Here is a 57,671-nt window from a genome sequence, read left to right as displayed (position 1 = left end):
CAGCGATTCGCCGAAACGCTTCAAAAGATCGTCCTGGCTGAACACCCCCGGCGCAAAGCGCTCCGCCGTACGGGCGACCGCGTCGATCACCGCATCCCGGCTGTCCAGCAGGGTGCCGTCCAGGTCAAACAACAGGCATTGATACATCCGCAAGACTCTCCTTCCATAAAGAATGGCTGCCGACAGAGACGGCGACGGCCCCGTACTGGAGCGCCTGCACCATCTGTTCCCGTTTGCGGATCAGACCGCCGGCAATGATCGGCGTCTCCCCCAGCTCCTGCCGGTATTCGGCGATGACCTCCGGCAGCAGTGCCGGCATCAGCTCAACGGCGTCCGGCTGCGTGTCCTGCACCGACTGCAGCCCCGATCGGAGGGCGTCGCTGTCCACCAGAAACAGCCGCTGGATCGTCAGCAATCCCTGCTTTTTGGCCAGCTTGATCAGCGTGTTGCGGGTGGTGACGATGCCGTCCGGCCTGACGTAGTGGGCGACAAACGCGACGCCTTCCCGGTCGTAGCTGATTCCCCCGATCCGTTCCAGATGCAGGAACACCGGCACGTCGTGCGTTTTGAAAAAGTCGACGTAGCGCTTGATCACCCCGATGTTCCCGATGGACAGCACCACCGCGCTTGCCTGCGCTTCCGCCGCCTTTTCCAGATACTTGGGCTCCTTGACCGAGGCAATCAGCTTCTGCCGGGCCAGCCGCTCGTAAAATTCCGCTTGGTTCATCCAGGCGCGCCTCCTTTCGCCCAAAACAAAACCCCCACGACATGACAATCGCCAAAGACTTCTCGATGAGAGTGCTTGGAAATGATGTCGAGGGGTTTCTCCAGGGCTCCAACCGCGGGAATCGTTCACTTGTCAATTACGATGGTACCGTTGGAAAGTTAAGGGAACGTGAAGCGCGTATTAACGTTGGGCCAGAATTTTGTAAAGGAATGCCCGTTTGAGCGAGAGTCTCGTCCGGCAGCCCGCATGAAAAGGAAAAGCGTCAGACCTGACGACGAGAAAATCGTGGATCTGACGCGCTCTCCATATCCGTGTGCTTTCAACCATTTCCATCCGGACCATGTAAAACCACCTGCCATTTTCCAAAAACCTTTTTCATTGTAAACACTTTTTCTTTGTCGAATCTAGCGAATTGCAACAATACCTTCACCTCCGTGGAAGTATTGTCCGCTTTCGTAACGCCCAACACCTTAAAGTCAAGTAATTTCGTAGTTTTCGCGGAATGTACAAAATCTCCGCGCTTAGGATAGTAACTGCCGCTTTCTTTATAGACATACTCATAGGCTTTTTCACCTTGTTTGCTTACGATCAGCGATAAATATCTTTCAAGAGCTTTTTCGGGGGTGTTGTACCAGAACGTATAGACGGCATATACGATGGCAGCCAATAACACAGCAAATCCGGCGATTGCCTTCTTTCTTTTTCCCATTTGGATAAACGGACTGATTTGCACCAGATCCTCTCCCTCTTTCTACATACTGGATATTTGTGTATAATCTTACACAATCATACTATCATTGTGCTGAGAGGAGAAGAGGGGGATGAAGGGGACGATACCAATCACGGTAGTGTTTCTGCTCTTTCTTGCGTTGGTTGTGAGTTTTGTCAGAATCCCGCCTGCTGACGTAAGCATCGCTGGCCCCAAGGAGGACGTACGCTTTCTTTTCATCGGCAAGGGAGACGGTTTGGAATACAAGATTCTCACCACGGATCAAAGAGATGATTGCCGCTCTGCTACATGATTTGGAACGTACGTGGAGCACGCCGATAAGAACGGTGCCGAATGGTGCAGCTACATACACGATCATCTTCGGAATCCCTTAAAAAAATCGTTCAACAACACGAAACTGGATCGTGAGATAATAAAATCCCTCGTGCCATCACACGAGGGACGTTTTATGGATGGGCCCCCTATTCCACCGCCACGATCGCATCCAGCGCGATGCGCGCCTCCGCCTCAATCGCTTTGGCCGTCGTTTCGGTATGAGGGTTGTACGTTTCCAACAGGTCGGCGTCGGCGTAGCCGTCGATCGCCAGGATAGAGCCGGCGCGCATGCCTCTAAGAGCGGCAATCACGAACAGCGCCGCATTCTCCATCTCCACGGCCAGCACGCCCGCCTGTTGGTACAGCTTGTGGGGAAACTCCACGACGCCGCTGTAAAACATGTCCATCGTCAGTGTCACGCCCTCGGCCACATGGAGTCCCGTGTCGCGCTTCGCGGCGGCGGCGGACAGCGCATCGACGACGCGGCGGTCGGCCACGGCCGGGAAGCCCGGCGGAACCAACTGGCTGGTCAGTCCGTCCCGGCGGACAGCCGCCGTGCTGATCACCAGGCTGCCCGGTTCGATCGCTTTTTGGTAGGAACCGGCCGTTCCGACGCGGATGATCGTTTTCACGCCGCCTTTGGCCAGCTCTTCAAAGCAGACGGCCGCCCCCGGCGAGCCGACACCGTGGCTGACGACGGCCACCTCCGTGCCGTTCCACGTTCCCGCATAGCTGTGGTATTCCCGGTTTTCCCCGATCGGCCTGCTCTCGTCCAGCAGGGCGGCGATGCGGGCCGCCCGCTTCGGATCGCCGCAGACGATCGCGCGCTTCGGCAGGTTTTCCGGGTCAACTTTCAGATTGGGCAGCATCATCAATCAAACTCCTTTTTCTCCCATTCGTCTTCCGGAATCGGCAGGGCTTCGCCGGAGAAACGCTCTTCGCGGAACGGGTCGCCGTTCAGGTGAAAACCGTTTTGCTCCCAGAAGCCGGGGTTATTTTCGTTCATGAATTCGATCCCGCGCAGCCATTTCACGCTCTTCCAGAAATAGAGGTGAGGCACGATCAGCCGCAGCGGCCAGCCGTGCTTGTCCGTCAGCGGCGCTCCGTCAAAGGAGTGGGCCAGCAGCACGTCGTCCCGGTCCAGGTCGGTCAGCGCCACGTTGGCCGTGTAGCCGTAATCGCCGTGCAGCATCACGTACCTGCCCTGCGGCGTGACACCGGCCGCCGCCAGGAAATCGCGGAAACGAACGCCGGTAAACCGGTTGTCAAACCGGGACCAGCGGGTGACGCAGTGGATGTCGCAGGTGATCGTCGTCTGCGGCATCGCCATGATGTCGGCGTAGGAGAGCGTTACGTCCCGGTCGACTTCCCCGAAGACCCGCAGCGTCCACGTCTCCAGGTCGTAGACGGGCACCTCCCCCTCATGCAAGATCGGAAACCGCTCCGTCAGCACCTGTCCCGGCGGCAGCCGCCGCGCCAGGGCCGGATCGACTGTGGGCACCCTCATCCGTTTGATTCGCTCTGCCTTGTTCATCTTCTCGTTCCCTCCCAAGTCAGTCCGTCTCCGTCTAGCGGGCGCTCTGCTGGCTGGCGGTGCTTGCGGCCGCGCCCCTGTCCTTGAGGAAGAACATCGCCGCAATCGTCAGCACGTAGGGCAGCATCGCGGTAAACTGCGTCGGCAGCGAAAAGCCCTGCAGACGGATGCTGAGCGCATCCATCAGCCCGAACAGCAGGCTGGAGGCGAGAATGCCCAACGGGTGAGACTGCCCCAACATCATCGCCACCAGCGCGATAAAGCCGCGCCCCGCCGTCATGCCTTCAGTAAACATGGTCACCTGTCCCAGCGAGAGCTGTGCCCCGGCCATGCCGCAGAGAACGCCGCACAGCGCAATGGCCAGCACCTGCAGCCGCGTCACTTTGAGGCCCAGGCTGCGGGCCGCCACCGGATTCATCCCGGCCGCCAGCACGCGGAAGCCGGTCACGGTGTGGGCAAAGAACAGATGCAGCAGAACCGCCGCCAAAAAGGCCGCGTAGACCAGCGGCGAATGACCCGACAGGATGTCCCCCAGCACGGGGATGTCTGTGACCAGGGGGATCTGCCACTGCGGCAGCCCGGCCATGTCCTTGTCGTAAAACGCCCCTTTCACGCCGAAGACGGCGCGCAGCGCAAACGTGGTGAGCCCCAGCGCGAGGAAATTGATCGCCACGCCGACGATGATTTCGTTCGCCTTCAGTCCGATCGTCATGTAGGCAAACAACAGCGAAAACAGCACGGTGACGGCGGCGGCAAACAGGACGGCCAGCGGCAGGCTGCCGGTAAAGTGGTTGCCGACGATGGCGGAAAACGCTCCGACCAGCACCAGCCCCTCCAGCCCGACGTTGAAGATGCCCACCCGGGCGCACAGTGCTCCGCCCAGTGCCGCCAGGAGGATCGGAGTCACCATCCGGATGGTGGAACTGACGAGGGCTCCATCAAACAACTCCATGCGACTCCCTCCTCTTGCTCTTGCGATTTTTCCACCAGTCATGGCTGAATTTGGCGGAGATAAACAGAATCAGCACGGCCTGTATGACGCTGGCCAGCTCCAGCGGCACCTCGGTGTTGCGCTCCACGCCCATCGCGCCCGTCTGCAGGGCGGCCAGCAGAATCGAGGTAAACACGACGCCGATCGGGTGGGAATTGGCCAGCAGCGTGGCCATCAAGCCCGTCCAGGCATACCCGGGGACGGTCAGCGCGCCGTCGACGAACCGGTAATGCGCCCCCAGCACTTCCACGGTGCCGGCCAGCCCGGCCAATCCCCCGCTGGCAAACATCGCCACAAGCATCACCCGGTCCTTGTCGATCCCGCCGTACCGGGCAAAAAACGGATTGTGTCCGAGCATCTTCACCTCGTAGCCGAACGGCGTGAACCGGACGACCCAGAACAATGCCAGAGCAGCGGCCAACGCCAACAGGAAGCCGGTGTGCACGCTCATGCCGGCGAACAGCTTGGGCAGCCAGACGCTCTTCTCCAGCATGGCCGTCTGGGCCAGCGCCGCCGAGCCTGACTTGTCCTGAAACGGTTCACTGACCAGATACCCGGCAAACAGGACGGCAATGTAGTTGAGCAGCAGGGTGGTGATGAGCAGTTGGACGCGAAACTTCGCCTCCATGTACCCGGCCAAAAGCGACCAGAGACCGCCCACGGCCACCCCGGTCGCCAGCGCGGCCAGCATTTTCACCAGTCCGGGACCGGGCAGGTACAGCCCGACCAGCGTCGCGCCGATTGCTCCCAGCACCATCTGCCCCTCGGCGCCCAGATTGAACACCCCGGCGCGAAACGCCAGCGACAGCCCCAGCCCGATCAGCATGATCGGCGTGGACCGGGCCAGCGTGGAGGCGAAAAAGTAAAAGCTGCCGAACGCCCCTTTCCACATCTGCTGGTAGGTGTCCAGGATCGATTCGCCTACCGCGCTGATGACAACCGCTCCCGTCAACAAGCCGATCACCACCGCCAACAGCGGCTGGACCAGCGATTTACACAGCTTTTTGACCGCTTCCATGGATGCTTCCTCCTGCCATCAACACGCTGATTTTCTCTTCCGTCGCCTCCGACCGCTTCAGCTCGCCGACGATCCGTCCCTTGTACATGACCAGAATTCTGTCAGACAGCGCCAAAATTTCCGACAGCTCCGACGAGACGAGCAGAATCCCGTCGCCGCTGTTTCGCTTTTCGATCAGCGCCTGGTGGATGTGTTCCATCGCCCCGATGTCCACGCCGCGCGTCGGTTCGGCGGCGATCAACAGCGGCGTCTTTTGCCCCAGCTCGCGGGCGACAATCAGTTTTTGCAGATTGCCGCCGGACAGGTTGCTCGCCTGCTCCTGCAGGTGCCGGGAACCGGTCTTGATGGCAAACCGCTCCACCCACTGCTCCACCACACGGCGGAACGCGTCCCGCAGAATGACGCCGCGACGGCTGAACGCCCTTTTGCGCTGGTAGCCCATCAAGGCGTTTTCCTCCACGCTCTCCTGCTTGGCCGTTCCCCACAGGTAGCGGTCTTCCGGGATATGGGCCACTCCCGCTTCACGAATGGCTGCCACCGGACGGTTGGTGACGTCTTTTCCGCCCAGCAGCACCCTGCCCGCCGTGATCGGCCGCAGCCCGGTGATGGCCTGCAGCAGCTCCGACTGGCCGTTGCCCGAGACCCCGGCGATTCCGACGATTTCCCCGTGGTGCACGGTAAAAGCAACGCCGTCCACGATCGTCTGCCTGTCGCGAACGGTCAGGTTTTCCACCTGCAGGAGCGGCCCGCCGGCCAGGCTCACCCGCTCGCTCAATGGCTGCAGCTCGCGGCCCACCATCAGCCGGGCCAGTTCGTCCACGCTGGTCTCCTGCCGGGAAACGGTCCCGGTCACCCGGCCGCCGCGCAGCACCGTGATCCGGTCGGCCACCTCCATCACTTCCTTGAGCTTGTGCGTGATCAGGATGACGCTCTTGCCGCTCTCCGCCAGGTGGCGTATCGTCTGCAGCAGTTCCTTTACCTCCAGCGGCGTCAGGACGGCGGTCGGCTCGTCCAGTACGATGATGTCCGCTCCCTGGTACAGCACCTTGAGAATCTCCACGCGCTGCTGTTCCCCGACCGAGCATTGGGATACCCGGGCGGTCACGTCGATCGGGATGCGGTAGCGCTCGCTGAGGGCCCGCACCGCCTCCACCGCTTCCTTGCGCCGGAACAGGCCGGCGCGCTGCGGTTCATAGCCGATGACGATGTTCTCCGCCACGCTGAAATCGGCAAACAGCATGAAGTGCTGGTGCACCATCCCGATGCCGTGTTTGATCGCGTCGTCGGGGCCGCGAAAGACCACCGGCCGGCCGTTCAGCACGATCTCCCCGGACGTGGGCTGTTCCATGCCGTACAGCATCCGCATCAGGGTGGTTTTGCCGGCGCCGTTCTCCCCGACGATGGCGTGGACTTCGCCGGCCCGCAGGGTGAACGACACATTGTCGTTGGCCGTAAAATCGCCGTACCTTTTCGTCATGTTACGCATTTCCAGACGGTACGCCATCCCGTTCTTCCCTCCTTTTTCCTGTTGGCCCGTTGCAACAGGAAACCGACTACCACAGTAGTCGGTCGCCGTCTCGTTTACTGCTGCAGCGGATCGGGCACCTTGCGCGTACCCGCCACGATCTCGTCCTTGATCGCTTTCACCTTGTTGACGATCTCTTCGCCGATGAACTGATGGAGCGGCGTCTTGCTCTCGCGCGTGACGTAGGTGACGCCGACGCCGTCTTCCTTCAGGCCGTACGTTTGCACGCCTGGTTTCAGGCTGCCGTTTACAAACGCCTTTACCGTTTCGTAAGCGGCCGTGTCGGTTCCTTTCAACTGGGACAGGACGATGTGTTCCGGATCGATGCCGGTGCGGTCGACGTCCTGGCCGGAGGTGTAGAAGCCTTTTTCCTTGGCCGCTTCAAACACGCCCAGGTCGCCTACGGCAGCGGCCCCGTAGATGAAGTCGGCTCCCTTGTTTGCCTGCAGCAGGGCCAGCTCCTTGGCTTTCGCCGGGTCGTTGAAGCTGCCGACGTAGTTGACGAAGACCTCTGCCTTCGGATTGGTCGCTTTCAGTCCTTCCTGGAAGCCGACCGTCCACTTTTTCAGAAGCGGAATGTCCATCGCCGCGACGATGCCCACCTTGTTGGTCTTGGTCGCCAGGCCGGCCGCCGCTCCCATCAGGTAGGCGGCTTCATGCTCGCGAAAGACCACGCTGCGGACGTTCGGCAGGTCCACGACGGTATCGATGATTGCAAACATGCGGTCCGGGTTTTCCGCCGCCACTTTTTTCAGCGCGTCCTCCGATTCAAACGACGACGTAATGATCAAATCGTAATTCTCCGCCACGGCCGCGCGGATGTTCTCCTCGATGGCGGCGTGGTCGGTCGACTCGATGGTTTTCACATCGACGCCAAATTCCTGCGCTGCTTTCTTGGCTCCCTCGTCCATCTGCTGGAAGAACGGGTTGACTCCGATCTTCTCCGGAAGAACCAGCGCAACCCGCTTCTTCGCGCCGCCATCCTGGCCCCCGGCTTGTCCCTTGTCCTCCGGTGCGCCGCCACCCGCCGCACATCCGGCGGCCAGTACGGCAAACGTCATCAATGCCAACAGGTACTTTTTCATGCTGCTCTCTCCTATCCAGTGACAAAAGTTTCGATTTTGCGATTCTCATACCGGTAATTTACAGGTTTTTATCAAAAATATCAAGAAAAAACACGAATATTTTGCTATAGAAACACAAGAACGTTCGACTTATTCCCCCTTTTTTTCCACAAGAGGCACTTCCATGGAAACCCTGCTGACGGTATGAAAAAAACTCTTCCCGGAGGAAGAGTTTGCCAATTATCGCCAACCTCTTCCTCATCTGTCAAAACCCACGGGTTTTGCAGGAATTGGCACCTTTCTGTACCGGGGTACAGTGGTTGCCGGGCTTCATCGGGCCAGTCCCTCCGCCTCTCTTGATAAGGTAAGGTGAATCCGCTATCCAGTTGTAATGTCTCTTATTCTAGCAAAAGGAAAGCAAAATGCAAATGATTTTTTTGTCATTTCGAAACATTACGTTTGTTGGTCCCGAAACGACTGCTGCAGTTTGCGCGACAGCGCGTTCAGCTCGCCCAGCTCCTCCGTGATTTCCCGCACCTTCTGATGCTGGTTTTCCGCCGTGGCGAACAGCTCTTCCAGATTGGCCACCGATTGTTCCGTCACGGCCGTAATCGTCGACATCTCGGCGGCCACCTCTCCGGAGCGCAGCTTCACCCTGTCCATGCTGGAGCGCACGTGCTCGACGGCCTGCAAAAACGATTCCATCCCGGCCCGAACCGCCTCGATGGAGGTGACGGTCTGAACGGCCAGCTCCTGTCCCTTGGCCACCGACGTTTCCCCGTTGCTCATGTGGCGCACGGCGTTTTCGCTCTCCTGGTGCAGCGACTGCAGGATTTCGGCAATCTCCTGGGTGGCTGTGGCGCTTTGCTCGGCCAGCTTTCGCACCTCGTCGGCCACCACGGCGAAGCCGCGTCCGTGTTCCCCGGCCCGGGCCGATTCGATCGCCGCGTTGAGCGCCAGCAGGTTGGTCTGGGTCGCGATCTGGTTGATCGTCTGCACGATCTCCTCCACCCGGTTGGCCTGCCGGTTCAGCTCGCGGATGGTGGACGAGGCCACGTTGACCGCCTGCACGATCTGCTCCATCTGCCGCGACAGCTCGTTCATCATGCCGATGCTGTCGGTGAGGCGGCGGTTGTTCTGATCGGCCTCCGCCTTCATCGCGTTGGCCTGCTCGTTGACCGCCACGATCTCGTGGTCGATCGACTGGACTTCCTCCTCGATCTTCACCGTGGAGTTGGCCTGTGCCTCCATCCCCGTCGCCACTTCGCGGAACGCGATCATCATCTCGTCCGTGTTCCGTTTGGTCGTCTCCGCGTGCTCATGCACGTGCTCCGACGTGCGGTCGAGCTGTTCCGTCACCAGTCGGATGTGGCCCAACAGCTCCGCCAGCCGCTGTTCCTTTTCCTCCGCTTCCCGCCGCGCCGCCTCCGCTTTGCTCAGCGAGGCTTGTCCGGCCAGACACAGGTAGGTCAAGCCGGCGATCATCAGCACAACGGACACGAGGTGCAGGATCAGGTTGACCTCCGTCCGGCCTTCGTCGAACATGTCGTAGAAACCGGTGTAAAACCCGACAAACGTCGCCGCGATCTGGACAATCCCGGCGGAGACGACCAGCTTCCAGTCCAGATAGGCCGCGAGGAAGCCGAGCACGATGAAGGAAAGGAACGCCGTCTCCGGGTAAGACGTAAAGTGGTCGAACGCGATGGAGTAATACATAAAGCCGATCGCCACCAGGTAGCGAATCACGTAACTGCCTTTGCGGATGAAGTAGTACGGCGAAACGATCAGCGTCACCAGCAGGCCCAGCGATGTCAGCTTCCAGAAGTTCACGCCCTCCTGATACGCGATCCATCCGGCCAGCCACAGATGATTCCAGAGAATAAAGATCATGAAGCCTTCTTTGTTGGTCAAGGTGTTGCGGACCAATTGAAACATGGTCTGAAGCATAAGTTCCTCCTTTACCTCCCGTGTGTCTGGATACAGCTCTCTTTTGTCATTATATCCTGAAAAATCTTCCAAATACTATCGGGTACATGGAAAACATGTGAAAAAAGTTCTAACGCGCCCGTAGTGCTGCCGGACCAGAAGGGGTTCCGCAATGACCGTTTGGCCCCCTTGCGAATAGGCTGATGCAGGGAACGCATTTTTCAGGAAGGGAGCGGGAACGCCGTGGAACTGAATCAACTGCCGGCAGCCGTGCTGACCCGCACGATCAGCCGTCCGAACGTGACCATTTATTACCCGCAGTTGGCCGGCCTGGCCAATCCGCAGGCCGAACAGGAGATCAACCAAACCCTGTCGCGGTACGTGCAGGATTTGATCAACCGGCAGCATGACATCCAGGTGCCGGGAACGACGGACATGCAGGGGAGCTACGAGATCAAAAACAATCAGCGGGGCATCATCAGCGTCACCCTGAACAACTACGCCTACACCTATCCGATGGCTCACGGCATGACCTATCTGAAGTCGCTCACCGCGGATGTGCAGACCGGGAAAATCTTCTCCCTGCGGGACCTGTTCAAACCGGGCAGCGACTATGTCAAGGTGCTGTCGGACAACATCAGGAGACAGATCGCGGAACGGCGTATTCCCACCCTGGAGCCGTTCAAGGCGATCCGCCCCGACCAGGATTTCTACGTGGCCGACAAAGCGCTCGTCATCTATTTTCAACTCTACGAGATCACGCCGTACTACGTGGGCTTCCCCATGTTTCCCATCTCGGTGTTCGAGCTGGAGCCGATCATCAGCGAAAAGGGGCCGCTCAGCGTCATGGCCACCAACTCGTAGCGTGCGTGGCGGGATTCGGCCATTTGTGGGATCGGCCTCATAAAAACATCCAGGCTGCCGACGATGTCGACAGCCTGGTTGATTGCCGGGCGCCCGGGTGTGGAGACGGCGGCAGCAGACGGGAACACGTACAGCGTTACTGTGCCGTATACCCGCCGTCAATCACGACCGCTTGCCCCGTCACTCCCCCGGCCTTGTCACTTGCCAGAAAGACGGCGTAGTCCGCAATTTCCTGCACGGACAGCAGCCGCCGCTGCGGAACGAGCGGGTAAATGACTTCTTCCATTACGCGTTCCAGCGGGACGTTTCGGGTCTTGGCCAGATCGGCCAATTGATTCCGCACGAGCGGCGTGTCCACGTACCCCGGACACAGCGCGTTCACGGTGATGCCGTGTGCGGCTCCCTCGAGGGCGGCCACTTTGGTCAGGCCGATCACCCCGTGCTTGGCACTGTTGTAGGCCGCTTTTCCGGCAAACCCGATCAGGCCGTTGATCGAGGCCATGTTGATGATCCGCCCCTGCCCCTGACGCTTCATGACGGGAAAGGCGTGCTTGATGGCGACAAACGGCGCCGTGAGCATGATGGTGAGCAGCCGCTCAAATGTCTCGGTCGGGAAATCCTCGATCGGCGACACAAACTGCAGCCCCGCATTGTTGACCAGGATGTCCAGCCGGCCAAACGTCTCCACGCTCTTCTCAATACTCGCCTTGAGCTGGCCTTCATCCGTCACGTCGCAGCCTGCCCCCAGGGCTTCCCTCCCCTCGCTCTGCAGCTGCTCGGCCGCCTTTTCCACGGCCTCCCGGTTGAGGTCCAGCAGCAGCACCTTGGCTCCTTCCCGGGCAAACGTCCGGGCGATTTCATACCCGATTCCGCTTGCTGCACCGGTGACCAGTGCGACTTTTCCTTCCAGCAGCTTGTTCATGATGACACAACTCCTTTTTCCGATTGGTACCTCCGCCGCTTCGTCCCGGATGCGTTCTTGACCTAGACGAAGAGCGAAGCGGCGATTGCCAGAATAAAGACGGTCAGCGTTTTCAACACGGTGATCGCGAAAATGTCCTTGTAGGACTGGCGGTGCGTCAATCCCGTAATCGCCAGCAGGGTGATGACGGCTCCGTTATGCGGCAAGGTATCCATCCCGCCGGAAGCCATCGAGGCAATGCGGTGCAAGAGCTCCGGACTGATGCCGGCCGCCTGCGCCAGTTCCAGATACTGTTTCCCCATCACTTCCAGCGCAATGGACATGCCGCCGGAGGCCGATCCCGTAATCCCCGCGAGCACGTTGACGGCCACGGCTTCGGAGACCAGCGGATGGCTGCTTGCCCCGAGAATCCAGTCTTGAATCAGCTTGAAACCGGGCAGCGTTTTGACCACGTTGCCGAATCCCACCTCGGACGCCGTGTTGAAGATGGCCAGCAGGGCCCCCATCGCGGCGGCGGTCAAACCGGAGGCGAGCTTTGTTTTCACCTGGTTCAGATTGATCAGCACCGCGGCCAGGATGCCGATGCTCAACGCGATGATCAGCGCCCAGGAGGAGGCGACGTTCTTCACCTTGTCGATTTTGAAGCTGTCCTTCAGAAGCTGCGGGTCGTACCAGGTTTCCACGGTCAGAAACCCTCTGCTGAACAGGTAGTTCGACACCAGGACCAGCGCCAACGGGAGCACGGCCAGCCAGATGTTCATGTAGGTTTGATCCCGGTTGAGCTCCGGTTCGTTGATGTGGCCTTCCCCGTACCCTTCGCCGGCCGCGGCTGCCTGTTTGCGCCTGCGCTCCAGCCAGAAGATGCCGCCGCAAAAGACCATGATGGCGCCGATAATCCCCACCAGCGGAGCGGCGTACGCATCTGTCCCAAAATAATTGGTGGGGATAATATTCTGAATCTGCGGCGAACCGGGAAGCGCATCCATCGTGTAGGTAAACGCGCCGAGGGCGATCGCGCCCGGAATCAGCCGTTTGGGAATGTTGGCCTCGCGAAAGATGGCGGCGGCAAACGGGTACACCGCAAACGCCACGACAAAGAGCGACACGCCGCCGTAGGTCAAAATGCTGCAGGCCAGCACGACGGCCAGGATCGCCCGGTTGGAGCCGAGCGCCTTTACGATCGACTGGGCGATGGAGGCGGCTGCTCCGTTCATTTCCATCACCTTGCCAAAGATTGCGCCCAACAGGAAGACGGGAAAGAACGATTTCACATAGTTGGCCGCGTTCGTCATGAACGTTTCAGTGTAGCTGGGCAGCAGCGCAAGTCCCGACAGAACGGCGGCCAACAGGGTAAAAATCGGCGCAAACACGATGACAGGGTAGCCGCGGTACGCAAAAAACATCAAGAGTCCCAACGAGACGAGAATCGCCAACACTTCGATTACCATAGAATTCTCCTTTCCTGCCCCTCGCCAAAAAGCTGAGCCCCGGCCGCCACGTTACAGCGCGGCGGACGACAGGACGCGCAGATTGGGGGAGATGATCAGCTCAGGCTCGGTACACGCTTGGATATCGGCCGGGGAATAGCCGTCCACGACTTCCACCAGTTCCAACCCCTGCGGCGTGACGTCAAGGACGGCGCGATCCGTAATGATGCGGTGAACCACCCCTTTGCCGGTCAGGGGGAGCCGGCAGGTTTTCAGGATTTTCGGCTCGCCGTACTTGTTTACATGCTCCATGATCACGACGATCTTCTTGGCCCCGTGCACCAGGTCCATGGCGCCGCCCATTCCCTTGACCATCTTTCCCGGAATCATCCAGTTCGCCAGGTCCCCCCGCTCGGAGACTTCCATCGCGCCCAGTATGGCGACGTCGATGTGGCCGCCGCGAATCATCGCGAACGATTCCGCGCTGTCGAACAGACAGGCGCCGGGAATCATCGTGATCGTCTCCTTGCCGGCGTTGATGCAGTCCGGGTCCACCTCGTCTTCCGTCGGGTACGGTCCGATCCCGAGCAGCCCGTTTTCCGACTGCAGCACGACCTGTTTGTCCGCCGGAATGTAGTTGGCGACCAGCGTGGGAATCCCGATTCCCAGGTTCACGTAGAAACCGTTTTCAATTTCCTGCGCGGCCCTTTTGGCAATCTGTTCTCTCGTTAACATCAGGACAGCTCCCTCCTAGCTTCTCACCGTACGTTTTTCGATGCGTTTCTGATAGTTCTCACAGCGGATGATCCGCTGCACGTAGATGCTGGGGGTATGAACCGCGTCCGGGTCCAGTTGGCCCACGTCCACCAGCTCTTCCACTTCGGCGATGGTGATCGCCCCGGCTGCGGCCATGATCGGATTGAAGTTTCGGGCCGTCTTGTTGTAGATGAGGTTGCCCAGCCGGTCTCCCTTCCAGGCTTTCACCAGGGCAAAATCGGCCCGCAACCCCGTTTCCAGCACGTATTCCTTGCCGTTGAACGTGCGGACTTCCTTGCCCTCCTGGATGGGGGTGCCGACGCCTGCCGGGGTGTAAAAGGCCGGAATGCCGGCTCCGCCCGCCCGGATTCGCTCCGCCAGCGTCCCTTGGGGAACCAGCTCCACTTCCAGCTCTCCGGACAGGAACTGCCGCTCAAACTCCTTGTTTTCTCCCACGTAGGACGCAATCATCTTCCTGATCTGCCTGTTTCGCAGGAGAATCCCCAGTCCCCAGTCATCCACGCCGCAGTTGTTCGAGATGACGGTGAGATTCTTTACCCCTTTTTCGTACAGGCCCATGATCAAATGTTCCGGGATGCCAACGAGGCCAAAGCCGCCCACCATGATGGTCGCCCCGTCCGTGATGCCGGCCAGGGCCTGTTCAATCGATTCGCACACGCTCACGTTTCGCACTCCTCCCAAGACGAGTATATGAAATCGCTTTCAACTTTATTGCAGGGATTGTGCCAAACTGTCGCACTTTTTGCAAAAACCTGTCGAGAGCAGGGTTTCTGCGCTCCACGGCCGTGACCGGCGCCTCCCATATTGACGGAATCATTCCACAATTGTGGAAAGTGACGTCCATGTTTTCGGAAACGCCCCCCGGAAAACGACGGGTTCCCGGCAGATGCCGTGATGGCGGCAGAATCTGCGTTTTCCACCACGACAAAACAAAATGGCTCCTGCTGGACACAGAAGCCATTTCGCACAAGCTGTTCGGTTTTTTGGGGGGGCCGTTACCTCGTCATGGCATCCAACGCAGCGACGTCTTCGGGGAGCAGCTTCCATTCTGCCGCCGCCACATTCTGAATCACCTGCTCCTTGTTTTTGGCGCCGGTAATGACTGTGGCTACAGCCGGCTTTGCCAGAAGCCAGTTCACCGCGACTTGCGCCATCGGCTTGCCATAACGATCTGCGATGGTGCGGATTTTCTCTGCTTTCTCCACGTTTGCTTCGAATTCCCCGTCTTTGAAAAGCGGATTGAACTGGCGCCGAACGTCATCTTCGGGAATCTTCGTCTCTTTGGTGAACTTCCCTGTCAGCAGTCCCTGAGCCAGAGGGCTGTACGGAATGAATCCCATGCCGACACGCTCCACGTACGGATACTCGGCTTGCTCCACGCCGCGCTGGAGCAGGTTGTATTGGGATTGAAGCGAAACGACATGGGCGTATTTGCGCGCTTCTTCCATTTGTTCCACGGAGAAGTTGGATACGCCGATATAACGGATTTTTCCGCTTTGGACAAGTTCGTTTAGGGTTTCCATGGTTTCCTGGATCGGTGTCTTGTGATCCGGCCAGTGCACCTGATACAGATCAATGTAGTCGGTGCCCAGGTTTTTCAGGCTTTCATCAATTTCGCGCAGGATGTTTTTTCGGCTGACATCCATCACAAAGCCGCCCTTGTCATCCCAGACGATGCCAAACTTCGTGGCGATGATGACCTTGTCGCGCACCGGTTTGAGCGTTTTTCCCAGGATGCGTTCCGATTCCCCGTATCCGTAGAAAGGTGCCGTGTCAAAGAAGTTCACCCCCAGATCATACGCGGTCTGGATCGCTTCCACGATCGCCCGTTCGTCAACATCGCCCCACCCCGTTTTTCCAGCGGCCCAGGCCCCAAATCCAATCACAGACGGAAACAGTTCGCTGTCTCCCAACCGTCTGTTTTCCATGATGATTCCTCCTCATTTTTCTTACTCGTGTTCAAACGCTGGCAGTACATATTCGGCCAACTCGTGCAGGACTTCCGGAATCGGACGCTGCGAGTGGCGGAAATGAAACGCGATATGCGCAACCCCAATCTCCTCAAGCCGTTTCAAGTGTCGAATGAGTTCGTTTCTTCCAATCGTGGCCCCGAACTTAAACGGCTCTGCCGGGTGATCCGGATCCTCGTGGAGATCCAGATGATACGCGGAAATATACGGTTTCCTCTCTGTGATGCCAAGATCGTCATGCGCTTTTATCCACTCGGCCATCTGCTGTTCGGTAGCCGCGATTCCTCGGGGATAGTTGAACCAGGCGTCCAGATGCTGAACAATCCAGTCCAGTGTTTGCGTGCCCCGGCCCGCCATGACGAGTGGAATCGTTTCTTGAACCGGCTTGGGGAGCAGATCGAGCTGGTTGTCAACCAACATCTGTTCTTTGTTCCACGCGTCCCTGATCAGGCGGACGCTTTGGCGGAAGATTTCCCCTTTCCGTTCTGCTTCCACTCCGAACAGCGGAAACTCCACCGGGCGATCTCCGGTTGCAATCCCCATCACGAAACGCCCGCCGGACAGTTGATCAATGGTGGCGGCGGCTTTGGCGACATGATACGGATGGCGCAGCGGGAGGACAATGGCTCCCGTGGCCAGGATGACCTCATGCGTGATGGCAGCCAGATATCCCAAATACGCAAAGGGGTCAAACAGTTGAGCGGCATCGCCGAAACGATATGGATCAAAAATGGGCACATCCCGCAGCCACATGGATGTGAAGCCAAGCCGATCCACCAATCGGGCATACTCCGCATGGCGCTCCATGTTCGGGACACCGAAGGGACGTCCCTCTTGTTCCGCTTGTTTGAGTCCTGCCGGTGACCAGTCGGTATCCAGGGGAAGCTCGACGCCAAACGTCATGCGACGGGACGGAATCATTTTCTTCAATGCCGAGATACCCAGGCGAACCACCTCCTTTCTCATGCGATGGAATCAACGCGGCCGCTCCGCTCCAGAACCATGCTCCACCGGGATAGAATCACGGCCCCCGCCACCATCAAGGCGCCTACCCATGAAGTATGGAGAAGCCCCAGGGAATCCGTGACCATTCCACCCAGGTAGGACCCGATCGCAATGCCGGCATTGAACGCGGCAATATTGATGGCAGAAGCTACATCCACTGCAGACGGAACGTACTTCTCAGCCAACTGGACCACGTATAGCTGAAGTCCCGGAACGTTCATGAAGGCGAACAGTCCCATGAAAATGATCGTGACAAGCCCCATTACCTTAAAAGGCGCGGTAAACAGCAGGAGAAGCAGCACGATCGCCTGGACGATAAACATGTAGAACAGCGCCTGGATGGGATTGCGATTGGATGCTTTGCCTCCGATGATGTTTCCAATCGCGATCGCGACCCCGTAGACAAGCAGGATGATGCTTACCGTGCCGGCTTGAAATCCCGTAATTTCCTGCAGAATGGGAGAGAGATACGTAAAGACGACGAACGTCCCGCCATACCCCAACGCCGTGATGATGAAGACAAGAAGCAAGCGGCCGTTTGTGACCAGTTTCAGTTGATCCGCAAATGTGGTGGGCGTTCCCTGACGGAGACGAGCGGGAACCAGAATGGCGTTGGCCAGCAGCGAAATCAGGCCAATCCCGGCAATGCCTGCAAAGGAATACCGCCAGCCGAACGTTTGCCCGATAAACGTTCCAAACGGCACACCTGTCACCGTGGCCACCGTCAGACCGGTGAACATGAAGGCGATGGCGCTCGCTCGACGGTCCTCCGGAACCAGATCCGCGGCAATCGTCGACCCGATGGACATAAAGACACCGTGGGAAAAGGCCGAAATGACACGAGCGACGAGCAGGATCTCAAAGCCCGTGGCAGTAGCGGCGATACTGTTCCCGATCACAAAGACAATCATGATCCACATCAGCAGCGTCTTTTTGGACATCGATGACGTCAGGGACGTTAAAATCGGCGCTCCGAACGCCACTCCCAGGGCATAGAGGGACACCGTGAGTCCAGCGGTGGTGACGGGAACGTGCAAATCCTGCGAAATGGATGGCAGCAAGCCCACACTGATAAATTCCGTCGTCCCAATGGCAAAAGCGCTGATGGCCAACGCGAGCAGGGCAAAGAAGCTGTGGCGCTGCGTCCCGCTGCCTATTGCGCGATGGTCATTGTGTACGGCCATAAGGCAACCTCCTCGAACAGAAAATGTTGTATGTCGATAGGATAAATAGGAATTAATGAAAAGTCGTATAATGTAACCGGAGTCCCCCCTCCAATCTTTTGGCAGAATTTCTTATCGACAACGACAAAACGTATTATGTAACATATACGATTGAATAGAAAGTACGTACTTTTTTGTGCTATTGTTACTATTCAGTGCTATAGGAACCAAACAGTAATATAAACAACAAACAGAAACTGCGATGATGCAAGGAGAGGTGGAACGGCATGAAAAAAGCGGAAAAAACGTACAACATTCCGGTGGAAGCGACATTGGAAGTCATCGGGGGAAAGTGGAAAACGGTAATTCTTTGCCATTTGACCCGTGGGCCGATGCGAACAAGCGAACTGAAAAAAGCCATGCCCGCCATCACGCAAAAAATGCTGACGCAGCAGCTTCGCGAACTGGAGGAAGATGGCGTCATCAACCGCATTGTGTACCATCAGGTCCCGCCGAAAGTGGTCTATGAACTGAATGAGTTCGGGTGGTCGCTGAAGCCTGTCCTGGATCAGTTGTGCGCATGGGGAGAGGAGTACATCAAAAAGGAGCGAGCCAACAAGAAATAAGCAAAAAAAGCAGAGCGTCTGGGCAACGTCGTTTCCCGACAACTCTGCTTTCTTTTTTCTTTTGTTTTGCTTCCAGCCCGTTCGGAAATCGGGCGTGCCTTTCCGATTTCCGGACCGCTTACACCGGTTTGTCCCGGCTGTATTTCTCCCATTTCTGATAGAAGCTGGACTTGCTGATCCCGAGAAGCTTCGCCGCTTCCAGCTTGTTTCCGGCAGCCGCCTCCATCGCCCGCATGATCGCCTCGCGTTCCGCCGCTTCCAGCGTCTCCTTCAAGGGGCGAACCGGTGAAACGGGGAGAGCCTTTCCCGATCCGGGCAGCCAGATGTGCTCCTTTTTCAGCACGTCCCCATCCATCAGATGTACCGCCCGCTCCAGGACATTGCGCAGTTCCCGCACGTTCCCCGGCCAGGAGTGGCTGCGCAGCACGTCCCACACCTCCTCGTCGATCTCCCGCACTTGAACGCCGGTTGTCTCGACGATCTGCTTGAGCAGAGTGGCAACGAGCTCCGGCAGATCCTCCAGCCGTTCCCGCAGCGGCGGAATGTTCAGGGACACCACGTTCAGCCGGTAGTACAGGTCCACCCGGAACGCCCCCTCGCGAATGCGGCTGGGCAGGTCCTGATTCGTGCAGGCGATCACCCGCACATCGATGGGAATCGGCCGGACCCCTCCTACCCGCTCCACTTCTTTTTCCTGAAGCACGCGCAGCAATTTTGCCTGCAGCGGCAATGGCATGTCCCCAATCTCGTCCAGCAGAATCGTGCCGTGGTTGGCCAATTCAAACTTTCCTTTTTTCCCTTTGCGCGCCGCCCCGGTGAACGCTCCCTCTTCGTATCCAAACAGTTCGGACTCCAGCAAGGCATCCGGAATCGCGGCGCAGTTGACCCGGATAAACGGGCCCATTTTCCGCCGGCTCCCCGCGTGAATGGCGTGGGCAAACAGCTCTTTTCCCGTCCCGCTCTCCCCGGTGATCAACACGGTGGAATCGCTCTTCGCCACCTTTTGGCAAAAGGCTTTCAGCTCTTTCATCCTGGGGCTGCGCTCCACGATCTCGTCAAAGTGGTAAATCGCCCCCAGCCGCCGCTGCAGCTCCCGTTTGTAGTAGGTCAGCTCGTCCCGAAGCTGATCCACCACCGCGGCCAATCCCGACAATTCCTGCACGTCCTGAAACAGCACGGTGCCCAGCACGGCGATGACCTTCCCGCCGTCCATGATCGGAATGCGGTTGGCGATCATGTTTTGTCCCTTTATTCGCTGAATTTGCGCAATTTCAGGCCTGCCCTGCTGCGCCACGATGTGCATCCGCGTGTTCTCGATCACTTCGGTGACGTGGCGGCCGACCACGTTGCCCACGCCCAAAAACTCGCGGTAGCTTCGGTTCATGAGAAGGATCTTCCCGTCTCGATCCGTCACGACAATGGCTTCATGAGCATTCTCGAAGACGGCTTCCAGCAGCTTGCCCATGGTTGGGGGATTCTGTTCCGTAAAAGAGCCCTCCCTTCTCCCGATACGTGTCCACTACCAGCCATTATAGAGCAGGTGGCGGCACGGAAGATACTCCTTTTTCTGAGAACCGTTCGCCCCCTCTTGAACGAGGGACCCCCATGGCACGCCGTTCGTGATCAACAGCAGACGCCCTGTCATGTCGACCGGAACCCCAAACGAAAAGAGCCTGCCCCGTTTTCGACGAGGAAGGCTCAACGCGCTGCGGTGCTCCGACAGCGGACGGCTTACGACAGCCGCTTGATGATGTTGCGGGCCATCCACACGCCGGCCGCACCGGCCTGGGCCAATCCGCGGGTGATGCCCGCGCCGTCGCCGCCGCAGAACAGCCCTTTGATTTCCGTCTCAAATTCGTCCGTCAGCTTGGGACGGGCCGAGTAAAACTTCGCCTCGACCCCGTAGAACAGCGTGTGTTCCGACGCGATCCCCGGCGTTACCTTGTCCAGCGCTTCCACCATTTCGATCAGGCTTTTCATCGTGTTGTACGGCAGGACCAGACCGAGGTCGCCCGGCACCGCCTCTTTCAAGGTCGGCTCCAGGAAGCCTTCCTTGATCCGTGCTTCGGTGGAGCGGCGGCCGCGCAGGATGTCCCCGTACTTTTGCACGATGACGCCGCCGTTGGAGAGGTCGTTGGCCCGTTTGCAGATTTCGCGGGCGTACTCGTTCGGCTTGTCAAACGGCTCGGTAAACTTGTGGGACACCAGCAGCGCAAAGTTGGTGTTGTTGGAGCCGAGCGCCGGATCTTTGTAGGAGTGGCCGTTGGCCGCCATCACCCCGCTGTGGTTTTCCACCACCACGTGGCCGGACGGGTTGCTGCAGAACGTGCGGACCCGCGTCCCCACCGACGTGTTGAAAATGAATTTACCCTCGTACAGATGCTCGTTGATCTCCCGCATCACCACATCGGACGTCTCCACGCGCACTCCGACGTCCACCTGGTTGTTGTACATTTTCAGGCGGCGTTTTTTCAGGATGCTGGTCAGCCAGGCGGAACCGTCCCGCCCCGGTCCGATCACCACGTAGTCGCTGTGGTACTCGTCCCCGTTTTTCAGCACCACGCCGGTGACGCGGTACCCGTCCTCTTCCTTCACCGTCAGGATGTCCTCCACTTCCGTCTTGAACATCATGTCGATCCGCTCGTTCAGGTACTCGTAGATGGACTGCAGAATCTGCAGGTTTTGCTCCGTGCCCAGGTGGCGCACCCGCGCCCGCAGCAGCTTCAGCCCGGCGGCGTACGCGCGCTGCTCGATGCTCTTGATCGTCTCCGTGGTCGGGTCGGTGATCGTCGTCGTCGCGCCGTGCTTCAGGTTGATCTGGTCGACGTACGTGATCAGTTCCAGCACCTGGGACGGACTGAGGTAATCGGTCATCCAGCCGCCAAACTCGGTGGTAATGTTGAACTTCCCGTCGCTGTATGCGCCCGCTCCGCCAAACCCGCTGGTGATGGAGCAGGCGGGCAGACAGCCGGCGTACTCCTTTTTGCCGGCCGGCGGCGGACACAGCTTGATCTTCTCCTCCAGGATCGGGCATCGCCTGGAGTAGATGTCGTGCCCTTTATCAATCAACAGAACTTTGGCACCCGGCGCCTTCAGCGTGAGCTCATAGCTGGCGAAAATTCCCGCAGGGCCTGCCCCTACGACAATGACATCGTACTTGTTCATGATCGCAACCTCCTCCGTATCGGACAATCCCTTGAAGAATCCCGTTCGCAGAACCGCTGCACAAAAAAATCCTGACCGACGAACGGGTATGTCAATGACACCCATTCGTAGCCAGGAATTTACGGTTCCTTGTAGAGACCCCCAAACCCTATTATTGAGGATATACGAATCGTGCGAAATGTATGCGTATGCGGTTTGACAACACTTTGCATAATAACGCACGATGTTAATTATGTCAACCACTTTGGTTAATTTTATTCGTGTTTCACCAAAAACAGGCGAATAACATTGGGGAGATCAGTCGTCTGACGACTAAAATCCGAATATTAAAATCGGCACACTTGCCTCTGCCGAATAAAAAAAGCGGGATTGCTCCCGCTTTTTCCACCCGGCTATCCAGCTGTTACGACGCCATCGTGTTCTTCGTCTTCTCTTCCGGCCAGCACTCCACATCAGACAGCCCAGGAATGTTGCTGGCACGGAAAACCGGATTTTGACCGGACTTCAATTGTTTCGTATAATCGTTCAATGCGGCGAACGCGACTTTACCCAACAGCGCGATCGCAGCGAGATTCAACAGCGCCATCAACGCCATAAACAGGTCGGCCAGATCCCAGACGATGCTGATTTTCGCCACGGACCCGAACATCACCATGCCGACCACGGCCAGGCGGTAGAGTGTCAACCAGGTGTTGTCGGTCTTGATGAACTCGATGTTGGTCTCCCCGTAATAGTAGTTGCCGATGACCGAACTGAAGGCAAACAGGAATACGATGACAGCGACAAACATACCCGCCCATGCGCCCACATGCGTACTGAGCGCCGCTTGCGTCAGAGCGATGCCGTCCAGCCCCTCTGTCGTGTATACGCCGGACAGAAGCACGATAAACGCCGTCGCGCTGCAAACCACCAGCGTGTCGACAAACACGCCCAGTGCTTGAATCAGCCCTTGTTTGGCCGGATGGGTCACATCAGCGGTGGCCGCAGCATTGGCCGCGCTCCCCATCCCCGCCTCATTGGAGAAGAGACCGCGCTTGATTCCCTGCATCACCGCAGCACCCATCCCGCCGCCAGCAACCTGTTCCAGGCCGAACGCGGATTTGACGATCAAGAGCAGAACGCCCGGCAGTTGGGTGATGTTGGTCACGACCACGTACAGCGCCACCAAGACGTACGCGCCCGCCATGACCGGCACGAGGTATTCAGCGACCTTTGCCACACGCTTGACGCCGCCGAAGACGATGATGCCCGTAATGGCCGCCAGAATCAGCCCCATCACGACAGGAGGAACGCCATACGCCGTCTGAAACGCCTGCGAAATCGTGTTGGCCTGCACGGCATTGAAGACGAGACCAAAACTGAACGTGATCAGTATGGCGAACAGGATGCCCATCCAGCGCTTTTTCAGCCCTTTTTCCATGTAGTAGGCAGGGCCGCCGCGGAAGCCGTCTTTATCTTTCACTTTAAAAATTTGCGCCAGCGTGCTTTCCACAAATGCGGACGCCGACCCGATCAGGGCGATCAGCCACATCCAGAACACCGCACCGGGGCCGCCGACGGAAATCGCCATGGCCACACCAGCGAGATTCCCGGTCCCGACCCGGGATGCGGTGCTGATACAGAATGCCTGAAAGGACGAGATGCTCCCCTTTTTCTTGTCCGCTGTGCCTTCTCCGAGGAGACGGAACATTTCGCCCGCCAATCGGAACTGAACAAACTTTGTCCGCAACGTAAAATAGACGCCCAACACAATCAACAGGGCGATCAGAATCTTGGACCAGAGCAAATCGTTTGCCGCCGCCACAGCTTTCTCCAATAATCCCAAAAGGATCGACACTTGCCCACACTCCCCCACAGCCTGAATATATCAAAAGGCAATACGCAAGATAGTTTATCACAAAACTTTCAAAAAGAAACCCTGCCAACATGAATGTTCGCTGGAAGGAAAAAACCCCCAAGCAGGAACAGCCAATCGAGGATGGCATAACAAAACCCGGTCCCCATCCGGAACCGGGCAGCGCCGTCCGCCTAGGACAGCAGCTTTCCTCTTTTCATGATCAACTTGTCGTCCAGGTACACGTCCGGCTCTTTCACGACCAGATCGATGTGCACGCCTGCGGCAATCGTTCCGCCAAAGGTGTTGTTGCTGCCAAACGCCACGTGTATCGTGCCGTACACCTTTTCGTCTTCCAGGACCACACCGGTGATGCGGGCCTTGTCGTTGGTGCCAATGCCAAACTCGCCAAGCAGGCGGCCGTCTCCATCGCCGAGGGTTTGCAGCAGCCGTTCCGCTTCCGCTCCTGCCGCGTCCACGATGCGTCCCTGGCGAACGGTCAGCACGAGCGGACTGTCGATTTACCCGATGCCGGAAATCGAGCCGTCCACCACGATCTGCCCCTCGGCCGTTCCCTCCACCGGAGCCACATACGCTTCTCCGGACGGCAGGTTGCCCGACTCGCCGGGATTGACGTAGACGCCGGTGCTGGCGATTCCACTCCGCCCGGCGATGGAAAACGCGAGCGTCTTCCCTTCCTTTTCAATGCGCACCGTTTGCGCCCTGCTGAGCAGATCGGCCACTTTCTCCGTCAAGGCTTTCACCTGGCTGTAATCGGCCGTGATCGCTCCCTCCCGAAACATGTCCGGGGTGATCGACGGCATCGTCGCCAAACGGGCTCCGTTCGCAACGGCCTCTTTGCGCGCACGGGTATGGGTGAGGGAATGCTCCGTGACACAGACTACGACGTCGGAGCGCTTCATCGCTTCACTGACAGCCGCCGGGGGCTCCTGGCCGGATTTCTCCCGCTGGGTCATGACCATCAGCACCGCTTCCGCCCCCAACTGTCGGCCGGCTTCCCACAGCGCTTCCCCCAACTCCCGTTTGGCGTCGTCGGCGACCACCAAAAAGGATTCGCCCGGCTTGAGGGCCATGCAGTTGGTCAATAGTCCCTTGCTGATGTCGGTCAGCTTCACGTCTCATCATCCTTTTCAAATCATTTCCGATACGAGCTTGGCCATGATGGCGTTGGACAACATCACCGGAAGGCCCGTCTGTTCCGCCACCAGCCGGCGGGCCTCCTCCGTGTATCCCATGCAGTCGAGCAGGACGATGTCCGCCTTGTCCTTGAGCGCTTCGGACGCCGCGCGAAGCGATTCCTCGTCGCGATCGTACGGCGAGGCGACGGCAAACACGGGATCCAGGCCATGCGGAAGATACTTGGGCCGCAGCGCCTCGGCCTGCACCTTGAGCGGCACCATCACGCCCAGACGCCGTGATCGTACCATCGCCGCCACGGTCGGCGGGATCACGCGGTCCGGTTCGATCAAAAACGCCTTCTCTGCCGAGAGGCCGGGGAACACCCCGGTGCAGAACAGCAGGATCGTGCGGATGCCCGTCTCCTCCATCTCGTGGATCTTTCGCTGCAACATCGGTTGAATCCGCTCGCGCGATACGACGACCGCTTCCCCGTTGGCCATGCGGGAGGTCAGTACGTATTCGCCCGGACCGGGGGCCAGATGGGCCTCAATGTCTTGCTTCGTCATACCGTCCAATACTCCTGCCTGCACCAGTTCCGCCCGGCCGGCGAGATGCGTCTCCAGCATGGGAGCCGCATCGGGGCGGGGGGCCTGCCCAATCGTGATCATTCCCAGACGTTTCACGGTGACCATCTCCCTTGGAAAAAATGACAGGGGGCCTCCCCCCTGCCTGTTTATCTGCCCATCGTCTGCAGCACTTTCATCGAACCGTAGAGCGACGTGATCCGCTCAAACTCGTCGGCGTCGTAGAAGCGGCAGGTGCCGTTGGTAAACTCCTTGGCCACCTCCACCGCGAACTTCACGGCCAGGGCGATGTCCGTCTCGTGGCTGGCCCCGGTACCGCAGCCGGGCACGGCCGACTGGGCGGTGATGGCCAGGCCGACCACCGGCGCGTCCGTCGCCACGCACGGCTGCAGGATGCTGTTGATGTGGTACAAGCCGTTTCCGTACGGCGTAATATCCTGTGTGGTGATCGGGAAGGTGACGGGGAGCTGTCCCGTGGTCATTTCCATGATCCGCAGCAGGTCATCGCTGACGCGCAGGATGTATCCCTCCTTGACCGTCGGGGAAATGGCGATGCCCTTGTGATTGATGACGCGATTCCCCTTGGTCGTGTCGATCGACAGGACCGCTTCCATCTCGGGAACGATCTCATGCCGGTTCATCGTCAGAATGTCGACCGGAGAGTCCATGAAGTCGACCGGTTCATGCGGCCGCGTGGGGGCGTTCGGGCAGATGTGCGTGGTCACGATGACGTCGCCGTTCAGCACATCCCCCTGCTGCTGCATGTCGGCCAGCTTGAGCGCGCTCGCCACGGCAGCCACGGCTCCGTCGGCATCCGATACCAGGCCGATCCGGCTTGGACGGGCGCCGATGCCGCCGAGGCGGCCGACGATCCCCAACGTGGGTGCCGTGCCTCCCCTGGACTTGCCGTTCCTGCCCGGAATGACGATTTTCACGAAATCGGTGCTGCCTTTTTCGCCCGATACGGTCTGCACGCTGACCTGAATCTCCGGATAGGCGGCAAACAGTTTGTTGATGGCTTCTCCGCTGACATACGCGCTGTCCATGGTTTCAAATACGGTGATCGTCTGCTTCAACGACATGAGTATCCCCTCCACACAATGTTGTCACGATTCGAGATAGGGCAGGATCGGCTTGCCGATGACGTCTTCAATCGGCTTCAGCAAGCTCCGGTTGCGCATGGTGGCGCTCAGGATCAGATTCCGGGCCGGCACGTGGATGACCGTGACCGCCTGTCCTTTTTCAATGGCTGCCGAGACAATCGGGCGTGCTGTCCGGGCGTCCAGCGTCATGATCAGGTCGGGGAATGTGGCCAGGCGTTCGCCGTCGTGTTCCAGCGTCATGTACTCATTCCAGAACGTCAGCTCGCTATCGCCGATCACCACCCGGCCGACGTCAAACCCGCCGGTCGTTTCCAGCGTGTATTCACAGACGTCCCCTTCCACGACCACCCGGCCGCCAAGTGCGGCACAGACGGCTTCGATCGCCGCTTCTCCCTTGTGGTCAAGCAGGGCCTCGCCCACTTTGATGGCCTGCCGAATCCCACCCGGCGCGCCGTTTTCCCTGGCGTATGCCACGGTCACCGGGTTGCGGGCCACGGCCACCAGTCCGCCCGCCTGAACCGAGACGCTGCGGATCAGCGAAGCGGCCTGTTCAATCGTGGACGAGACGCTCATCTCCACGTATCGGCTGCCGCGGCCGCCCACCGCCGCCTGATGCGAGACGTAGCCGGCCTGTTCGTGCAGATTCAACGAGCCCATCGTTCCCGTCGGGTGAGCCCGCCCGTTGCACGGCAGATCCACCACGGGAAGTCCGGTGACGGCTGCCTGAAACCAGCCGTTTACAGTGGTGCCCGCGCCGTTCTCGTTGGTATGGATGCCTTTCAACGGCTGCTTGACCGCTGCGGAGAGCAGCTCCAGCGCCCGCACGTAGTGAATCGGCTTGACGAATTTCTCTTTGGCGGCGGGAGCCCCGACCAGCGAGACCGTCACCAGCAGGTCGTCGTCCGCCAGTTCGTCCGGCGTGACGAGCCGCGGCTGCCCCACTTCCAGGGCGAGCCGGCCGATCTGCAGCCCGTCCTCAATCCACCCGCCACCGCCGCCGCCGAGAACGGCCCCGCCGTACACGGCGGCCTCCATCATCCGTCCGTCCAACAGGATTGTCGCCATATTCGCATCCCCTTACTTTTTGCTGAATTTGAATACGGAGGTAAAGAAGCTGTACAGCGCATCCCCGGCGATAAAACCTGCCGCGAGAATGCTCATCGGCGTCTCCGCTTCCCTGCCTTTTACCTTCAGCACGATGGTGCGGATCAGAATCCCGGCAATGACCGCCCAGCCGGCCCCCGGGTTGAGAATCAGCAGGCCCGTCGCAAACAGGACACCCAACTGGCGGCTGGGTCCGCCCAGGAACTGCAGGATGGCGCCGGGAATCGCCCAGAGGAAGAGCTGCTTCGCCACTTCCGGCGACGTCCCCGCTTCGATCGTCTTGACGTATACGGTGTCGACCGGCGGAACCAACCCTGCGGCAAAGTACCCTTTGTAGGTGAAGAGGACGGCGACCAGCGCCACGCCAAAGGCGATCATGCCGGTGATGTACTGCTGCTTGCGGCCGTGCAGCTCGAACTCCCTGTCTTTGCCGCCGCCGCGCAGGATGTGGCCGGTTTTCAGGTCGTAGCCCATATCGGCAAAGGCGGGGCCGGTCGCTGCGCTGAATCCGACCAGGAGGCCCAGCGCCACCGGCGGGAAGCCGATCAGCATCCCGATTATCAAGGTAATCAGGGCCACGGCAAAGGCCGGGAACCAGCCCGAGTGCATCGCCGCGATCCCGACGATCAGCTCGTGAACGTAGGCGGCAAAGGCGGCAAACAGCAGAAAGGCGACAAACATGCCGGCCGACATCTCGGTCATCAATCCGCCCAGCACGGCAAGAACCAGGGCGACGGCCAGGTAGGCGGCAAAGCCCAATCCCAGCGTCCGCGTCGTTTCCCGGTCGCTGCGGGTGTAGGTCTCCTCCTCTGTGGCGGCCGTTCCGGACGAAGCCGGAGCCTCCTGTTTCTTGCGCTTCATGATGATCATCGTGACCTGGACGAGGGCGACCAGACCGGCGCCGATCATGAAGCCGTGCGGGATGAACATCTTGTTGACGTCAATCCCGAACAGCGGCACCGAATATTGCCGCAGCAGAAGGCCGATGCCGAACATCGTCAGGGCCCAGATGTTTCCGATAAAGGCCACGCCAAAAGCGGACATCGAGACGCCCAGATAGGAACCGAGCAGACCGCCGGCGGCCCCTACTCCGAGCAGGGCTGCCCGCTTGCCCCCTCTGTCCCCGGCGATGATCGATTCGGCCGTAGCCACGCCGGGCGGCCATGTGCCCGAGGCGGGGAAAATCCGGGAGTCAAACAGTTTGTAGAGCAGTGCGGCGTCCACAAACATCGCCAGCGCCGCTCCGATCAGCATCGGCATGATCAGGTCCGTCTCTCCCATCACAAACGGAATGCCGATCGGGATCAGCAGGCTGTTGGCCGCCCCGAACGTCGCCGACGAGATGGAAGTCTGCACCAGATTTTGGCGGTGAATCGATTTGTACTTGGCAAACATCCTGATGGGAATGCGGGCGATCAGCATCGCCACCAGCGCGCCGATAATCGCCGTGTTGGGGGTAATCCCCAGCGTGGTTACGAGCTGCATGCCGATGACGGCGCCGATCACGGCGGTGGCGATGTTCAAGAACAAGGCAAACGGTTCAAAAATGGACGGATGTTTCTCCTTGTCCGTCTTGTGTTGCTGCATGATGAATACAACCCCCTTCTCCTGACTTACTGAATGCGCTGCAGCAGCGTCTGTATCTCCTGCTGCGCCTCTTTCAATGCGCGCAGCGCCGCCGGCACCGCGTCCGCCGGCATCCGGTAATCCGGTCCGGCAATCGTCAGCGAGGCGACGACCCGCTTGTCGTAAGCAAACAGCGGCACGGCGATGCCAAACACATTTTCCGTATACTCGCCCACGGAATACGCCCATCCCTCCGACCTGATGCGCGCCAGATCGCGCAGCAGCTCGTCCTTGTCGAGGATCGTCCTGTCCGTTTTCGGTTTCAGCCCTTTGGCTATGATCGCTTCCTGCACATGGGGCGGCAGGTAGGCCATGATCACCTTGTTGGAGGCGCCGGCGTACAGAAGGGTCCGGCTTCCCACCGACATGGCGTATTTGACCCGCTGTGTGCTCTCCGCCATCTCCAGGCAGATCCCCTCCATCCCGTCGAGCCAGGTCAGGATGACGGATTCTCCCGTTGTTTCGGCCAGCCGTTTCATGACCGGATAGATGATTTGCGTAATGCTCATATGGTCCCGCAAAATGGCCCCGTACTCCAAAAACGTAATCCCCAGTTCATACTTTTGCGTTTGTTCGTCCTGCCGCAGAAACCCGTGCCGCTCAAACGTCGCCAGCATCCGGTAGACGACAGGGTGGCTGATGTTCATCTCCCGGGCCAGCTCCCTGACGCCCCACTGCGGCCGCTCCCGCGTGAAATACCTGAGCAGGTGCAAAGCGTTGTCCAGCGTTTTCAGCACATTTCATCCGCCCTTTGTTTCGCATATCGAACCGGTGTTTCGTTTTACAGACGCAGCATGCGTACGGGGAAGCCTCGCGGGCAAGGGTAATCGCTGTGGATTCATCTGCTGGAAAGCCCTTCCCTCCCTTGGTTGGCAATCGATTTTTTATTATTTTGTTAATTGCCACTATAACAAAAACGGGTCATCTCCCCCTATGGGAAGCGACCCAAAAGTAAGCGCTTATTTTTTGGCGGCGTCACAAATCGTTCGGCCGCTCAAGCGCGAGCGGCCATCTTCCACGCCCTGATCGCCAGGTCCAGCCGCAAACGGGTTTCCGCATCGTTCAAGTCCACCCCGAGAATGTCCCGGATCCGCTCCAACCGGTACAGGACCGAATTGCGATGGATGTACAGCTCTTCACCTACCCGCTTGGTCTGACCGCCTGTCCGCAAAAACGATTCCAGCGTGGGCAGCAATTCCGTGCCGTATTCCCGGTCGTACGCCGCGAGCGGTTCGACCAGCGTCTGCGTCAGTACGGCCAGGGACGGATGTCCGGTGGCGTCCTGCAGCAGGTCTTCCACCAGCACGTCGTGAAAGTGGACAATCCGCTCCCTGGGCCGCACGAGGCTGCCGATCCGAAGCGCTTTTTGGGCCTCGCGGTAGCTCTCGGTGATCTCCTCCAGGCGCTCACGAACGCCTCCTACGCCACACACCAACCGCTTGCGATCGGCCGACCGTTTTCCCGATTGGGTCAGTGCCCGCAGATAGTCAACCGCTTCCTCGCGCTGCCGGGCCACATCCCGGTGCGCCGTGGTGCAGAGCACGGCAATCTCGCCGCCGACCAGCACGCCCCTGCGCGTCGTTTTTTCGCCGGCCTGGATGTCCTTCAGCAGGTCGTGCAGCAGGTCGTCCATCGTTTCCCCCTGCCGCTCTTCCTCCCGGCACGGCCGGATCACCATCACGTACTGACGGGCACCGTGCGGAATTCCCAACTGCTTGGCCCGGTAGCGAAGCAGTTCCTCCTCGCCGGACGTGCCGGACAGCAGGTCGACGAGAAACGACTCCTGTTCCCGCTCCCGCTGCAATTGCAGCGACTGGCGAATGGTGAATTCGATCGCCAGGATCGTGACAGCCTGTTCCAGACACATGTGCGCAAACCGGTCCTGCTCCTCCAGCCTGCGGCTGATCGCCAGATAGCCGAGCACCCGGCTGCCCACCTGCACGCTGCGCTTCTCCGCGATTTCCCGCTCCGAAAAGCGGGACGTGCTGCTCTCCACGTTTCCCTCCTGATCGAGCACGGCCGCTTCGCAGTGCAGCAGCTGCCCGATCAAGACAACCAGTTCCGTCGTCCGCCGGTTCAGCACCAGGTTGGTGAACTGCTGGTTGACCTCCTGCACTTCCCGCAGCACGGCCGCCTGCCGGTTGACCAACACCTCCATCACGGAGTGGGTCAGATCGATGGACGGAATCTCCGCCGGAATATCGATCAGCGGAATGCGGTACGCGTCGCTTTTGCGGAGCGCGTCCGCCGGGACATCCTGCAAAAAGCGTTTGGTCTTGATCGCAACAGCCGCCCCACCCACCCGATGCATCTCGTCCAGCAGGCGGCACAGCAGGAACGGCTCATGGCGGACCGAATACCCGGTGGTCACGATCAGTTCGTTGGGACGCAGCCACCCGGTCAAATCGGGAATCTCCATCGCATCCACGTAGTAGATTTCGTTTGTCAGCCCGCCGCTTCCGGCCAGCACCTTGGCTTGCCGGAAGACGGGGAGCTGCAGCAGCTGTTCGACCGTAAAAGGAGAGGTCGCCATCCGTTCACCTCATCTCTCCGTTTTATCCCGATGCTATCATGATTCCCGTTTTTGTTCCCATGAAAAATTGCGAAAAAGAGCCGGTACGTTTCCGCCGCCATTCTTTTACCGCCTCCCCGCCTGCGGCCGGCCCGCCAACAAAAAAACACCCTGTCCTCACTGGACAGAGTGTTCGTTGCGCCGCAACCGGCAGGGTGTCGTCACGCTTCCTGCTCCTTCAGCGCCTTCTCCAAAGCGGCGATGGCTTCCGCTTCGTCGGCACCGTCGGCAATCAGCGTAATTTCCTCGCCTTTGGCGACCGCCATGGACATAATGCCCATGATGCTTTTTCCGTTGGCTGTTTTTTCGTTTTTGACAATCTTGATCTCACTGGCGAAAGACGACGCCAGGCGCACAAAATTGGCTGCCGGTCTGGCATGCAGACCGTGCGGCAGCTCGACGACCACTTTCTTTTCGATCATGGGGGTACACCTTCCTTACATGCCGTTTCCTGCAAAGGTTTTTCGAACAAACGCTTCCACTTCTTGCGACGTGCTCATCGACAAGATGGTGTCCGTGTAACCGGCCGCCGTCTCCTTGGACAAGCGGCTGATCTGATAGCGGGCGGGCAGGATGCTGCCGGCGCTCATGCTGAACTCGTCCAGTCCCATTCCCAGCAGAATCGGGATGGCCACCGGATCTCCGGCCATTTCGCCGCACATGCCGACCCACTTGCCTTCCGCATGAGCCGCCTGGATGACGCGGTGAATCAGGCGCAGAACAGCGGGATGATAGGGCTGGTACAGGTACGAGACCCGCTCGTTCATCCGGTCGGCCGCCATCGTGTACTGAATCAGATCGTTGGTGCCGATGCTGAAGAAGTCCACTTCCTTGGCAAATTGATCGGCGATCAGTGCTGCCGCCGGGATCTCAATCATGATACCCACTTCCAGCCGATCCGATACGGCGATGCCCTTGTCCAGCAGGGCTTGTTTCTCCTCTGCCAGCACCGCTTTGGCCTGACGAAACTCTTCCAGGGTGGCAATCATCGGGAACATGATTTTCAGGTTGCCATAAGCGCTCGCCCGCAGCAGGGCGCGAAGCTGCGTCCGAAACAGGTCCTGCTGCTCCAGGCAGAGGCGAATGGCGCGGAATCCCAGGAACGGGTTCATCTCCTGCGGCAGGTTCATGTACGCCAAGTGCTTGTCCCCGCCGATGTCAAGCGTGCGGATGACGACGGGCTTTTCGCCCATTTGCTCCAGCACCTGCTTGTAGGCCTGGAACTGCTCGTCCTCCGACGGAAAATCATCCCGCCCCATGTAGAGGAATTCCGTGCGGAACAGCCCGACGCCTTCCGCTCCGTTCTCCAGAGCGCCGGCCAGATCCTGCACACTGCCGATGTTGGCGGCCAGCTCGACGTGAACGCCGTCCTGGCTTGTGGTAGCGGTATGGACCAGTTTGGCCAGCTCGCTCTTTGTCTCTCGTACTCGTTCTCCTGTCTCTTCCGGAGTGGGGTCGATGATGACGAGACCTTCATGCCCGTCCAGAATGATCGTCACCCCGGCCGCTGCCTCCCGGGTCACGTCCGTCGTCCCCACCACCGCGGGGATTTCCAGGGAGCGGGCCATGATTGCGGAGTGGGAGGTACGGCCCCCGATGTCCGTGACAAAGCCTTTGACATAGCGGCGATCCAGTTGGGCGGTATCCGACGGCGTCAGGTCCTCCGCCACGAGAATCACCTCTTCGGCCAGATCGCTCGGCGCCGCAAACTCCACGCCCAGCAGATGGCAGAGCACCCGCTTGGTCACGTCGCGAATATCCGCCGCCCGCTCTTTCATGTACTCGTTGTCCATCTGCTCAAACAGCTCGATGAAGGTCTGCGCCGTCTCGTGCAGCGCACTTTCCGCGTTTACCTTTTCCGCGGCGATTTTTCCCTTCACCGTCTCCACCAGTTCAGGATCTTCCAGGACCAGGAGATGGGCTTGAAAAATTGCCGCCTTGTCCGGCCCCATTTCCCTTTCTGCGCGCTCGCTGATCTCCCGCAGATCTGCCTTCGCCTGTTCCAGGGCATCCGTCAAACGCTTGATTTCGCTCGACGGGTCCTCGACCGAGACCGTTTCGATCTGCAAGTGGGGATTGGCGAGCAAAAACGCCTTGCCAATCGCCACCCCGGACGATGCGGCAACGCCAACGATTGTTTTGGACACATGCCCTCCTCCTCTCTTAGTTTGTCTTTCTTCTGGCCTGCAACTCCCGGGCGTGGTTCATCACGATGGAAAAGAGGGCGTGATTCACGCGAATGCCGGTGTACGTCTTGAGAACGTGTTCCAGTCCGAACCGCTGGATATCTTCCGTCAGTTGGACCGCCTCGGGGTCCTCCCGGAAATCAAACAGCAGGGCGGCTGCGATCCCCAGCCCCAGATGCTCCGGCACGATTCCGTGATCGAAGCACTGCATCGCCGGACCAACCAGCCGGTCTTGCGGGGCCAGTTTGCGAATGGGCGAACGTCCCACGCGCGTCACCTGGTCGGTGATGTACGGGTTGGCGAATCGGCCAAGAATCTTTTCCACGTACTCCTCATGCTGCCCCTTGTCAAAGCCGTGCTTGGCGACCAGGAGCGCTCCCGTCTCCTGCAGGGCCTGCCGGGTCGCGCGGAGAATCTCGTCGTCCCGAATCGCTTCGTCAATGGCGGCATACCCCATCTGATAGCCCAGATAGGCGATCATCGCATGCCCCGTATTTACAGTATACAACTTCCGCTCGATATAGGGCGTCAAGTCATTTACATAAGTGACACCTTCGATTTGCGGGATGTCCCCGATGATATGCGATTGATCGACGGCCCATTCGAAAAACGGCTCTACCGTTACCAGCAGCTTGTCCTCGTGTTTTTGCAGGGGCACGATGCGGTCGACGGCCGCGTTGGGGAAGCCGACCAGCTTCTCCGCCTTTGCCCGGACCGCTTCATCGAGCTGCGCGAACACGTGGGTTTTCAACTGCGCACTGCCGCCGATCATGTTTTCGCAGGCGATGACGTTCAGCGGCCGATCGGTGTGTGTGATCCGCCGAGTGATGCCTGCCGCGATGGCGGAAGCGATATGGGGCAGCACATTGGGCCCCACGGCCGTGGTGACCAGATCGGCATCCGCGATCGCCTCGGCGACAGCCTCCGTATCCTGGCCGTGGATGGCCCGGACACCTTCCACGACGGAAACCGGCGTTCCTTCCATCGCCAGTTGAACCGAGTACGCTTTCCGGCTGTTGATCTCATCGACGAGCTCCTGATTGACATCGATGAAGCAGACCTCGTACCCAGCCTGGTGAAGCAGTTGACCGATAAAGCCTCTTCCGATGTTCCCCGCTCCAAAATGAACAGCCAGCATGATTACATCCCCTCTTCAAACAGTGCGATGATCTCTTCCGCCGTCTTCGCTTGAACAACGCGGTTGACATTTGCCTCGTCGGAGCAGATCACAGCGATATTGGACAGAAGCTCCAGGTGTTCGTCACCGACAGCGGCGATCCCGATCAGCAGGTACGCCGTGTTTCCTTCCCCAAAATCGACGCCGTCCGGAATCTGCACCACGGAGATGCCGGTCGAGCGAATGGCCTCTTTGGATTCGTTGGTGCCGTGCGGGATGGCTACGCCGCTTCCGATATAGGTGGTCACGATCTCTTCCCGCTCCAGCATTTTGTCCACATAGTCCGCCGTGACGTGGCCCGCCTTCACCAGCAGCTCGCCGGCCAGGCGGATGGCTTCCGTCTTGTCGGCCACTTTTGCATTCAGCATGATTTTTTCTGCGGATAATACTTTGGTTGCCATACTCATTGTTGCGCTCTCTCCATTCCCGTTTTTTTTCGACAAAACTGATAGAGTCTCTCTGCCAGGCAGTCGGCGATCCGCTGCCGGTCGCCCGCTTCCAGTGCGGCGATCATCTCTTCCTCGATCAAGAGGGAGCTGATCTCGCTCAGCACTTCCAATCCTTCTTTGGGCACATCCCTTGGCCCCAGGAGCAGGAGCAGGTTTTTGATCGGCATCTCCCGTTCGTCCATCGACCTCAGCCGGATCGGCTGGCGCAGCACATGCACCGTAAACGACGGCCGGACTACCTGTTCGTGTTTGCCGTGAAACAGCGCCAGCGTCGTGCCCGGAATGCCCAAGCCGCCCAGTCTCTCCCGTTGCAGGAGCTGCCGGACGACCGGTTCGGCTTCCCGAATGGCGCCAAGTTGGACCAAATCGCCGCAAATCCGGTCCAGAATCTCCCGGATGTCCCCGCTGTGATTCTCCAGCCGCCGCATCTGAAACCCGTCCAAGAGTTCGACCGCATATCCCGCATACCGGTGCATCGCTTTCAACCGCTGCTCCGGCCCTTCCCCGCCCGCACGAACGGCCTCTGTGGCACGGGATGCACGCGACCGACTCAGGTTGTGAAGATGGTAGGCGATCTTCTGGATGTCCTCTTTTGGCAGCAGGGGGCTGACCACAACGTACTCGCTCGGGTCCATCGGCAAGGGGATGGTGGAAATGATGACATCGTATTCGCTTTTGGGGATTCGCCCCACCTCGAACAACGACAGGTTCTGCAGGCTGACGATCTCCGGAATCTCCTTTTTGATCCGGGTCGCCAGAATCTTGGAAGACCCGATCCCGCTGGAGCAGACAACCAGCGCCCGATAGCGCTGATGCGCCTGTGACGTCCGTTCCACGGCCGCGCCAATGTGCATCACCAGATAGCCGATCTCTTCGTCCGGCACATGCAGCTCGGGAAACACCTCCGAGACCGCTTCCCGGACGACGCGGAACAATTCCGGGTAATTGTCCCGGATCTGCTCCAGAATCGGATTGCGGATTTCCATCTGGCGCTTGAGCCGGTACAGGGCCGGCTCCATGTGCGTCAGCAGTCCGTGAAACAGGGACGAATCGTACCGCAGGGGAATCTGCAGCCGATCTTCGCAGAGCCGGATAAACCGCTGCGTCTTGGCCATCAGCTCCACATTTCCCGGCCAGTAGAGATCCTCATGGGCGCTTCGCAGCTTGGCCCCCCGCAAGTGCATGGTGATATACCCGATCTCCGCGGCGGGAATCTCCATCTGGAAAATGTGCGTCAGCCGCTCCATGATCCTCTCCGCCGCCTGATACTCCGGTGTACCCTGCAGTTCGCTCAGGGTATGTTCGTCAAAGTGGATGCTCTCTCCCTTTTCGATCCGCTCGACGGCGAGTGCGAGGTGAATCACCAGACCGATGTAGGCGCTGTCCGCCAGCGGGTAAGGCAGGTCGTCCTCCACGTGCTTCAGGGCGTTTTCCACCTTGATCAGCTTTTCCTTGTCGACCAGCCCCAACAGGCGCTCCGAGATGGAGTCGATGTCGCGCAGCGATTTGTTCTGGATGTTTTCCTTGATCAGCCCGATCAGTTCGTGTTCGTTCAAATGTTCCGCGATCAGCCGGCTGATCGCCTGCCGCTTGGCCGACTCGGAGCCCTGGATTTCCACGCCGTAGCCCCGCTTGCGCACCAGCGACAGACCGTATTTGTCCAGCACGTCCTCCAGATCGTCCAGGTCATGGCTGATCGTGGCCGTCGTCACTTTCAGGTCGAGCGCCAGCGAGATCAGCTTGACCGGCTCGGTCGCCTCCAGCAGCGTGCACAAAATGATCACTTTCCGCTCTTCCGCGGTGTACTCGGTCGTCGTCAGGTCAAACAGCGCCAGGCGCAGCGCTTCCTTTTGCTCCGGCGGACCATGCAGCTCCACGCCCAATCCCGACTTCCTCACCAGCTCCAGGCCGTGCTCGCGAACCGTGTCTTCCAAGGCGTCCAGTTCCCGGTGGATCGTCCGGGCGCTGACTCCGATCCGCTCGGCGATCGCGCCCACGGTAAGCCCCGGTCCGTCCTGCAGCAGTATGTCGAGGATCGTCCGTTGTCTCGAGGATACACTCATCGTTCCATCCCCTTTTGTACAAAGCCGGAAAACGCTAGTTTGCACTAGCGTTTATTCCTCTTAGCCTAAACGTTTGACTAATTTGTCATACTCCGGGCTGTTCAGGAAGTTGTCGATGGAAATGTGTTCCGCCTGCGGCGCCTTCAACTTGGCCCGTTCCGTCAGCGACTTGTGCGTGATGACAATGTCCGCGTCGTCCGGGATGTCGTTGATCGCCGTATTGATGACGGTGATGTCGATTCCTGCATCTTTGAACTTCTTGCGCAGGGACGCTGCTCCCATCGCGCTGGAACCCATGCCGGCGTCGCAGGAGAAGACGACTTTCTTGACTTCTTTTTTCTCCGCCACCGCCGTGTCGGCTTGAGCTTCCTCCTGCTTTTTGCCTTTGAGCTGCTGCATTTTTTCCGTCGCTTTTTCCAGCTCGTCCGCATCCTCAGCTTGCCCGCCCAGTTTCAGCAGGAATGCCGCGATGAAGAAGGAGACGGCGGCTGCCGCGACGACACCGGTCAGGACCGGGAGCAGCCCACCCTTGGGTGCCATGGCGCTCAGCGCGAATACGCTTCCCGGCGATGGCGGCGCCACCAGGCCGGCGTTTAACAGTGTAAAGGTAAAGACACCGGTCATCCCGCCGCCGATGACGGCCAGAATCAGGCGCGGATTCATCAGGATGTACGGGAAGTAGATCTCGTGAATGCCGCCCAGGAAGTGGATGATCGCCGCACCCGGCGCCGATTGTTTCGCCGTGCCTCTGCCCACCAGCCAGTAGGCCAGCAGGATGCCAAGCCCCGGACCCGGGTTGGTCTCCAGCAGGAAGAAGATCGACTTTCCGGTCTTCGCCGCCTGATCCAGTCCGATCGGACTCAGAATGCCGTGGTTGATCGCGTTGTTCAGGAACAGAACCTTGGCCGGTTCGATCAGGATGCTGGCCAAGGGCAGCAGTCCGGCATCCACAATCGTTTGTACGCCGGAAGCCAGCGCTTTGCTCAAGCCGGCCACGACCGGCCCGATCGCGTTGAACGCCAGCAGCGTCAACAGCCCCCCGACAATGCCGGCGGAGAAGTTGTTGACCAGCATCTCAAAGCCGGAGCGCACTTTCCCTTCGATCAACTGGTCCACCTTTTTCATGACCCAGCCGCCAAGCGGCCCCATGATCATGGCACCCAGAAACATCGGGATGTCGGCCCCCACGACGACACCCATGGTGGCCACCGCACCAACGACTCCGCCGCGCACGTCGTGGATCATCTTGCCGCCCGTATAACCGATCAACAGCGGCAGCAGATAGGTAATCATCGGGCCAACCAGTTTGGCCATATGTTCATTGGGCAGCCAGCCCGTCGGAATAAACAGCGCCGTAATCAAGCCCCAGGCGATAAACGCGCCAATGTTGGGCATGACCATGCCGCTTAAAAAACGCCCAAACTTTTGCACAGAGACGCGCAGTCCGCTCTCCATCTTGTTGCATCCCCCTTCTTTTTTCTCTATATTGTTGACAAAATTTAATTGTACGACTCCTATTACAAATATAAAGCGTTTACATTTCTGTCTCAACAAAATGTAAGTGGGGATTTGTCCATTGGGTTGTTGACAAAAGTTAATAAAGCCAATTGGTATTTTTTGCAGGAAAGCGGGTGCGGCTGCTTGTGACGGAGGTTCGCGATATTTCCTAGTGTGTCAGACGTCTGTTGGAGTATGTGCACTCTCACACCGCGACATTCATCGTCCGACTGACTCTCTACTGTTATTTTCTCTTTCATGCGCCGCCCACATTCGGCAGGAGCGTATTTTACACTGGGGTTTTAGGGGAGAGATTCATTCTTTAAGAAACGGCCCATAATTTGGAGGAAAACCGAAACAACAACGACACGTAACCGTCTATGTAAATAGGAAATATTACCATTTAAGTAAAACGAAGGAAAACAGTAACAATGAGACACAAACGAACCGCATTGTGGCTTGCCATTCAGGAGCAATTTTCAAAGATTTCTCCGGAGCGGCTATCAAGGAGGTAGTAAAGCCGTCCTTTTAAGAAAAAAAGTGACGAGTTCACGTGCCAACCACAAAAAAACGCCCAATCGGTGTACCGGGCGCAGGTTAGATCATGCTTATAATCAAGACGATCTGTCCTCTCCATACAACAGGTGAAGGCTCCCCATTGCCTTACCGCAGCACGTAGGTGGCAAGCACGCGCTGCAGTTCGTAAATGTCCAGGCTTCTGTTGAACTGCTTGATGATCGGCGTCTCACTCCCCGATATCCAGAGCTTCAACTCCGCGTCCAGATCGAAATGGCCCGCCGTCTCAATGCTGAAATGATGAATGCTTCTGTAGGGAATGGAATGGTACTCCACCTTTTTTCCGGTCACTCCCTGCCGGTCGACCAGGATCAAGCGTTTGTCCGTGAAAAGGAACATGTCCCGAATCAGTTTATACGCCTTTTCAATGCGCTCGTGGTCCGCCAGGATGTTGGCAAACTCCTTTTGCACCTCCGCGATGCTGACCTCTGACGCGTTTCCCATCAGACCGTCAAAAATGCTCATCATCCCGCCCCCTCGTTTTACTCTTTTCGCTTGCACATGCCTATATTATCATTCATCACTCCAAAATCAACCGGCCAAACGCCGTTCGGAAAGGAACCAGGAGGAAAACATGAACCCAGCCGCGATCCTGACAGCTGGGTGTATTGATTATGAACTAAAACGGCCGCTCATCCCGTCTCTTTCCAACCGTGGGCCGTCCTTTCCCCGGGCCGGCCTCGCTTGCCGCTCCGATACCCTCTTGCTCTGCCGCTGTCGGTACCCTTTTTTCGCAACCCTCAGCGGCTTCTCGTCAGTCAGGCGGACCGGTGTGGTGTCCGGTTCCTTGGTCAGCATCTTGAGGGCGGCGGAAACCAATGTCACGGAATCCACCTCGTTGAGTAACTGCTCGGCCATCGCTTTGTAGAGGTTCAGATTGCCTTCTCCCGTCGCTTCCAACAGTTTCTCCACGGCCAACCGCTTCTGGCCCTCGAACGCCTCGGCCATGCTCGGGACCGGAAGCCGCTCCATTTTGCGGATGGTGGTCTTCTCGATGTACCGCAGATGATCCGCTTCACGCGGCGTGACAAAGGTAATCGCCAAACCCGTCTTGCCCGCCCGGCCCGTCCTGCCGATCCGGTGGACGTAGCTTTCCGCGCCCTGCGGAATATCAAAGTTATACACGTGGGTAACCCCGCTGATATCCAGACCTCTGGCGGCCACATCGGTGGCGACCAACACCTCGATCGTCCCTTCCTTAAACCGGCGCAGCACGCTGTCCCGCTTGGCCTGGTTCAAGTCGCCGTGGATCCCCTCCGCTCCGTATCCCCGTTTGGTCAGCGCTTCCGACAGTTCGTCCACCCGCCGTTTTGTCCGTCCGAAGACGATGGCCAACTCCGGCATGTGAATATCGAGCAAACGGCACAGCACGTCGAATTTTTGGTTCTCCGTCACTTCCATGTACTGCTGCCGGATGTTGGAGACCGTCACTTCCTTGGGTTGGATGGAAATGGTCACGGGGTCATGCATGAATCGGCGGGCAATCTCCTGGATGGCCTTGGGCATGGTGGCGGAAAACAGCAGGGTTTGCCGTTGTGTCGGCATTTCCTTCAGGATCACCTTGATGTCGTCGATGAATCCCATGTTCAGCATCTCATCCGCTTCGTCCAGCACAACCATTTTCACGGACTGAAGCCGGATCGTTTTCCGGTTCATGTGATCCATGAAACGGCCCGGTGTCGCGACGATGATCTGTGGCCGTTTTTTCAGTGCCGCAATCTGCCGTTGAATATCCTGCCCTCCGTAGATAGGCAGGGCCACCACCCCTTTGTACCGGGCGATCTTGTTCAGCTCTTCCGCTACCTGAACCGCCAATTCGCGCGTCGGCGTCAACACGACCGCCTGGATTTGTTCCTGGTCTACGTTCGCCTTCTCCACCAGGGGAATGCCAAAGGCGGCGGTTTTTCCCGTCCCGGTCTGCGCCTGACCGATCAGGTCCTTGCCCGTCAAGGCGATGGGAATGGTTTGGTCTTGAATCGGGGTCGCTTCTGCGTACCCCACTTCTTTTAGGGCCCGTGTCACCAGGTGGTGCAGCCCAAACTCATAAAACGTTGTCAATGATCGTCAATCTCCTTTTTCTTCATTTCGCTTTCCCGTATCACGAAAAAGAGGGCATGATTCCTTACGCCGGAACATGCCCTCATTTCCCGTGTCATCTCAATGATACCAATTACAAGCGGATGACGTTTGCCGCCTGCGGTCCGCGGTTGCCCTGCACAACGTCAAATTCCACCTTTTGCCCTTCATCCAGGCTCTTGAATCCGGTTCCCGAAATAGCGGAGAAATGGACAAACACGTCGTCCCCGTCTTCGCGCTCAATGAAACCAAATCCTTTTTCCGCATTAAACCATTTGACTTTTCCGATCACGATTGTGGCCTCCCACATGAGAATTTTGATAAAAAGCAAGAAAACCGCAAAACCGTTTCCGCCCCACACCTCATCACGAGGCAGCAAAATCGTTCTCGGGTATTCATGTCTTTTTAACGTGATCTCATCATACCATTTTTTCGCCAAAGAAGCAATCATCGCCGCTTCCGGAAGAAAACGGCGATGAACCGGTTTTACTCGACCCACTTTTTGTACAGCTCGTCAAATTTGCCCTGCAGCTTCATTTCGTCGAGCCATACGTCCAGGTAGCTGGCGAAGATGAAGTCGCCGCGCTGGATCATGTAGGCTTTTTCGCTTTTGGTGAACGGATCGTCCACGCGGGCGGCGTACAGACGCGGATCGTTTTTCGCGTAGACGATCGCTTCAAAGGTGTCGGTGATCATGACGTCGTAGGTGCCGTTGGCCACCAGACCCGGGATGTCCAGGTTGTTTTGCACCACGGTCACGGTTGCGTTCGGCAGATATTCACGCACGAACTTTTCGTTGGTTCCGCCCGGGTTGACGCCGATGCGGACGCTCGGTTTGTTGATGTCCTCGATCGTTTTGTACTTGTCCTTGTCTTCTGCGCGGATGAGCGGCACTTTGCCGAACTGCACGTACCCCTCGCTCAAGTGGGCTGTTTTCTGTCTGTCGGTGTTGCGGGTCACGCCGCCCACGGCAATGTCAAACTTGTCGGCGAGCAGATCGTTCATCAGTGTCGGCCAGGAGGTTTGCACAAAGCGGGCTTCCACGCCCAGGCTTTTGGCGAACTCTTTCATCGCGTCGATGTCGTACCCTTCGTATTGGCCTGTTTTCGGGTTGAGATATGTAAACGGCTTGTAATCCCCGGTGGTTCCGATGCGGATGTACCCTCTCGCGATGATTTCATCCAGCCGGGATTCGTATTTTTTCTTGGCTTCCTGCTTTGCGGCGCTGTCCGCGACGGTCGCCGCCGGTTGGGCCTGTTGGGCACCTGCGGCGGACACATGAGCGGCCACGCCCGTTCCCAGCAGCGAAACCGCCACTGTTCCTGCAATCAGCATGCTTTTCCATTTTTTCATTGTCGTTCTCCTCCCATGGTAGCCGTTTTGTCGGTTTCTCTTGTCGATCTTGCTTGCGGGGCGTCACTGCCCAAGCAGGGGCTCTCTCCTCCCTACACAGGCATCCCCCCTTTTGTCCATCCTGTGTGCGGCTTGAGCCGGCCGGCTGGCCCCGACCTGTGAGGCTTGTGCTGACAGGGGGGCCGCTTCCGTTCCCGCCTCCCGTTACAGCTTGAACTTCCCGAGTCCTTGCTGCAGCTCGCCCACGACCTCTTTCAACTGCTGTACCGACTCGGCGATCTCCTGAATGGCCCGGAGCTGATCATCCGCCGCATCGGCCACGTTCTTCGCGTCTTCGGAAGCGTGTTTGGCGATGGTGTGCATCTCTTCCACGGAGGCGCTGACCTCCTCGGACCCGGCCGACATCTGTTCCGACGCCGCCGACACTTCGAGGATGTGGTCGGCCACATTGCGGGAAGCCTCCAGGATATGGACGAATTTTTCGCGTACTTCCTCGATCAGTTTCACCCCGTCCTGCACATCCTGCTGCCCCGCGTTTATCGTGTCGACCGCGTTCGCCGTGTCCTGCTGGATTTCGGCGATCAATTGAGCGATCTTGGCGGCCGACTCTTCCGACTGGTTGGCCAGCTTCTTCACTTCGCCGGCCACGACGGCAAAGCCCCGGCCGTGCTCCCCTGCCCGCGCCGCTTCAATGGAGGCGTTCAAGGCGAGCAGATTGATCTGCGACGTGAGTCCGGTAATCGTGTCCAAAATGCTCTCGATCTCCTGAGAGCGGCCGTTCAGCCGCTCAATGGCCGACGACACTTTCAAGGTGCCTTCCCCGATGCTCTTCATCTGCCGCACGGCCTGCTCGACGACCGCCGTGCCTTCTTCTGCCTGCTGGGCCGCCTCCCGTGCCGCTTCGGACACCCGCGAGGACGTCTCGGCAATCTTGACGATCCCGCTGGCCATGTCGTTCATGGAGATGGACACTTCCTGGGAACTGCCCGCCTGCGTTTTGGCCCCGTCGGCGATTTGGCGAATGGACGTCCCGATCCGGTGAATCGTATTGGTCGCGTTCTCGATGCCGGCGGACACCTCGCTGGTGACCCGAAGCACCTGATCGGAGGACAGCGTGACGCCGCGAATCAGGTCCTTCAGATGAGACACCGTCTGGTTGAAATCGCGGGACAAAACGGCGATTTCATCCTTACCCTGGACGGTGACGGATTCCGTCAGATCGCCGCCGGCCACCACTTTGACCGCTTGATTCAGCCGCTGAATCGGGCGGACCAGGCGAACCGCCAGCAGATAGACCAGAGCGACGCCGACGACCAACGTCACGACGGAGATGGCCAGCAGGTTGACCGAGAGCTTGTCCACCGGCGCGTGCAGCTCACCGGCGGGAGCGGTGATGAACACGCCCCAGTTCAACATCGTCGAAGCATAGGACGCAAACTGGTCGACGTTGTCCCTTTTATACTGAAGAATGCCGTGCCCGCCTTCCTGAATGGCCTGGAAAGCGGATTGGTACTCCGGAATGTTGGAGTTGAGAATGGATTCCTTCAGCACGAGGTCTTCCTGCGGATGCCAGATGTACGTTCCCTTCTTGCTCACCAAAAAGGCGTAGCCGCTCTGGCCGAACGTCTCGGCGGACACCGTCTTTTGGATCTCGTTGATCGGGATGGTCGAGCCCATGTACCCGTACTGGACGTTGTTTTTCATCAGCGGAACGATGATGGTTACGATGTTGTTGCCCGTCCGCTTGGAGACGACCGGTTCGGAGACGACGATTTTTCCTTCCCCTTTGCCCGCTTCCTGGAAATGGGCCCGGTCGGACACGTCTGTCACGTCCCCTTGGAAGTTGATGACCTTTTTCCCGCTCAAGTCATAGGAAAAGAAGAACGTCTCAAATTCCGGATAGTTCTTCTGGGCCTGCTGGATCAGCTTCAAGTCATGCTCCTTGTTGTTGTCTTCGGACATCAGCTTGCCGATCGTTTCAATCACGGCAATTTTCTGCTGGAAAAACTGGTCGATCTTCATCGACAGATTGGATGCGGTCAGTTCGGCCTCTTTATCCAAACTGGACTCCAGCAGACGCGAGGAGCTCCAGTAGCTTGCCGCACAAACCGAAACAAGGCTGGCGATGAGCAGCAGGCACATCACATACAACAGTTTTTGCTTCAGACTGGTTCCCATGGTGATCCCTCCTAGTGGCGGAAAGTGCGTGAACGGCTTGCCAAAAAAAGCAGACTGCCATCCGACAGCCTGCGATGCCTGCGGTTTGGCAACCCGGCTGTCATAGCTGCATTTACTGCAACCTTAGACCCGTGGCTTTGCGTCCCCGCCTTTCAACGGGTTTGCCCTTTGTCACTTTTTCCCGTGTTAAAATATGCTAAAAGCACTATAGCACAAATTGAAAAATGAGGGCCAGAAAATCTAAAAGATTTCATAAATTTTTAAAATCTGCGCGCTGACGGAACGAAACGCGACCTTCGCACTGTCCTCTTTTCTCCCCTGTCGACCTGCCTCCCCACGAATGAAATGATGGAACGATTTTCTTAAGAATTTTGTAAGGATTTTTACAGCCGATTTGTAAAATATTCTCGGTAAGATAGAGCTGGCTCCGGTACACGACAAGTTTGACGAAGGAAGACGGGTGATGATCATGCCAACGTACAATGTCCTGGTCGTGGACGACGAAGCGGAAATCCGGGACGCGATCGAGATCTATCTGAAAAGCGAAGACATCCACGTGCTGAAAGCAGGTAACGGGCAGGAGGCCCTGGCGGTTTTGGAGCAGGAAGAGGTTCATCTGATCATCCTGGACATCATGATGCCGCAGATGGACGGATTGAAATCGACGTTTGCCATTCGGGAAAGCAAAAACATCCCGATCATCATGCTGTCGGCCAAATCGGAAGATACCGACAAGATTCTGGGGCTGACCATCGGTGCCGACGATTACGTGACCAAACCGTTCAATCCGCTGGAGCTTGTCGCCCGTGTGAAATCACAGTTGAGGCGATACACCCACCTGGGCAACTACACCGCCCGCGAAGACGAAATCCGGGTGCGGGGACTCGTCTTGAACAAGCGGGAAAAAACCGTGTACGTGGACGGCGAGGAAGCAAGGCTCACCCCTACGGAATACAAGATTTTGGAGCTTTTGATGGAGAACAGGGGCAGGGTCTTTTCGATCGAAGAGATTTACGAAAAAGTGTGGAAGGAGCCCTGCCTGAACGCGGATAACACGGTGGCCGTGCACGTGAGAAGAATTCGCGAAAAAATCGAGATCAACCCGAAAGAACCTCAATATCTCAAGGTGGTGTGGGGCATTGGCTACAAGATTGAAAAATAAATACGGGCCCGTCATCGCGCTGGTCCTGCTTGTCCACCTGTCCGCTCTCGCCTTGCTTGCGGCCGCCGATGTGATCCGGCACCGGGAATACCTGGACAAGGATTACTACTTTCGCAGCCCTTCCTTTCACCAACAGTTGACGGAAGTCGTTAACCTGGCCATAACGGTTCATTTCAAGGAGAAGAATGATCCCAAACTGACCGTGACTGAAAAGGTTGGCGCCGATACGCTGGAGCAAATCCGAGAGACGTTTGCGGCCGATCTCCGGGAGAAAGAAGAGGAGATTAAGGGACGCTATGAGGCCAACATCATGGAGGCGGAGCGCAGCGGCAATCACGCCGAGGCCAGCAGACTCGCGCAGGCGCGCGATCAGGAACTGGCCCGAGTGAAGCAGGAAAATCAAAAGCAGATGGATGAGCGAATCATGACATTGGCAGCCGCCCGGGATCAGGAGTATGAACAGGCGAAAAAAGCGTTGGCCGTCAGAGGCGACACCATCAAATACTACATCAAGGATCGGAATACGGGCGAGGTATACACCAACCATTCCTACGACCTCAACATCATCAGGAACCTGCAGAAAAAGGCGGCCTATTCGATCCATTTCCCACTGGCTTCGCCGAGCGATTACCAGATACAGCAGGCAAATGAATTCTTTCTCGCCAACAATCTCGAGGGGTATTTGATTATCCCTCAAGCGGCCGCGGGTTACTCCCGGTTTCAAGACGATTACGCCTATGCACTCGGCATACGGGAGCGACTGCTGAACGAATGTATCCTGTTGGCCGTAAGTGTTATTGCGGCAGTTGGACTCTTCGTTTATCTGCGGAAGCGCAGTCCGTTGGATTTTCCGCTTGCCGACAGATGCGCCTCCTTGTTGCGGCGGGTTCCCCTCGATGCAAGAGGCGCGACAGTTCTCGCGGTCGGGCTGGTCACACTGAGCTGGGTCAGGGACGAATCGTTCTTCTATTTTCCCATCGGCCTGGAACATGTGACGACGCTTTCCTTTACGGCGGCATGCATCGCCTATCTGGGGCTAAACGCAAAAGAGGCATGGCGTTTGATAAACGACCACACGCTCCTCCGGCAGCAATGGGAGTCCAGCTTGTATCGAAAATTCCGCACGCTTCTGGCAGAGAGCTTCGCCAATCGATCCGTATTTTTCAAGGCCAGCCTCGTCTTTGTGCTGACGATCGGCCTGGGAACGGGCATGGGTTTTGTTCTGATAGGCCTTCATTATGGATCGGAGCGGCTGTTTTTGGTGGGGGCATGCTATTCGCTGCTTTACCTTGCAGCCGTGCTGCCGTACATCCTCCGCCGGGTCGCCCTGCTGAACAACATTCTCCGGGGGGCGGACGAAATGGCGGCCGGCAATCTGGATTCTCTCATCGAGGAGCGCGGCAAAGGGAATCTCGCCCATCTGGCCCGCTGCCTGAACAATATCAAGCTGGGACTGGGCCACGCCCTGGAAAGCCAGATGAAGAGCGAGCGCCTCAAAACGGAGCTGATCAGCAACGTTTCGCACGATTTGAAAACGCCGCTCACCTCCATCGTCAACTACGTGAATCTGCTGAAACGCCCCGATCTGTCGCCGGAAGAGGTCAGCAGCTACGTCAATGTGCTGGAACGCAAAACCCACAGGCTGAAGGTGCTGATCGACGACCTCTTTGAAGCGTCCAAAATGGCGAGCGGGTCCGTCGAGCTGCATATGGAGCGGGTCAATGTGGCCGCCCTGCTCAATCAGGCCCTGGCGGAGTTCAGCGATGCCATCGCCGAATCCTCGTTGACGTTCCGGGTTCAGACGGAGAAGCCGCACATCCACGCGCTGGCCGACGGGAAAAAAACCTGGCGGGTCTTTGAAAATCTCATCGGCAACGTCCTAAAGTACGCGCTGCCCCACACCAGGGTCTACATTTCGCTGACCGAACAGGCGAACAGCGTCGTGCTGACGATGAAAAACGTCTCCGCCTACGAGATTGAGTTTGACCCGGACGAACTGTTTGAACGCTTCAAACGAGGCGACCAATCGCGCCACACGGAAGGCTCCGGTCTGGGACTGGCCATCGCCAAAAGCATCATGGAACTGCAGGGAGGGCGGCTGGCCATCGAGCTGGACGGCGATCTGTTCAAAGTGATCGTCGAGTTTCAAAAGGCGTGACGAAGGGGGCATCTTGATGCCCCCTGCTTGCTATTCTTTCGGATGAATCATGTTCTCCGGCCGAACGATCCGGTCGAACTCCTCCGCCGTCAACATCCCGCTTTTGACCGCCGCCTCCCGCAGCGTGATCCCTTCCTGGTGGGCCAGCTTCGCGACGGTCGCCGCCTTTTCGTAGCCGATGTGCGGGTTCAGCGCGGTGACCAGCATCAGCGAGCGTTCCAGATTCCGCTCGATCACCGGCCGGTTCGGTTCGATTCCGACTGCGCAGTTGTCGCAAAACGAGCGCATGGCGTCAGCCAGCAGCCGGGCTGATTGCAGGAAATTGTAGATGATCACCGGCTTGAACACGTTCAGCTCAAAGTTGCCCTGGCTGGAAGCAAATCCGATCGCCGCGTCGTTGCCCATCACCTGGCAGACGACCATCGTGAGCGCTTCGCTCTGCGTCGGATTCACCTTGCCGGGCATGATGGAGCTGCCCGGCTCATTGGCCGGAATCGTGATCTCGCCGATGCCGGAGCGCGGACCGCTGGCCAGCCACCTGACGTCGTTGGCGATTTTCATCAGATCGGCGGCAAGCGCTTTGAACGCGCCGTGGACGTAAACCAGCTCATCGTGGCTGGTCAAGGCGTGGAACTTGTTGACCGCAGAGACAAAACGCTTCCCCGTCAGCCTGCTGATCTCTTCCGCCACCATTTCGCCGAACCGGGGATGAGCGTTGATGCCGGTGCCGACGGCCGTGCCGCCGATCGCCAGCTCCCGGAGGTATTCCGCGCTCTCCGTGATCATCCGTTCGCTTTTTTCCAGCATGCGGTGCCAGCCGCTGATCTCCTGTCCCAGCGTCAGCGGGGTGGCGTCCTGCAGATGGGTGCGGCCGATCTTGATCACGTCCCGGTACTCCTCGCTCTTCTGGCGCAGCGTTTCCTTGAGGGCGGCCAGAGCGGGCAGCACCTGGTCTTCGACGGCGATCAGCCCGGCGACGTGCATCGCCGTCGGAAACGTGTCATTGGAGCTTTGCGCCTTGTTGACATCGTCGTTGGGATGGACCCGCAGGGCGCTTCCCCGCTGCTCCAGAAGCTGGTTGGCCCGGTTGGCGATCACTTCGTTCACGTTCATGTTGGACTGCGTGCCGCTGCCGGTCTGCCACACCACCAGGGGAAAATGCTCGTCCCACTTCCCCTGCAGCACCTCATCGGCCGCCGCCGCGATGGCCTCCGCCTTCTCGCTGTCCAGTTTGCCCAGCCGCTGATTGACCAAAGCCGCGCTTTTCTTCAATACGGCAAACACCCGAATGATCTCCCGGGGCATCCGTTCCGTGCCGATCCGGAAGTTCTGGTAGCTGCGCTGCGTCTGCGCCCCCCACAGTTTGTCCGCGGGCACCCTCATTTCTCCCAGGGTATCCCTTTCGATTCTGTACTCCATGCGGCTTCCTCCTTAATGGGATATGCACAGTATATGATGTCCAACGCGCCTTTTTTCTCATGTTTCAACGCCTGCCCGGAATCTGCCGTCTCCCCCTTCTCCCCCGTTACGGTATAATAAGCGTAGACGAATGACAGGAGACTTCCGCGATGATGATCTTGATCTTGCTGGCCATCTGGGCCTTCGGGTTATTTGTCCTGTTTACCGATCCGAAAAGCACGTCCGCCCGCTGGGGGAGCGCGACCGCGTTTGTCGGGGGAGGCGGCTTTTTCTCCGCCGTAATCGACGAGACGCTGTATCCGCTGATGCAGGATTACGCGGCCCGCTATCCGGCGCTGGCGTTTTTGCTGCTGTTCACCAGCCGAAGCGCCTCCTTTCTCTGTCAGGTGGGGCTGCCGTACACGTATCTCATGTTCGCCGTCCACTCCGGCGATTGGTTCACGCGCAAGACGAAGCGGCTGATTCAGTACGCCGCCCTCGTCCCGCCGCTGGTCATGTGGGCGATCACCCCGATCTACCCGGTGCTGGCGTTCAACTACTGGATCATGGTCGCCTGGGTCTTTCCCTATTTCATCGCGGCCAGTCTGATGCTCGTGCTGCTGTACCGGAAGGAAAAGGACCCGCTCGTCAAAAAGAGCCGTCTGTTTACCAACATGCTCGTCATCATTCCCCTGCTGTTCGTGTTCATCCTGATCTACGTGATGCGGACGCAAAACCTGTACGACGCCTGGCGGTACAACAGCCTGGTCGTCGGAATTCAGTTTTTTCTGATTTTAATCATCAGTGTGAAGTACGGGTTTCTCGGCGTGAAGCTGCGCGTGGAAAAGCGGCGCCTGGACAGCACGCTCAGGGCGATGACCTCCGGGGCGCAGATCGTCAACCACACGATCAAGAACGAAGTGGGCAAAATCCTGCTCTACGCCGACCGGATTCAATCCCGCGCCGCCGAGACCAACCAGCCGGCCCTGCAGGAAGACGCGCGGATTTTGACCCAATCGGCCCAGCATATTCTGAATATGGCCAACCGGATTCAGGGACAACTGCAGGACATCGTGCTGCGCGAGGAAACGGTAAACCCCGGCGAAGTGATTGCCCAGGTGCTGCACATGCTGAAGCCTGGTGCCGACAAGCAGCACGTCCAGATCGTCACCGAGCTGGACGAGACGCTGCGGCTCACCTGTGATCCGGTGCAGCTCCGGGAGATTCTCACCAACCTCTGCATGAATGCCCTGGAGGCGATGAAAGCGGGCGGCACGCTCACGCTGCAGATGTTCTTGTCCAACAAGCACCTGGTCATCGCGGTGGCCGACACGGGCGTGGGCATTGCCCAGGAGCATCTGCCCTACGTGTTCGACCCGTTTTTTTCCACCAAGAAGACCGGCCAAAACTTCGGCCTGGGGCTGTCCTACTGCTACAACGTGATGCAGAAGCACCAGGGCATGATGGAGATATACAGCGTCAAGGACCAAGGTACGACCGTGTTTTTGTTCTTCCCGCGCAGACGTGTCGCGCGAGCCGGCAGAGCGGAGGCCTAGGAGGTGAAAACGATGGAAAAAATCCGCGTGTTTCTCGTGGAGGACGACCCGGCCTGGCGAACAGGCCTGGCCGATTATCTCAACCGGGAAGCCGACATCGCCGTCGTCGGCGAAGCCGGGTCCAAGGAAGAGGCGATCGAGCGGTTTGAACGCTGCGAAGCCGACGTGGTCCTGATGGACATCAATTTGAGCGAAAACAATCTGGACGGTATCGACACCGCGCTTGCCTTCGCCGACATGCGGGACGACTGCTGCATCATCATGCTGACCTCCCTGACGGCGCAAGACGTGATCGTCGAGTCCTTTTCCGCGGGTGCCGTCAATTACATCAGCAAGGCAAACTTCAAGGAGATCCCCGATGCCATCCGGGCGGCCCACCACCGCCAATCGGCGATCCACCCCACCGCGGCCGCCGCTTTGCGCAGCGAGTTTCGGCGCTTGAAACAGGAAGAGGCCCAAAAGCTGCTCTCCCCGGCGGAGAAAGACATCCTGCGGCTGATCGACCAGGGCCGCACCCAGTCCCAGATTGAACAGACCCTGCACATCACCAGGCGGACGATCAAAAATCACATCAACCGCATTTTGAAAAAAATGGGCGTCAAAACAAGCAAGGAAGCGGCCGCCAAAGCGAAGCAGAAAAAGATGCTCTGAGGCGCGTCCACCATGCCCCCAGCAGGTGTTATGACCAGGTACCAATGAAAGTTGGTACTTTTTTTGCCGGGGCCACTCCTTAGAATGAAAGCTGCAAGCACTTATTTTTTCGTAAAGGTGTGGTCCGTAATGGCACTCATGTATGGATTCGTCAAGTGGATTCTTTATCTCTGGTTCCGCCCCCGCTTCCGGGGCCTCGACAAACTGGACGTCTCCCGGCCCTGCATCATCATCCCCAACCACGTCTCGCTCCTGGACGCGGTCCTGCTGGCCTTTGTCCTGCCGTCCACCACCACTTTTGTGGCCAACACCGAAATCGCCAAAAGATTCGCCTTTTTCCTTCGCTTCCGCAAGCACGTTACGGTCGACCCGCTCAACCCCTACTCGATTCGGCACATGCTGCGGGTGCTCAAAAACGGTGAATCGCTGGTGATTTTTCCGGAAGGACGGATCACCACCACCGGCGGCCTGATGAAAATCTACAGCGGCGTCGGCTATCTGGCCATGCGCACCGGCGCTCCCGTCTATCCGGTCATCATCCAGGGGCTGGAACGGTCGGTGTTCTCCTATCTGAAAGGCAAAGTGCGGATCGCCTGGTTCCCGAAAGTGACCATCACGGTCGGCACGCCGTTCACCCTGCAGAAGAACGAACACGAATCGATGCGCGAGCAGAAGGCGGCGGCGAGCGACTTGATCCTGCGCACGCTGCAGACCGAGCTGTTCCGGGCGCGGATGAAGCAGGACGTCAACCTGTTTGACGAAGTGCTGGAAGCGGCCCGCATCCACGGCGCCAGGCAGATGATCGCCAAGGATCTGACTTCCTCCGTCAGCTACCGCACCCTGCTGATCGCCAGCTACCTGCTCGGCGACAAGTGGAACACGCTCTTGGCCGGCAAACGGACCGTCGGCGTGCTCCTGCCCAACTCGGTCGGTCATCTGGTCACCCTGCTCTCCCTGTTTCGGGTGGGAATCACCCCCGCGATCCTGAATTTCTCGCTCGGCGTCCGGTCACTCCTGGACTGCTGCGAGACGGCGGGCATCCACACGGTCCTGACCTCCCGCGTGTTTATCGAAAAAGGGAAGCTGGAGCATCTGATCCAGGGCCTTTCCGAGCGCGTCGCGATCATCTACCTGGAGGATGTGAAAGCCTCCGCGACCACCGGCAACAAGCTCACCGCCCTTTTCCGCTACCTAACCGGCCAGCGGTCGCAGGCAGGCGCCAACGAACTGATCCTGTTCACCTCGGGCAGCGAAAGCAAACCGAAAGGCGTCGTCCTGACGCACACCAATGTGTACGCCAATATCCAGCAGGTGACCAGCGTGATTGACATCACCGCCCGCGACAAGATTTTCAACGCGCTGCCGATGTTTCACAGCTTTGGGCTGACGGCAGGCACCCTGCTTCCGGTCGTCGCCGGGGTCCCCGTCTTTCTGTACCCCAGCCCGCTGCATTACAAGGTGATTTCCGAACTGTGCTACGACCAGAATGCGACGATCCTGTTCGGCACTTCCACCTTCCTGGCCGGGTACGGCAAAGCCGCCCATCCCTACAACTTCTATTCGCTCCGCTACGTCTTCGCCGGTGCGGAGAAGCTGAAACCGGATGTCCGGCAGTTGTGGATGGAGAAATTCGGGGTGCGAATTTTTGAAGGCTACGGCGCCACGGAGACATCTCCGATCCTGTCGCTCAATACGCCGCTGGCCAACAGGCCGGGTACCGTCGGACGGCTGCTGCCTGGCATCGAATCCCGTCTGGAGCCGGTGGAAGGCATCGCCCGAGGCGGCCATCTGCTGGTCAAAGGGCCCAACGTGATGAAAGGGTACCTGATTCACGGCAAGGGTTTCCTCCCGGCAGACGACTGGTACCCGACAGGCGATCTGGTGGAACAGGATGCCGACGGCTTTCTCACGATCCAGTCGCGGTTGAAGCGCTTCGCCAAAATCGCCGGCGAGATGGTCTCGCTCAACCTGGTGGAAGAATTGGCCGCCCAGTGTTTCGGCCACTCCGAGCTGGCCGCCATCGCCGTCAGCGACCCGCGCAGGGGCGAAAAAATCGTACTGTACACGACCGACGAATCCGTGCGCACGGACCGGCTGCGGGCGTACCTGGCGGAGAAGCAGTTTTCTCCCCTGCTGCTGCCGTCCGTCGTGCACGTCATCAAACAACTGCCGCTCCTGGGCAGCGGCAAAACCGATTACGTCGCGCTGAAACAGTTGGCCGAACAAGGGAGGAACGCGTCGTGAAGACGAAATGGCAGCCGCTTCAGGCCCTGTACGTTACGCAGTTTTTGTCCGCGTTTGCCGACAACATGATTTTGTTTGTGATCGCCAATCTGCTGCGGGAGAACGGCTTTTCTCCCGCGATGCTCGCACTCGTCTCGATGTCGTTTTTCCTGCCGTACATCGTCCTCGCCCCGGTCGTCGGCCCGTTTGCCGACAAGCATCCCAAATCGGTGGTGCTGGTGATCGGCAACCTGATCAAGGCGCTCGGCGTCCTGCTGCTGCTGGTGACCGACCACGCCAGCATCCTGATGCTGATGCTCAGCTACTTCACGGTCGGGGTGGGGGCTGTCGTCTACTCCCCGGCCAAGTACGGGATTCTGCCGGAGCTGACGCACAGCGAAGACGACCTGTTCCGCGCCAACGCGCAAATCGAAGCGTACACGATCATCGCCATTTTGACCGGGATCGGCGGCGGAGGGGCCATCGCCTCGATGACGCCTCCCCTGATCTCCTCGTTGATCTGCATGGCCCTGTACGTCTGTTCCGTGGCGATGACGTTTTTTATCCCGCGCCTCCACGGCAACCCCCGGATTCGCTACGGCGCGGAGGCGCGGCGGTTCTTCCACAACTTCCGGCAGTTGATGGGACGGCCGGAGACCAGCTTCTCCCTGATCGGCACCGGCGCGTTCTGGATGAGCTCGGCCGTTCTGCGGGTCGCGGTGCTAGCCTGGATTCCCGCCGCGCTCTGCATCCATCCGGAGAGCTTTTCCGTCTCGCTGATCCTGGCCACCACCTCGATCGGGATCATCTTCGGCGCGTTTCTCGCGCCCCGGCTGATCCCGCTGAACCGGTTCTACCGTTCGGTTGTCTACGGATTCGGCATGTTCCTGCTGATTCTGCTGTTCCCCTGGTTTCACGTCACGGCGATCGCCATCCTGTTCCTGCTTTTGGTCGGCTTCATGGGCGGCGTGTTTATCGTCCCGATGAACACCGTCCTGCAGGAGGAAGGAAAAAAGGTCGTCGGTACCGGGCAGACGATCGCGATCCAGAATTTCGTCGAAAACATCCTCATGCTGGTCGGCTCCGGCCTCTACTACATCATCGTCTACCTCGGCGCCTCCGTATCGGCCGCAATCGTGGCACAGGGGCTCCTGCTGCTGATCTTTCTGCTCTATCTCAACGGTCAGACGAAGCGGCTTGCCCGCGGCCGGGCGGAAAGCAGCGCGGGCCTGTAATGGGAAAAGCCGTGACGCGCTTCGTGTCACGGCTTTTTGCTGTGCGGGCGGCGTGTTCACACACCGGCCTTCTCATTGGCGTACGCCTGCAAGCACGCCAAAAACATCGCGCCGTACTTCTCAAACTTCGACTCGCCGACGCCTTTGACGCCAAGCATCGCCCGTTTGTCGGTCGGACACAGCCGGCTCATCTCCTGCAAGGTGCTGTCGTGGAAGATGACGTAGGGCGGCACGCCTTCGCGCTGGGAAATCTCCTTGCGAAGCCGCCGCAGCCGTTCAAACAGCTCGTCGTCGTCTTCCCGCCTGGAGGGGCGAACCCATACCTTTTGCCACACCTTCTCTTCCCCTCTCAGCACGGGGATCGCTTTTTCCGCCAGCGTCACGACCGGATATCGGCTTTCCGTCATGCCCAGATATCCCTCGGCAATCAGCAGATGGATCAGGTCGGCAATCTCCTGCTCCGTGTACTCGCTCATCACCCCATAGGTGGGCAGCTTATCAAAACCAAACTGGGCCACTTTTTTGTTTTTCGAGCCTTTCAATACCTGGGCCGTCAGCGAGACGCCGAAGCGCTCCCTCATCCGCTTGACGCAGGAAAAGATCTTTTGCGCCTCCACCGTGATGTCCGCCAGTTCCGCCTCGTTGGTGCAGTTGCCGCATCGGCCGCAGGCCTGCGCCGACGTCTCGCCGAAGTACTGCACGATGTGCTGCAGCAGGCACCGGGGCGTCCGGCAGTAATCGATCATCGCGTACAGCCTTTTGTATTCGGCTTCTTTCCGCTCATCCGCGAGCTGGTTCTGCTCGATCAAAAACGTTTGCGTCTGGATATCCTGCGGGTGAAACAGCAGGATGCACTCGCTCGTGGCGCCGTCCCTGCCCGCCCGTCCGGCTTCCTGGTAGTAGGCTTCCAGATTTTTCGGCATGTTGTAGTGGATCACGTAGCGGACGTTGGACTTGTCGATGCCCATGCCAAACGCGTTGGTGGCAATCATCGTCCGGACGTCGTCAAACAGAAACGCCTCCTGGTTGCCCGCCCGCTCCGCTTCACTCAGGCCGGCGTGGTAGCGGGTGACGGACAACCCTCGCTCCCGCAGGTACTCGTACAGCCCGTCCACCTCTTTGCGGGTCGCCGCATAGACGATGCCGGCCTGCTCCGGATGGGCCCGCAGATAGTCCAGCACAAAGCGGCGGCGGTCCTCACCTTTGCGCACGGACAAGACCAGGTTGTCCCGGGCGAAGCCGGAGATGAAGACGGCTTCGTCCCGCAGCCCGAGCAGCCGGCGGATGTCCTCCGTCACTTCGGGCGTAGCCGTAGCCGTCAGCGCCGCCACGACGGGCCGTTTCGGCAGCGATTGGACGAACCGGGCAACCGCCAGATAGCTGGGGCGGAAATCGTGCCCCCACTGCGAGACGCAGTGGGCTTCATCGACCGCGACAAACGACACGGGCAGTTCGTTGGCCCAGGTAAGAAAGTGTTCCGACTCCAACCGCTCCGGCGCCAGATACAGCAGCTTGTACGCCCCTTGGCGGGCGTGCTCCAGCCGGCGGCGCACTTCCGCGTAATCCAGCGTGCTGTTGATCTGGGTGGCGGGAATCCCCGCGCTGACCAGCCCGTCCACCTGGTCTTTCATCAGCGAGATGAGCGGGGAGATGACGATCGTCAGCCCGTCGAACAGCAGGGCCGGGACCTGATAGCAGATGGACTTCCCGCCCCCGGTCGGCATGATGCCCACGGTATCGCGGCCGGACAGCAGGCTGTGGACGATCTGTTTCTGCCCCTCCCGAAACGACGGGTAGCCGAAGTGCTTGTGCAGGATGTCTTCCGCTTGTTTCAACAACGTGATCCACCCCTTTACTTTTCATGAGTCTGCGCAAAAAAGCATCCGAGAGCGCTTGGGGACTGCTCTCGGATTGCTTATACCATGCGAGACAGGGATAAAAACAGCTACGTCGCTTTGACCGTCCGCCGCTGCATCAGAAGCAGCCGGCCGAACAAAAACACGGCGCCCGCAGCCAGGCCG

49 protein-coding genes, 1 pseudogene and 3 riboswitches (2 of these 53 only partly in view) are annotated in these 57,671 nt (G+C 58.7%); of the genes and pseudogenes, 9 read left to right on the top strand and 41 right to left on the bottom strand.

What is annotated here, in order from left to right; all coding sequences use genetic code 11:
- From A6764_RS02195 to A6764_RS02185, 3 genes are all read right to left on the bottom strand, one after another.
- Window positions 1–147 carry the 5' portion of an HAD-IA family hydrolase gene (locus A6764_RS02195; RefSeq protein WP_065067483.1) on the bottom strand. It extends 528 nt beyond the left edge of the window, so 147 of the gene's 675 nt are visible here — the first part of the coding sequence; it begins with the start codon at window positions 145–147; its stop codon lies off the left edge, out of view.
- Complete coding sequence (locus tag A6764_RS02190) at window positions 125–727, bottom strand: glycerol-3-phosphate responsive antiterminator (protein ID WP_065067484.1); 603 nt, start codon at window positions 725–727, stop codon at window positions 125–127. The genes A6764_RS02195 and A6764_RS02190 overlap by 23 nt, the downstream gene beginning before the upstream one ends.
- Before the next feature lie 319 nt (window positions 728–1,046).
- A complete protein-coding gene (locus A6764_RS02185; protein WP_065067485.1) occupies window positions 1,047–1,460 on the bottom strand; it encodes a hypothetical protein in 414 nt (137 codons plus the stop codon).
- An 88-nt stretch (window positions 1,461–1,548) separates the two neighbouring features.
- Between A6764_RS02185 and A6764_RS02180 the strand changes: the two genes are divergently transcribed.
- Window positions 1,549–1,749 carry a hypothetical protein gene (locus A6764_RS02180; protein WP_065067486.1) on the top strand — a complete coding sequence of 67 codons (201 nt, stop codon included), beginning with the start codon at window positions 1,549–1,551 and terminating at the stop codon, window positions 1,747–1,749.
- Between the two features lie 169 nt (window positions 1,750–1,918).
- On the opposite strand, the gene A6764_RS02175 is transcribed toward A6764_RS02180, so the two are convergent.
- From A6764_RS02175 to A6764_RS02145, 7 genes are all read right to left on the bottom strand, one after another.
- A complete protein-coding gene (locus A6764_RS02175; RefSeq protein WP_264622502.1) occupies window positions 1,919–2,641 on the bottom strand; it encodes a nucleoside phosphorylase in 723 nt (240 codons plus the stop codon).
- A gap of 2 nt (window positions 2,642–2,643) precedes the next feature.
- Complete coding sequence (locus A6764_RS02170) at window positions 2,644–3,306, bottom strand: sulfite oxidase-like oxidoreductase (RefSeq protein ID WP_065067488.1); 663 nt, start codon at window positions 3,304–3,306, stop codon at window positions 2,644–2,646.
- A 34-nt stretch (window positions 3,307–3,340) separates the two neighbouring features.
- Window positions 3,341–4,258 (bottom strand): ABC transporter permease, encoded by a 918-nt coding sequence (locus A6764_RS02165; RefSeq protein WP_029100466.1) that lies wholly within the window; start codon window positions 4,256–4,258, stop codon window positions 3,341–3,343.
- Window positions 4,245–5,315: an ABC transporter permease gene (locus tag A6764_RS02160; RefSeq protein WP_065067489.1), complete on the bottom strand. Its 1,071-nt coding sequence runs from the start codon at window positions 5,313–5,315 to the stop codon at window positions 4,245–4,247. Before A6764_RS02160 ends, A6764_RS02165 begins: the two co-directional genes overlap by 14 nt.
- Window positions 5,290–6,819: an ABC transporter ATP-binding protein gene (locus A6764_RS02155; protein WP_264622374.1), complete on the bottom strand. Its 1,530-nt coding sequence runs from the start codon at window positions 6,817–6,819 to the stop codon at window positions 5,290–5,292. The genes A6764_RS02160 and A6764_RS02155 overlap by 26 nt, the downstream gene beginning before the upstream one ends.
- A gap of 77 nt (window positions 6,820–6,896) precedes the next feature.
- Window positions 6,897–7,925: a BMP family lipoprotein gene (locus A6764_RS02150; protein WP_065067490.1), complete on the bottom strand. Its 1,029-nt coding sequence runs from the start codon at window positions 7,923–7,925 to the stop codon at window positions 6,897–6,899.
- A 234-nt stretch (window positions 7,926–8,159) separates the two neighbouring features.
- Window positions 8,160–8,270: riboswitch (SAM riboswitch) on the bottom strand.
- An 87-nt stretch (window positions 8,271–8,357) separates the two neighbouring features.
- Window positions 8,358–9,839, bottom strand: a complete 1,482-nt coding sequence (locus A6764_RS02145; RefSeq protein ID WP_065067500.1) for a methyl-accepting chemotaxis protein — start codon at window positions 9,837–9,839, stop codon at window positions 8,358–8,360.
- A 234-nt stretch (window positions 9,840–10,073) separates the two neighbouring features.
- Between A6764_RS02145 and A6764_RS02140 the strand changes: the two genes are divergently transcribed.
- Entirely contained in the window at window positions 10,074–10,694 is a 621-nt protein-coding gene (locus A6764_RS02140) for a DUF3298 and DUF4163 domain-containing protein (protein WP_065067492.1), read from the top strand.
- A 136-nt stretch (window positions 10,695–10,830) separates the two neighbouring features.
- Here A6764_RS02140 and A6764_RS02135 read toward each other — a convergent pair whose 3' ends face one another.
- From A6764_RS02135 to A6764_RS02105, 7 genes are all read right to left on the bottom strand, one after another.
- Complete coding sequence (locus A6764_RS02135; protein WP_065067493.1) at window positions 10,831–11,616, bottom strand: 3-hydroxybutyrate dehydrogenase; 786 nt, start codon at window positions 11,614–11,616, stop codon at window positions 10,831–10,833.
- A 62-nt stretch (window positions 11,617–11,678) separates the two neighbouring features.
- Window positions 11,679–13,064, bottom strand: a complete 1,386-nt coding sequence (locus tag A6764_RS02130) for a GntP family permease (RefSeq protein WP_029100473.1) — start codon at window positions 13,062–13,064, stop codon at window positions 11,679–11,681.
- Between the two features lie 51 nt (window positions 13,065–13,115).
- Window positions 13,116–13,781: a CoA transferase subunit B gene (locus tag A6764_RS02125; RefSeq protein WP_029100474.1), complete on the bottom strand. Its 666-nt coding sequence runs from the start codon at window positions 13,779–13,781 to the stop codon at window positions 13,116–13,118.
- Window positions 13,782–13,793: 12 nt separating this feature from the next.
- A complete protein-coding gene (locus A6764_RS02120) occupies window positions 13,794–14,483 on the bottom strand; it encodes a CoA transferase subunit A (protein WP_029100475.1) in 690 nt (229 codons plus the stop codon).
- A 332-nt stretch (window positions 14,484–14,815) separates the two neighbouring features.
- Window positions 14,816–15,748, bottom strand: a complete 933-nt coding sequence (locus tag A6764_RS02115; protein WP_065067494.1) for an aldo/keto reductase — start codon at window positions 15,746–15,748, stop codon at window positions 14,816–14,818.
- 21 nt (window positions 15,749–15,769) lie between these two features.
- Complete coding sequence (locus A6764_RS02110; RefSeq protein ID WP_218059939.1) at window positions 15,770–16,744, bottom strand: TIGR03571 family LLM class oxidoreductase; 975 nt, start codon at window positions 16,742–16,744, stop codon at window positions 15,770–15,772.
- An 8-nt stretch (window positions 16,745–16,752) separates the two neighbouring features.
- Complete coding sequence (locus tag A6764_RS02105) at window positions 16,753–17,979, bottom strand: MFS transporter (RefSeq protein WP_065067496.1); 1,227 nt, start codon at window positions 17,977–17,979, stop codon at window positions 16,753–16,755.
- Window positions 17,980–18,245: 266 nt separating this feature from the next.
- On the opposite strand from A6764_RS02105, the gene A6764_RS02100 reads away from it, so the two are divergent.
- Window positions 18,246–18,584 carry a winged helix-turn-helix transcriptional regulator gene (locus tag A6764_RS02100; RefSeq protein ID WP_029100479.1) on the top strand — a complete coding sequence of 113 codons (339 nt, stop codon included), beginning with the start codon at window positions 18,246–18,248 and terminating at the stop codon, window positions 18,582–18,584.
- A 118-nt stretch (window positions 18,585–18,702) separates the two neighbouring features.
- On the opposite strand, the gene A6764_RS02095 is transcribed toward A6764_RS02100, so the two are convergent.
- The 21 genes and pseudogenes from A6764_RS02095 to A6764_RS01995 all read right to left on the bottom strand — a co-directional run bounded on the left by A6764_RS02095 (window position 18,703) and on the right by A6764_RS01995 (window position 45,267).
- A complete protein-coding gene (locus A6764_RS02095; RefSeq protein ID WP_065067497.1) occupies window positions 18,703–20,049 on the bottom strand; it encodes a sigma-54 interaction domain-containing protein in 1,347 nt (448 codons plus the stop codon).
- 266 nt (window positions 20,050–20,315) lie between these two features.
- Window positions 20,316–21,749 carry an NAD(P)/FAD-dependent oxidoreductase gene (locus A6764_RS02090; protein ID WP_065067498.1) on the bottom strand — a complete coding sequence of 478 codons (1,434 nt, stop codon included), beginning with the start codon at window positions 21,747–21,749 and terminating at the stop codon, window positions 20,316–20,318.
- Window positions 21,750–21,837: 88 nt separating this feature from the next.
- Window positions 21,838–21,937: riboswitch (purine riboswitch) on the bottom strand.
- 215 nt (window positions 21,938–22,152) lie between these two features.
- Entirely contained in the window at window positions 22,153–23,574 is a 1,422-nt protein-coding gene (locus tag A6764_RS02085; protein ID WP_065067501.1) for an alanine/glycine:cation symporter family protein, read from the bottom strand.
- A gap of 203 nt (window positions 23,575–23,777) precedes the next feature.
- Window positions 23,778–24,677: pseudogene (locus A6764_RS02080) on the bottom strand (aminopeptidase).
- A 57-nt stretch (window positions 24,678–24,734) separates the two neighbouring features.
- Window positions 24,735–25,415 carry an AroM family protein gene (locus A6764_RS02075; protein WP_035290203.1) on the bottom strand — a complete coding sequence of 227 codons (681 nt, stop codon included), beginning with the start codon at window positions 25,413–25,415 and terminating at the stop codon, window positions 24,735–24,737.
- Between the two features lie 41 nt (window positions 25,416–25,456).
- Window positions 25,457–26,389 (bottom strand): DUF1177 domain-containing protein, encoded by a 933-nt coding sequence (locus A6764_RS02070; protein WP_029100485.1) that lies wholly within the window; start codon window positions 26,387–26,389, stop codon window positions 25,457–25,459.
- Between the two features lie 24 nt (window positions 26,390–26,413).
- Window positions 26,414–27,475: an S-methyl thiohydantoin desulfurase family protein gene (locus A6764_RS02065; RefSeq protein WP_029100486.1), complete on the bottom strand. Its 1,062-nt coding sequence runs from the start codon at window positions 27,473–27,475 to the stop codon at window positions 26,414–26,416.
- A 12-nt stretch (window positions 27,476–27,487) separates the two neighbouring features.
- Window positions 27,488–29,101: an OPT/YSL family transporter gene (locus A6764_RS02060; RefSeq protein WP_065067502.1), complete on the bottom strand. Its 1,614-nt coding sequence runs from the start codon at window positions 29,099–29,101 to the stop codon at window positions 27,488–27,490.
- Between the two features lie 26 nt (window positions 29,102–29,127).
- Window positions 29,128–29,877 (bottom strand): IclR family transcriptional regulator, encoded by a 750-nt coding sequence (locus tag A6764_RS02055; RefSeq protein WP_065067503.1) that lies wholly within the window; start codon window positions 29,875–29,877, stop codon window positions 29,128–29,130.
- 257 nt (window positions 29,878–30,134) lie between these two features.
- On the bottom strand, window positions 30,135–31,673 hold the full coding sequence (locus A6764_RS02050) for a PucR family transcriptional regulator (RefSeq protein WP_065067504.1): 1,539 nt from the start codon (window positions 31,671–31,673) through the stop codon (window positions 30,135–30,137).
- 200 nt (window positions 31,674–31,873) lie between these two features.
- A complete protein-coding gene (locus tag A6764_RS02045) occupies window positions 31,874–32,134 on the bottom strand; it encodes an HPr family phosphocarrier protein (protein WP_029100490.1) in 261 nt (86 codons plus the stop codon).
- Between the two features lie 15 nt (window positions 32,135–32,149).
- Complete coding sequence (gene ptsP / locus A6764_RS02040; protein WP_264622373.1) at window positions 32,150–33,859, bottom strand: phosphoenolpyruvate--protein phosphotransferase; 1,710 nt, start codon at window positions 33,857–33,859, stop codon at window positions 32,150–32,152.
- A 16-nt stretch (window positions 33,860–33,875) separates the two neighbouring features.
- The gene (locus A6764_RS02035) at window positions 33,876–35,036 is read right to left on the bottom strand and encodes a mannitol-1-phosphate 5-dehydrogenase (protein ID WP_029100492.1); all 1,161 of its coding nucleotides are present in this window, start codon (window positions 35,034–35,036) and stop codon (window positions 33,876–33,878) included.
- Window positions 35,037–35,038: 2 nt separating this feature from the next.
- Window positions 35,039–35,476 carry a PTS mannitol transporter subunit IIA gene (locus A6764_RS02030; protein WP_029100493.1) on the bottom strand — a complete coding sequence of 146 codons (438 nt, stop codon included), beginning with the start codon at window positions 35,474–35,476 and terminating at the stop codon, window positions 35,039–35,041.
- A gap of 2 nt (window positions 35,477–35,478) precedes the next feature.
- Entirely contained in the window at window positions 35,479–37,587 is a 2,109-nt protein-coding gene (locus A6764_RS02025) for a BglG family transcription antiterminator (RefSeq protein WP_065067505.1), read from the bottom strand.
- A 60-nt stretch (window positions 37,588–37,647) separates the two neighbouring features.
- Window positions 37,648–39,042, bottom strand: coding sequence for a PTS mannitol transporter subunit IIBC (locus A6764_RS02020; RefSeq protein ID WP_029100495.1), 1,395 nt, complete (start codon window positions 39,040–39,042; stop codon window positions 37,648–37,650).
- A gap of 705 nt (window positions 39,043–39,747) precedes the next feature.
- Window positions 39,748–40,125 (bottom strand): PH domain-containing protein, encoded by a 378-nt coding sequence (locus A6764_RS02015; protein ID WP_029100496.1) that lies wholly within the window; start codon window positions 40,123–40,125, stop codon window positions 39,748–39,750.
- 147 nt (window positions 40,126–40,272) lie between these two features.
- On the bottom strand, window positions 40,273–41,718 hold the full coding sequence (locus A6764_RS02010) for a degradosome RNA helicase CshA (RefSeq protein ID WP_083989850.1): 1,446 nt from the start codon (window positions 41,716–41,718) through the stop codon (window positions 40,273–40,275).
- 112 nt (window positions 41,719–41,830) lie between these two features.
- Window positions 41,831–42,046 (bottom strand): cold shock domain-containing protein, encoded by a 216-nt coding sequence (locus tag A6764_RS02005; RefSeq protein WP_413541980.1) that lies wholly within the window; start codon window positions 42,044–42,046, stop codon window positions 41,831–41,833.
- Window positions 42,047–42,222: 176 nt separating this feature from the next.
- Window positions 42,223–43,089, bottom strand: a complete 867-nt coding sequence (locus A6764_RS02000) for a transporter substrate-binding domain-containing protein (RefSeq protein WP_065067506.1) — start codon at window positions 43,087–43,089, stop codon at window positions 42,223–42,225.
- A 204-nt stretch (window positions 43,090–43,293) separates the two neighbouring features.
- Window positions 43,294–45,267, bottom strand: coding sequence for a methyl-accepting chemotaxis protein (locus tag A6764_RS01995; RefSeq protein ID WP_065067507.1), 1,974 nt, complete (start codon window positions 45,265–45,267; stop codon window positions 43,294–43,296).
- Window positions 45,268–45,351: 84 nt separating this feature from the next.
- Window positions 45,352–45,443, bottom strand: a riboswitch (cyclic di-GMP riboswitch).
- Between the two features lie 293 nt (window positions 45,444–45,736).
- Between A6764_RS01995 and A6764_RS01990 the strand changes: the two genes are divergently transcribed.
- Both A6764_RS01990 and A6764_RS01985 read left to right on the top strand, forming a co-directional pair.
- The gene (locus tag A6764_RS01990; RefSeq protein WP_065067516.1) at window positions 45,737–46,429 is read left to right on the top strand and encodes a response regulator transcription factor; all 693 of its coding nucleotides are present in this window, start codon (window positions 45,737–45,739) and stop codon (window positions 46,427–46,429) included.
- Window positions 46,407–48,587 (top strand): sensor histidine kinase, encoded by a 2,181-nt coding sequence (locus tag A6764_RS01985; RefSeq protein ID WP_065067508.1) that lies wholly within the window; start codon window positions 46,407–46,409, stop codon window positions 48,585–48,587. The genes A6764_RS01990 and A6764_RS01985 overlap by 23 nt, the downstream gene beginning before the upstream one ends.
- 30 nt (window positions 48,588–48,617) lie before the next feature.
- Here A6764_RS01985 and fumC read toward each other — a convergent pair whose 3' ends face one another.
- The gene (gene fumC / locus A6764_RS01980) at window positions 48,618–50,006 is read right to left on the bottom strand and encodes a class II fumarate hydratase (RefSeq protein WP_065067509.1); all 1,389 of its coding nucleotides are present in this window, start codon (window positions 50,004–50,006) and stop codon (window positions 48,618–48,620) included.
- Between the two features lie 149 nt (window positions 50,007–50,155).
- Between fumC and A6764_RS01975 the strand changes: the two genes are divergently transcribed.
- The 4 genes from A6764_RS01975 (at window position 50,156) to lplT (ending at window position 55,650) form a co-directional block, all read left to right on the top strand.
- Entirely contained in the window at window positions 50,156–51,541 is a 1,386-nt protein-coding gene (locus tag A6764_RS01975) for a sensor histidine kinase (RefSeq protein WP_065067510.1), read from the top strand.
- A 12-nt stretch (window positions 51,542–51,553) separates the two neighbouring features.
- Complete coding sequence (locus A6764_RS01970; RefSeq protein WP_065067511.1) at window positions 51,554–52,192, top strand: response regulator; 639 nt, start codon at window positions 51,554–51,556, stop codon at window positions 52,190–52,192.
- A gap of 129 nt (window positions 52,193–52,321) precedes the next feature.
- Window positions 52,322–54,436, top strand: a complete 2,115-nt coding sequence (locus A6764_RS01965) for an AMP-binding protein (RefSeq protein ID WP_065067512.1) — start codon at window positions 52,322–52,324, stop codon at window positions 54,434–54,436.
- Entirely contained in the window at window positions 54,433–55,650 is a 1,218-nt protein-coding gene (gene lplT, locus A6764_RS01960; RefSeq protein ID WP_065067513.1) for a lysophospholipid transporter LplT, read from the top strand. Before A6764_RS01965 ends, lplT begins: the two co-directional genes overlap by 4 nt.
- Window positions 55,651–55,706: 56 nt before the next feature.
- Here the strand turns inward: lplT and recQ are convergent, their stop codons facing one another.
- The gene (gene recQ / locus A6764_RS01955) at window positions 55,707–57,488 is read right to left on the bottom strand and encodes a DNA helicase RecQ (RefSeq protein WP_065067514.1); all 1,782 of its coding nucleotides are present in this window, start codon (window positions 57,486–57,488) and stop codon (window positions 55,707–55,709) included.
- 107 nt (window positions 57,489–57,595) lie between these two features.
- On the bottom strand, window positions 57,596–57,671 hold the end of the coding sequence (locus tag A6764_RS01950) for an MATE family efflux transporter (RefSeq protein WP_029100509.1). It continues 1,277 nt past the right edge of the window; the window shows 76 of its 1,353 coding nt (coding positions 1,278–1,353); its start codon lies off the right edge, out of view — the gene reads right to left on this strand; it ends in the stop codon at window positions 57,596–57,598.

Origin of the sequence: Brevibacillus sp. WF146 (assembly GCF_001673705.2) — a bacterium.
Lineage (GTDB): Bacteria > Bacillota > Bacilli > Brevibacillales > Brevibacillaceae > Brevibacillus > Brevibacillus thermoruber.
Note: the sequence above shows the minus strand (reverse complement) of the source record. Positions and strands in the feature narration are given on the sequence as shown.

What these genes read in the sequence shown, in the direction of transcription:
- A6764_RS02190 (WP_065067484.1), bottom strand. Translation starts at nt 727, where the DNA reads ATGAACCAAGCGGAATTTTACGAGCGGCTGGCCCGGCAGAAGCTGATT.
- A6764_RS02180 (WP_065067486.1), top strand. Translation starts at nt 1,549, where the DNA reads ATGAAGGGGACGATACCAATCACGGTAGTGTTTCTGCTCTTTCTTGCG.
- A6764_RS02175 (WP_264622502.1), bottom strand. Translation starts at nt 2,641, where the DNA reads ATGCTGCCCAATCTGAAAGTTGACCCGGAAAACCTGCCGAAGCGCGCG.
- A6764_RS02170 (WP_065067488.1), bottom strand. Translation starts at nt 3,306, where the DNA reads ATGAACAAGGCAGAGCGAATCAAACGGATGAGGGTGCCCACAGTCGAT.
- A6764_RS02165 (WP_029100466.1), bottom strand. Translation starts at nt 4,258, where the DNA reads ATGGAGTTGTTTGATGGAGCCCTCGTCAGTTCCACCATCCGGATGGTG.
- A6764_RS02160 (WP_065067489.1), bottom strand. Translation starts at nt 5,315, where the DNA reads ATGGAAGCGGTCAAAAAGCTGTGTAAATCGCTGGTCCAGCCGCTGTTG.
- A6764_RS02155 (WP_264622374.1), bottom strand. Translation starts at nt 6,819, where the DNA reads ATGGCGTACCGTCTGGAAATGCGTAACATGACGAAAAGGTACGGCGAT.
- A6764_RS02150 (WP_065067490.1), bottom strand. Translation starts at nt 7,925, where the DNA reads ATGAAAAAGTACCTGTTGGCATTGATGACGTTTGCCGTACTGGCCGCC.
- A6764_RS02145 (WP_065067500.1), bottom strand. Translation starts at nt 9,839, where the DNA reads ATGTTTCAATTGGTCCGCAACACCTTGACCAACAAAGAAGGCTTCATG.
- A6764_RS02135 (WP_065067493.1), bottom strand. Translation starts at nt 11,616, where the DNA reads ATGAACAAGCTGCTGGAAGGAAAAGTCGCACTGGTCACCGGTGCAGCA.
- A6764_RS02130 (WP_029100473.1), bottom strand. Translation starts at nt 13,064, where the DNA reads ATGGTAATCGAAGTGTTGGCGATTCTCGTCTCGTTGGGACTCTTGATG.
- A6764_RS02115 (WP_065067494.1), bottom strand. Translation starts at nt 15,748, where the DNA reads ATGGAAAACAGACGGTTGGGAGACAGCGAACTGTTTCCGTCTGTGATT.
- A6764_RS02105 (WP_065067496.1), bottom strand. Translation starts at nt 17,979, where the DNA reads ATGGCCGTACACAATGACCATCGCGCAATAGGCAGCGGGACGCAGCGC.
- A6764_RS02100 (WP_029100479.1), top strand. Translation starts at nt 18,246, where the DNA reads ATGAAAAAAGCGGAAAAAACGTACAACATTCCGGTGGAAGCGACATTG.
- A6764_RS02095 (WP_065067497.1), bottom strand. Translation starts at nt 20,049, where the DNA reads ATGGGCAAGCTGCTGGAAGCCGTCTTCGAGAATGCTCATGAAGCCATT.
- A6764_RS02090 (WP_065067498.1), bottom strand. Translation starts at nt 21,749, where the DNA reads ATGAACAAGTACGATGTCATTGTCGTAGGGGCAGGCCCTGCGGGAATT.
- A6764_RS02075 (WP_035290203.1), bottom strand. Translation starts at nt 25,415, where the DNA reads ATGGTCACCGTGAAACGTCTGGGAATGATCACGATTGGGCAGGCCCCC.
- A6764_RS02070 (WP_029100485.1), bottom strand. Translation starts at nt 26,389, where the DNA reads ATGTCGTTGAAGCAGACGATCACCGTATTTGAAACCATGGACAGCGCG.
- A6764_RS02065 (WP_029100486.1), bottom strand. Translation starts at nt 27,475, where the DNA reads ATGGCGACAATCCTGTTGGACGGACGGATGATGGAGGCCGCCGTGTAC.
- A6764_RS02060 (WP_065067502.1), bottom strand. Translation starts at nt 29,101, where the DNA reads ATGCAGCAACACAAGACGGACAAGGAGAAACATCCGTCCATTTTTGAA.
- A6764_RS02050 (WP_065067504.1), bottom strand. Translation starts at nt 31,673, where the DNA reads ATGGCGACCTCTCCTTTTACGGTCGAACAGCTGCTGCAGCTCCCCGTC.
- A6764_RS02045 (WP_029100490.1), bottom strand. Translation starts at nt 32,134, where the DNA reads ATGATCGAAAAGAAAGTGGTCGTCGAGCTGCCGCACGGTCTGCATGCC.
- A6764_RS02035 (WP_029100492.1), bottom strand. Translation starts at nt 35,036, where the DNA reads ATGCTGGCTGTTCATTTTGGAGCGGGGAACATCGGAAGAGGCTTTATC.
- A6764_RS02030 (WP_029100493.1), bottom strand. Translation starts at nt 35,476, where the DNA reads ATGGCAACCAAAGTATTATCCGCAGAAAAAATCATGCTGAATGCAAAA.
- A6764_RS02025 (WP_065067505.1), bottom strand. Translation starts at nt 37,587, where the DNA reads ATGAGTGTATCCTCGAGACAACGGACGATCCTCGACATACTGCTGCAG.
- A6764_RS02020 (WP_029100495.1), bottom strand. Translation starts at nt 39,042, where the DNA reads ATGGAGAGCGGACTGCGCGTCTCTGTGCAAAAGTTTGGGCGTTTTTTA.
- A6764_RS02015 (WP_029100496.1), bottom strand. Translation starts at nt 40,125, where the DNA reads ATGAGCATTTTTGACGGTCTGATGGGAAACGCGTCAGAGGTCAGCATC.
- A6764_RS02005 (WP_413541980.1), bottom strand. Translation starts at nt 42,046, where the DNA reads ATGTGGGAGGCCACAATCGTGATCGGAAAAGTCAAATGGTTTAATGCG.
- A6764_RS02000 (WP_065067506.1), bottom strand. Translation starts at nt 43,089, where the DNA reads ATGAAAAAATGGAAAAGCATGCTGATTGCAGGAACAGTGGCGGTTTCG.
- A6764_RS01995 (WP_065067507.1), bottom strand. Translation starts at nt 45,267, where the DNA reads ATGGGAACCAGTCTGAAGCAAAAACTGTTGTATGTGATGTGCCTGCTG.
- A6764_RS01990 (WP_065067516.1), top strand. Translation starts at nt 45,737, where the DNA reads ATGCCAACGTACAATGTCCTGGTCGTGGACGACGAAGCGGAAATCCGG.
- fumC (WP_065067509.1), bottom strand. Translation starts at nt 50,006, where the DNA reads ATGGAGTACAGAATCGAAAGGGATACCCTGGGAGAAATGAGGGTGCCC.
- A6764_RS01975 (WP_065067510.1), top strand. Translation starts at nt 50,156, where the DNA reads ATGATGATCTTGATCTTGCTGGCCATCTGGGCCTTCGGGTTATTTGTC.
- A6764_RS01970 (WP_065067511.1), top strand. Translation starts at nt 51,554, where the DNA reads ATGGAAAAAATCCGCGTGTTTCTCGTGGAGGACGACCCGGCCTGGCGA.
- A6764_RS01965 (WP_065067512.1), top strand. Translation starts at nt 52,322, where the DNA reads ATGGCACTCATGTATGGATTCGTCAAGTGGATTCTTTATCTCTGGTTC.